General features: G+C 63.8%; 48 protein-coding genes and 1 riboswitch (2 of these 49 only partly in view). Of the genes, 27 read left to right on the top strand and 21 right to left on the bottom strand.

Translation table 11 applies throughout. The annotated features are described in order from the left end of the window. From U0004_RS21200 to U0004_RS21190, 3 genes are all read right to left on the bottom strand, one after another. Nucleotides 1-835 carry the beginning of a PhoX family protein gene (locus U0004_RS21200; RefSeq protein ID WP_070255579.1) on the bottom strand. The gene continues 1,409 nt to the left of window position 1, outside the view, so the window shows 835 of its 2,244 coding nt (coding positions 1-835); the start codon lies at nt 833-835; its stop codon lies beyond the left edge, outside the window. A gap of 156 nt (nt 836-991) precedes the next feature. Next, entirely contained in the window at nt 992-1,378 is a 387-nt protein-coding gene (locus tag U0004_RS21195; protein WP_034779474.1) for a DoxX family protein, read from the bottom strand. A 28-nt stretch (nt 1,379-1,406) separates the two neighbouring features. Beyond that, nucleotides 1,407-2,108, bottom strand: coding sequence for a pirin family protein (locus U0004_RS21190; RefSeq protein WP_034779472.1), 702 nt, complete (start codon nt 2,106-2,108; stop codon nt 1,407-1,409). Nucleotides 2,109-2,275: 167 nt separating this feature from the next. Here U0004_RS21190 and U0004_RS21185 point away from each other — a divergent pair, with 167 nt between their 5' ends. Continuing rightward, nucleotides 2,276-3,202, top strand: coding sequence for a LysR family transcriptional regulator (locus tag U0004_RS21185; protein WP_034749931.1), 927 nt, complete (start codon nt 2,276-2,278; stop codon nt 3,200-3,202). Between the two features lie 154 nt (nt 3,203-3,356). Next, nucleotides 3,357-5,513, top strand: a complete 2,157-nt coding sequence (locus tag U0004_RS21180; protein WP_070255576.1) for a putative bifunctional diguanylate cyclase/phosphodiesterase — start codon at nt 3,357-3,359, stop codon at nt 5,511-5,513. Nucleotides 5,514-5,524: 11 nt separating this feature from the next. On the opposite strand, the gene U0004_RS21175 is transcribed toward U0004_RS21180, so the two are convergent. Both U0004_RS21175 and U0004_RS21170 read right to left on the bottom strand, forming a co-directional pair. Further along, nucleotides 5,525-6,058, bottom strand: a complete 534-nt coding sequence (locus U0004_RS21175) for a DUF4256 domain-containing protein (RefSeq protein ID WP_070255573.1) — start codon at nt 6,056-6,058, stop codon at nt 5,525-5,527. Nucleotides 6,059-6,131: 73 nt separating this feature from the next. Continuing rightward, a complete protein-coding gene (locus tag U0004_RS21170) occupies nt 6,132-7,040 on the bottom strand; it encodes a LysR family transcriptional regulator (protein WP_070255570.1) in 909 nt (302 codons plus the stop codon). A 98-nt stretch (nt 7,041-7,138) separates the two neighbouring features. Here U0004_RS21170 and U0004_RS21165 point away from each other — a divergent pair, with 98 nt between their 5' ends. Next, nucleotides 7,139-8,362 (top strand): MFS transporter, encoded by a 1,224-nt coding sequence (locus U0004_RS21165; protein ID WP_070255567.1) that lies wholly within the window; start codon nt 7,139-7,141, stop codon nt 8,360-8,362. Nucleotides 8,363-8,365: 3 nt separating this feature from the next. Here U0004_RS21165 and U0004_RS21160 read toward each other — a convergent pair whose 3' ends face one another. Continuing rightward, nucleotides 8,366-9,253, bottom strand: coding sequence for an EamA family transporter (locus U0004_RS21160; protein ID WP_034779458.1), 888 nt, complete (start codon nt 9,251-9,253; stop codon nt 8,366-8,368). Nucleotides 9,254-9,330: 77 nt separating this feature from the next. Here U0004_RS21160 and U0004_RS21155 point away from each other — a divergent pair, with 77 nt between their 5' ends. Both U0004_RS21155 and U0004_RS21150 read left to right on the top strand, forming a co-directional pair. Continuing rightward, on the top strand, nt 9,331-9,819 hold the full coding sequence (locus U0004_RS21155) for an Lrp/AsnC family transcriptional regulator (protein ID WP_070255798.1): 489 nt from the start codon (nt 9,331-9,333) through the stop codon (nt 9,817-9,819). Between the two features lie 16 nt (nt 9,820-9,835). After that, entirely contained in the window at nt 9,836-10,657 is an 822-nt protein-coding gene (locus tag U0004_RS21150) for an APH(3') family aminoglycoside O-phosphotransferase (RefSeq protein WP_070255564.1), read from the top strand. A gap of 29 nt (nt 10,658-10,686) precedes the next feature. Here the strand turns inward: U0004_RS21150 and U0004_RS21145 are convergent, their stop codons facing one another. Beyond that, a complete protein-coding gene (locus U0004_RS21145; RefSeq protein WP_070255561.1) occupies nt 10,687-11,214 on the bottom strand; it encodes a hypothetical protein in 528 nt (175 codons plus the stop codon). Nucleotides 11,215-11,338: 124 nt separating this feature from the next. Here U0004_RS21145 and U0004_RS21140 point away from each other — a divergent pair, with 124 nt between their 5' ends. Further along, nucleotides 11,339-11,722: a glutaredoxin domain-containing protein gene (locus U0004_RS21140; protein WP_070255558.1), complete on the top strand. Its 384-nt coding sequence runs from the start codon at nt 11,339-11,341 to the stop codon at nt 11,720-11,722. 8 nt (nt 11,723-11,730) lie between these two features. Here U0004_RS21140 and U0004_RS21135 read toward each other — a convergent pair whose 3' ends face one another. Further along, on the bottom strand, nt 11,731-11,967 hold the full coding sequence (locus tag U0004_RS21135; protein ID WP_034749909.1) for a DUF3820 family protein: 237 nt from the start codon (nt 11,965-11,967) through the stop codon (nt 11,731-11,733). Nucleotides 11,968-12,111: 144 nt separating this feature from the next. Here U0004_RS21135 and U0004_RS21130 point away from each other — a divergent pair, with 144 nt between their 5' ends. The 13 genes from U0004_RS21130 to U0004_RS21070 all read left to right on the top strand — a co-directional run bounded on the left by U0004_RS21130 (nt 12,112) and on the right by U0004_RS21070 (nt 36,120). Continuing rightward, nucleotides 12,112-13,323: an MFS transporter gene (locus U0004_RS21130; protein ID WP_070255555.1), complete on the top strand. Its 1,212-nt coding sequence runs from the start codon at nt 12,112-12,114 to the stop codon at nt 13,321-13,323. Nucleotides 13,324-13,415: 92 nt separating this feature from the next. Then, a complete protein-coding gene (locus tag U0004_RS21125; protein WP_070255552.1) occupies nt 13,416-14,633 on the top strand; it encodes a YeeE/YedE family protein in 1,218 nt (405 codons plus the stop codon). Between the two features lie 69 nt (nt 14,634-14,702). Next, on the top strand, nt 14,703-16,181 hold the full coding sequence (locus U0004_RS21120; RefSeq protein ID WP_070255549.1) for a sodium:solute symporter: 1,479 nt from the start codon (nt 14,703-14,705) through the stop codon (nt 16,179-16,181). A 75-nt stretch (nt 16,182-16,256) separates the two neighbouring features. Continuing rightward, on the top strand, nt 16,257-18,131 hold the full coding sequence (sppA, locus tag U0004_RS21115) for a signal peptide peptidase SppA (protein WP_070255547.1): 1,875 nt from the start codon (nt 16,257-16,259) through the stop codon (nt 18,129-18,131). Nucleotides 18,132-18,219: 88 nt separating this feature from the next. Then, nucleotides 18,220-18,759 (top strand): GNAT family N-acetyltransferase, encoded by a 540-nt coding sequence (locus U0004_RS21110; RefSeq protein WP_070255795.1) that lies wholly within the window; start codon nt 18,220-18,222, stop codon nt 18,757-18,759. A 408-nt stretch (nt 18,760-19,167) separates the two neighbouring features. Then, nucleotides 19,168-20,538 carry an efflux RND transporter periplasmic adaptor subunit gene (locus U0004_RS21105; protein WP_070255545.1) on the top strand — a complete coding sequence of 457 codons (1,371 nt, stop codon included), beginning with the start codon at nt 19,168-19,170 and terminating at the stop codon, nt 20,536-20,538. Then, nucleotides 20,535-23,654 (top strand): efflux RND transporter permease subunit, encoded by a 3,120-nt coding sequence (locus tag U0004_RS21100; RefSeq protein ID WP_070255542.1) that lies wholly within the window; start codon nt 20,535-20,537, stop codon nt 23,652-23,654. The genes U0004_RS21105 and U0004_RS21100 overlap by 4 nt, the downstream gene beginning before the upstream one ends. Further along, entirely contained in the window at nt 23,651-26,902 is a 3,252-nt protein-coding gene (locus U0004_RS21095) for an efflux RND transporter permease subunit (RefSeq protein ID WP_070255539.1), read from the top strand. Before U0004_RS21100 ends, U0004_RS21095 begins: the two co-directional genes overlap by 4 nt. After that, nucleotides 26,899-28,320, top strand: coding sequence for an efflux transporter outer membrane subunit (locus tag U0004_RS21090; protein WP_070255536.1), 1,422 nt, complete (start codon nt 26,899-26,901; stop codon nt 28,318-28,320). Before U0004_RS21095 ends, U0004_RS21090 begins: the two co-directional genes overlap by 4 nt. Nucleotides 28,321-28,461: 141 nt before the next feature. Further along, on the top strand, nt 28,462-31,074 hold the full coding sequence (locus tag U0004_RS21085; RefSeq protein WP_115057548.1) for a chemotaxis protein CheB: 2,613 nt from the start codon (nt 28,462-28,464) through the stop codon (nt 31,072-31,074). Then, nucleotides 31,071-33,200: a PAS domain-containing sensor histidine kinase gene (locus U0004_RS21080; protein ID WP_231958028.1), complete on the top strand. Its 2,130-nt coding sequence runs from the start codon at nt 31,071-31,073 to the stop codon at nt 33,198-33,200. The genes U0004_RS21085 and U0004_RS21080 overlap by 4 nt, the downstream gene beginning before the upstream one ends. An 87-nt stretch (nt 33,201-33,287) precedes the next feature. Further along, the gene (locus tag U0004_RS21075; protein WP_370452823.1) at nt 33,288-35,435 is read left to right on the top strand and encodes a S46 family peptidase; all 2,148 of its coding nucleotides are present in this window, start codon (nt 33,288-33,290) and stop codon (nt 35,433-35,435) included. Nucleotides 35,436-35,643: 208 nt separating this feature from the next. Beyond that, a complete protein-coding gene (locus tag U0004_RS21070; protein WP_081345582.1) occupies nt 35,644-36,120 on the top strand; it encodes a hypothetical protein in 477 nt (158 codons plus the stop codon). 27 nt (nt 36,121-36,147) lie between these two features. On the opposite strand, the gene U0004_RS21065 is transcribed toward U0004_RS21070, so the two are convergent. After that, nucleotides 36,148-37,323 carry a TetR/AcrR family transcriptional regulator gene (locus tag U0004_RS21065; protein ID WP_070255526.1) on the bottom strand — a complete coding sequence of 392 codons (1,176 nt, stop codon included), beginning with the start codon at nt 37,321-37,323 and terminating at the stop codon, nt 36,148-36,150. 67 nt (nt 37,324-37,390) lie between these two features. Between U0004_RS21065 and U0004_RS21060 the strand changes: the two genes are divergently transcribed. From U0004_RS21060 to U0004_RS21050, 3 genes are all read left to right on the top strand, one after another. Then, a complete protein-coding gene (locus U0004_RS21060) occupies nt 37,391-37,909 on the top strand; it encodes a DUF2867 domain-containing protein (protein WP_070255523.1) in 519 nt (172 codons plus the stop codon). 74 nt (nt 37,910-37,983) lie between these two features. Next, complete coding sequence (gene pnuC, locus U0004_RS21055; protein WP_070255520.1) at nt 37,984-38,595, top strand: nicotinamide riboside transporter PnuC; 612 nt, start codon at nt 37,984-37,986, stop codon at nt 38,593-38,595. Next, on the top strand, nt 38,595-39,143 hold the full coding sequence (locus U0004_RS21050) for an AAA family ATPase (protein WP_070255517.1): 549 nt from the start codon (nt 38,595-38,597) through the stop codon (nt 39,141-39,143). The genes pnuC and U0004_RS21050 overlap by 1 nt, the downstream gene beginning before the upstream one ends. Here the strand turns inward: U0004_RS21050 and U0004_RS21045 are convergent, their stop codons facing one another. Both U0004_RS21045 and U0004_RS21040 read right to left on the bottom strand, forming a co-directional pair. After that, the gene (locus U0004_RS21045; RefSeq protein ID WP_070255516.1) at nt 39,144-41,309 is read right to left on the bottom strand and encodes a TonB-dependent siderophore receptor; all 2,166 of its coding nucleotides are present in this window, start codon (nt 41,307-41,309) and stop codon (nt 39,144-39,146) included. A gap of 85 nt (nt 41,310-41,394) precedes the next feature. Then, a riboswitch (TPP riboswitch) is annotated at nt 41,395-41,492 on the bottom strand. Between the two features lie 78 nt (nt 41,493-41,570). Beyond that, a complete protein-coding gene (locus U0004_RS21040) occupies nt 41,571-42,728 on the bottom strand; it encodes an iron-containing alcohol dehydrogenase (protein WP_070255515.1) in 1,158 nt (385 codons plus the stop codon). 142 nt (nt 42,729-42,870) lie between these two features. On the opposite strand from U0004_RS21040, the gene U0004_RS21035 reads away from it, so the two are divergent. Continuing rightward, nucleotides 42,871-43,176 carry a ferritin family protein gene (locus U0004_RS21035; protein WP_070255786.1) on the top strand — a complete coding sequence of 102 codons (306 nt, stop codon included), beginning with the start codon at nt 42,871-42,873 and terminating at the stop codon, nt 43,174-43,176. 93 nt (nt 43,177-43,269) lie between these two features. Next, nucleotides 43,270-43,749, top strand: a complete 480-nt coding sequence (locus tag U0004_RS21030; RefSeq protein WP_034779408.1) for an Imm26 family immunity protein — start codon at nt 43,270-43,272, stop codon at nt 43,747-43,749. A 125-nt stretch (nt 43,750-43,874) separates the two neighbouring features. Here the strand turns inward: U0004_RS21030 and U0004_RS21025 are convergent, their stop codons facing one another. Together U0004_RS21025 and ompR are read right to left on the bottom strand one after the other, a co-directional pair. After that, nucleotides 43,875-45,233: a sensor histidine kinase gene (locus U0004_RS21025; RefSeq protein WP_034779404.1), complete on the bottom strand. Its 1,359-nt coding sequence runs from the start codon at nt 45,231-45,233 to the stop codon at nt 43,875-43,877. Nucleotides 45,234-45,246: 13 nt separating this feature from the next. Continuing rightward, on the bottom strand, nt 45,247-45,948 hold the full coding sequence (gene ompR / locus U0004_RS21020; protein ID WP_223278807.1) for an osmolarity response regulator transcription factor OmpR: 702 nt from the start codon (nt 45,946-45,948) through the stop codon (nt 45,247-45,249). Between the two features lie 263 nt (nt 45,949-46,211). Here ompR and U0004_RS21015 point away from each other — a divergent pair, with 263 nt between their 5' ends. Then, nucleotides 46,212-46,601 (top strand): hypothetical protein, encoded by a 390-nt coding sequence (locus U0004_RS21015; RefSeq protein WP_070255514.1) that lies wholly within the window; start codon nt 46,212-46,214, stop codon nt 46,599-46,601. A gap of 158 nt (nt 46,602-46,759) precedes the next feature. After that, the gene (locus U0004_RS21010; protein ID WP_081345580.1) at nt 46,760-48,619 is read left to right on the top strand and encodes a flagellar assembly protein A; all 1,860 of its coding nucleotides are present in this window, start codon (nt 46,760-46,762) and stop codon (nt 48,617-48,619) included. Here the strand turns inward: U0004_RS21010 and arfB are convergent, their stop codons facing one another. Continuing rightward, nucleotides 48,620-49,018, bottom strand: coding sequence for an alternative ribosome rescue aminoacyl-tRNA hydrolase ArfB (arfB, locus tag U0004_RS21005; RefSeq protein ID WP_034779396.1), 399 nt, complete (start codon nt 49,016-49,018; stop codon nt 48,620-48,622). It abuts the gene before it with no gap. A gap of 195 nt (nt 49,019-49,213) precedes the next feature. Here arfB and U0004_RS21000 point away from each other — a divergent pair, with 195 nt between their 5' ends. Next, nucleotides 49,214-49,696, top strand: coding sequence for a chemotaxis protein CheW (locus U0004_RS21000; protein ID WP_034779394.1), 483 nt, complete (start codon nt 49,214-49,216; stop codon nt 49,694-49,696). A 37-nt stretch (nt 49,697-49,733) separates the two neighbouring features. Here U0004_RS21000 and U0004_RS20995 read toward each other — a convergent pair whose 3' ends face one another. From U0004_RS20995 to dapC, 7 genes are all read right to left on the bottom strand, one after another. Continuing rightward, nucleotides 49,734-51,731, bottom strand: coding sequence for an ATP-binding cassette domain-containing protein (locus U0004_RS20995; protein WP_070255513.1), 1,998 nt, complete (start codon nt 51,729-51,731; stop codon nt 49,734-49,736). A 138-nt stretch (nt 51,732-51,869) separates the two neighbouring features. Beyond that, nucleotides 51,870-52,760, bottom strand: coding sequence for a 50S ribosomal protein L3 N(5)-glutamine methyltransferase (prmB, locus tag U0004_RS20990; RefSeq protein ID WP_070255511.1), 891 nt, complete (start codon nt 52,758-52,760; stop codon nt 51,870-51,872). A gap of 56 nt (nt 52,761-52,816) precedes the next feature. Next, nucleotides 52,817-53,953 (bottom strand): succinyl-diaminopimelate desuccinylase, encoded by a 1,137-nt coding sequence (gene dapE, locus U0004_RS20985; protein ID WP_070255509.1) that lies wholly within the window; start codon nt 53,951-53,953, stop codon nt 52,817-52,819. 48 nt (nt 53,954-54,001) lie between these two features. Further along, nucleotides 54,002-54,358 carry an ArsC family reductase gene (locus U0004_RS20980; protein WP_070255506.1) on the bottom strand — a complete coding sequence of 119 codons (357 nt, stop codon included), beginning with the start codon at nt 54,356-54,358 and terminating at the stop codon, nt 54,002-54,004. A 133-nt stretch (nt 54,359-54,491) separates the two neighbouring features. After that, a complete protein-coding gene (locus U0004_RS20975; protein ID WP_071653665.1) occupies nt 54,492-56,039 on the bottom strand; it encodes an FAD-dependent oxidoreductase in 1,548 nt (515 codons plus the stop codon). A 122-nt stretch (nt 56,040-56,161) separates the two neighbouring features. Further along, entirely contained in the window at nt 56,162-56,989 is an 828-nt protein-coding gene (dapD, locus tag U0004_RS20970; protein ID WP_034779378.1) for a 2,3,4,5-tetrahydropyridine-2,6-dicarboxylate N-succinyltransferase, read from the bottom strand. Between the two features lie 13 nt (nt 56,990-57,002). Then, nucleotides 57,003-57,552, bottom strand: the 3' portion of a protein-coding gene (gene dapC, locus U0004_RS20965) for a succinyldiaminopimelate transaminase (RefSeq protein ID WP_070255503.1). 683 nt of this gene lie beyond the right edge of the window; 550 of the gene's 1,233 nt are visible here — the last part of the coding sequence; its start codon lies beyond the right edge, outside the window — the gene reads right to left on this strand; it ends in the stop codon at nt 57,003-57,005.

Raw genomic sequence — 57,552 nt, 5'->3', positions numbered from 1 at the left:
TTTCTTCGCCGGAAAGGTAGCTGCCCCATGGCGACTTGCCCGTGCCGCAGTTGTTGATGGTGCCGCGCGTCTTGGTGCCGGTCGGCGAATACTTGGTCACCACGAGGGCGTTGCCGCGCACGGGGCCGGCAATCTCGATGTCCGTCAGCGGCGTGACGCGGCGGTTGAAAGCGGAATCGTTGACGGTGGCCCAGGCGCTGCCCGTCTTCCTGACTTCCACCACGCTCAGGCCGTGGACGGCCACTTCCTTGTCGACTTCGGCGGCGGGACGCGGCAGCGTGGTGGTGCCGCCATTGACGTGCAGGAAGTGCGAGGACAGTTTTTCGTCCGTGGTGGCTTCGTGGTTCATGGCCAGCAAGCCCCGTTCCGCGCCGGACGCCAGCGGCGCGCCAGCGGCGGAGAGGCCGTAGTATTCCATGCCGTCGTGGTGGTCGCCGGCGCGGTTGTCGAAATCGGTATCGCTGCCGTCGTTCTTGTAGGCAGGCGTGGCCGCGCGCAGTGAGTCGCCCAGCGCATACAGGGCGGTGGCCGTGTAGCCGGCCGGCACCGACACGACGTCGGCCAGGCTTTTCGGCACGGCCGTGAAGGCCAGCAGTTTTTCGGGCGTTGGCGTTGGCGTCGGCGTGATGGCGACCGCATCGCTGCCGCCGCCGCAAGCGGACAGGCCCATCGAACCCATGACGGCGGTAGCGGCCGTGACGGCGCTGCCGCGCAGCCAGTTGCGGCGGCTCAGGCGGGCGTTCAGGATGCTGTTGAAGTGGTTGTCGTGGGACGCGTTGCTGTCAATGTCGTTCAGATCGGTGGCGCTGATGGCCAGATCGTTGGGCTTGTTCATGGGCTGCGATGTCCTGTGGTTGCGTGATTTAAAGGCAACCGCATGATAGTTGTCGAATGTGACAGCGCCATGTCAGCTTGATGACAAAACGGTGACAGGCTGCCGGCCCGCCGGGCCGCGTCCATGACGGGCCCGTCCGGTCAGGCAGCCTTGGCCTTATTTGGCCTGGCGAAAGCCGCGCTCCACCAGCAACAGCATGCCGCCGAAGATGGACAGGTTCTTCAGGAAGTTCGTCAGCTGGTCCTGGAAGTGGGCCGCGTCGGCGCTCCAGAAGGCGTGGAAGATCAGCGTGGTGGGGATCAGGAACAGCGCCAGGGCCAGCGCCGCCCAGCGCGCCTGCCAGCCCGTGATCAGCAGCAGGCCGCCGCCCACTTCCAGCACGATCACGCCCACCAGCAAAATATTGGCGATCGGCAAGCCCTGGCTGGCCATGTAGCCGGCCACGCCCGCAAAGCCGCCGATTTTCAGCAAGCCCGAGACAAAGAACAGCACGCCAAGGGCGGCACGGCCGAGGGGCAGCAAGACGTTGGTTTTGTTTTCCATGATTTTTCTCTTTTTCTATATTGATCAATTATTTGGGTAAGTCGAAGACGAGGAATTCCGCGTCTTCCGGCTGCGTGATGATGACGCTGGCTTCCTGCGTCAGTTTCAGCGCATCGCCCGCTTTCAACGGCGTGCCGTTGACCACCAGGCTGCCGCGGATCAGGTGCACATAGGCGAGGCGGCCTTCGTCGAGCGCATGTTCGGCCTGTTCGCCTTCCTGCAGGATGCTGGCGTAGATGGCCGCATTCTGGTGGATCAGCACGGAACCCTGGCGGCCGTCGCTCGAGGCGATCAGGCGCAGCTTGCCCCGTTTGCTTTCCGGCGTGAAGTGTTTCTCTTCATAGCTGGGCGGAATGCCCGTCACGTTCGGCTGGATCCAGATCTGCAGGAAGTGCAAGCCATCCGTTGCCGAGTGGTTGAACTCGCTGTGGCGCACGCCGCTGCCGGCGCTCATGCGCTGCACATCGCCGTAGTGCAGGACGGAGCCCGTGCCCATGCTGTCCTTGTGTTCCAGCGCGCCGTCGAGCACATACGAAATGATTTCCATGTCGCGGTGGCCGTGCGTGCCGAAACCCTGGCCTGGCGTGACCCGGTCTTCATTGATCACCAGCAAGGGGCCAAAGCCCATGTGCAGCGGATCGTGGTAGCTGCCGAAGGAAAAGCTGTGGTGGGAATTGAGCCAGCCGTGGTTGGCGGCGCCGCGTTCTTCGCTATGACGAATCTGTAACATGGTGGACTCCGTTTCTATAAGTTAATGTGCGATAATTTCGAAGGACCGTTGCCTGGCGCTGTGCCGTGGCGTCTTTTCTGCCCCTCGCTGTACGATGAACAAAGTATAGGCCCCTCTGCAGAGAAAGAAAAACGGAAAATCTTGCGACCTATGATCGAAAAAATCGAATGTTAAGACTGAGCCTGGAAGCCCTGCAAATCGTTGACGCCATCGACCGCCGCGGATCGTTCTCGTCGGCCGGCAAGGAGCTGCATAAAGTGCCGTCCACCATTTCCTATACCGTGGCCAAGCTGGAAGACGACCTGGGCGTGCAAGTGTTCCAGCGCAATGGCCCGAAAGTCATGCTGACGGCGGCCGGCCAGGAATTGCTGAAGGAGGGCCGTTATCTGTTGAAGGCGGCGCAGGACCTCGAGCACCGCGTGCGCAGGGTGGCATCCGGCTGGGAAACGGAATTGTCCATCGGCATCGACTCCATGTTTTCCGCCGTGGCCCTGGCCGACGACGTGCGCGCCTTTTACGACGTGGCGCAGCAGACGCGGCTGCGCCTGTCGCAGGACACCCTGTCGGGCACGTGGGAAGCGCTGCTGGACCGACGCGCCGACTTGCTGGTGGGCGCGCCCGGCGACGGGCCGGCCGGCGGCGGCTATATCGCGCAGCCGATCGGCATGCTCGACTTCGTCTTTACCGTGGCGCCCACGCATCCGCTGGCGCAGGTGCGGGAACCCTTGTCGCGCGGCCACCTGCAGCAGCACCGGGCCGTGGTGGTGGCCGATTCGGCGCGCCAGATGGCGCCGCGCACGGTGGGGCTGTTGCTGGGGCAAGATGCCTTGAGCGTGCCGAACATGCAGGTCAAGTTCGATTACCAGGTGCTGGGGCTGGGTTTTGGCTTCCTGCCGGGGCCGTGCGCCCGCGCCGCCATCGCGCGCGGCTTGCTGGTGGAAAAGGCAGTGGAAGAACCGAAACCGTCGGAAACGTTTTACCTGGCCTGGCGAGTGGGCGAGGATGGCGCGGCGCTGCGCTGGTGGATGGCGCGCATGCGCGAACCGGATGTGTTTGCCCGCCTGGCGCAGCATCTGCCGGGCCATTCGGCGTAGGCCTTAAAATGTTGACATACGCCAACACTTTTAAGTTACCATATTCACAGTATTTCCCGCCCGACCTCCACGCCCCATAGTGGGATTTTGATGATTACACACACCGCAGCGCCCCTGATATGTTCCCCTGACCTGGCTCTAGAGTGGGGTTGCCATGCTTGAGGCGAAGGTTGCGCTGTGCCTGCGACTGGCCCAGGATGCCCGTGAACAGGCGGGGCCGCAGCAGGCCGCCACCATGGCGCGGCTGGAGGAAGAACTGGAGCGGCTGCGCGGCGCCAGCCGGCCCGTGGTGCGCGTGGCGCCGGCCGACGCCTTGCTGGAAATCGATCCCGATGGCTTTTTGATCGGCTGGAACCATGGGGCCGAACAGATGTTCGGCTATTCCGAACTGGAAGCGCTGGGCCAGCACATCCTGTTTTTGTATCCGGAAGACGACGCGGAAGCGAGCGTGCTGGAGCTGCATTTCACCCAGGGCGACGTGGCCACCGATGTGCGCCGGCGCAAGAAGTCGGGCATGGTGACGTGGTTGCGCATGCACCGCCACGTGATTCACGACCAGGCCGGCAAGGCATGCGGCATGGCCGTTCGCCTGTCGGCCATGAGCGAGCCGCTGTCCGACGTGGACAAGGTCAGGTTGCACGCGCGCATCATCGAAGACAGCGAGCAAGCCGTGCTGATCACGGATGCGGAAGAGCGCATCGTCTCGATCAACAGTTCCTTCAGCCGCATCACCGGCTATTCGCCGGCAGAAGCCATCGGCCGCACGCCGGACTTGCTGCGTTCTGGCGTGCACGACCCCGATTTCCGCGCCAAGGTGCGCGCCGCCATGCGGGGACACGGCTCCTGGCGCGGCGAAATCATCGGCAAGCGCAAGAATGGCGAACTGTTCCCGCAAGACGTCACCATCAGCGTCGTGCGCGATGAATTTGGCGAGATCAGCCACGTGTTTTCCCTGTTTTCCGATATCTCGGTGCACAAGGATGCCGAAGCGCGCATGCAGCGCATGGCCAACTACGACAGCCTGACGGGCTTGCCCAACCGCTGCCTGCTGAACCAATTGGTCGACCAGGGCCTGGCCGAAGCGAAACGGCAGGGCACGCATGGCGCGCTGATGGTCATCGACATCAGCCGCATCGGTTCCATCAGCGACACGCTGGGCCATGAAGTGGGCGACCAGCTGGTGATCGCCATCGGCCAGCTGTTCCGTGGCGCCCTGCGCGACGCGGACATCCTGGCGCGGGTCGACAACAGCAAGTTCGTCGTGGCCCTGCTGCATATCGAAAAGCGCGAACACGCGGCGAATGTGGCGCAAAAGCTGCTCAATTTGCTCGAAGCGCCGATCAATATCGATACGCACGCCCTGCACGTGGGCGCCAGCATCGGCATCACCGTGTATCCGGAAGACGGCCTGGAAGCGCCGGCCCTGTTCCGCTTTGCCGACGTGGCCGTGTCCAAGGCAAGCCAGACCATCGAATCGACCTTCCTGTTTTACCGCGAAGACATGAACCGCAGGGCCAAGGAACATTTGCGGCTGGAAAGTGAAATGCGTTTGGCCTTGGGCGACAAGGAGCTGGAATTGCACTACCAGCCGAAAGTGAGCCTGGCCAGCGGGCGCATCGTCGGCGCGGAAGCCTTGCTGCGCTGGAAGCATCCGATGCGCGGCATGGTCTCGCCCGGCGTCTTCATCCCCGTCGCCGAGGAAACCAGTTTGATCCTGGAGCTGGGCACCTGGGTGCTGGACGAGGCGTGCCGCCAGATCCGCAGCTGGGAAGACCGGGGCCTGCACATGCCGGCCATCGCCGTCAACCTGTCGGCGCGCCAGTTCGATGAACAATTGCCCGCGCGCATAGCGGCCGTGCTGGAACGCTATGGCGTGCGGCCCGACCAGATCATGCTGGAAATCACGGAAAGCCTGCTGATGCGCGGCGCCGACAAGGTGATCGACATCATGAACCAGCTGGTGGCCATGGGCCTGGCGCTGGCGCTGGACGACTTCGGCACCGGCTATTCCAGCCTCGCCTACCTGAAGAAATTCCCCATCAGTACCTTGAAAATCGACCGCTCCTTCGTCATCGGCTTGCCCTTCGAGGAAAACGATTGCGCCATCGCCCGCGCCATCGTCACCATGGCGCAGCAGTTGCGCCAGGAAATCGTCGCCGAAGGGGTGGAAACGGCCGAACAGATGCGCTTCCTGCGCGAACTCGGTTGCGATCAGTTGCAAGGCTATCTGTTCAGCCCGGCCGTGCCGGCGGCCGAGTTCGAGCTGATGTTCGATGAAGGCCGGCAGTTGCGGCTGGAAGAGCTGGCCTGAGCAAGCGGCGATCAGACGCGTAGCAAGCCACGAAAGCCCCGGCTCGCATAATACGATTCGGCGCCATTGTGGTAGACGAAGACCTGTTCATAGCGGCGGTCGCAAAACAGGGCACCGCCCAGCGCCCGGATGCTGTCCGGCGTCGCAATCCAGCTCGACGTTTTGCGGTCGAACGGTTCCAGTTCCTGCAACTGGCGGTATTGCGCCTGCGTCAGCAATGCGATACCCATCGCTTGCGCCATGGCAACCGCGTTGCCGGCCGGCTTGTTGGCCTTGCGCGCGGCCAGGGCCGCGGCATCGAAACACAGGCTGCGCCGGCCGATGGGACTTTCTGCGGAGCAATCGCAAAACGTGACGGCGCCCGTGTCGCCGGCATGCCCGATGACGTCCGGTTCGCCGCCCGTGTCTTCCATTTGCCGCAATACCGCCAGGCTGGCGGGAGCGGCATTCAAGCGCGCCAGCACGCTGTCCCACGTCAAGTCCGCATGGCGGTGCATGTGCTGGCTGAAGCGGGTTTGCAAGGTGTGGATCAAGTCCTCATGCATGACGCGGCTCCCTGAAGTTTCAACGATATCAACGATAGGGCCGATTATAGGACGCGCTGCTTGTCGGCGGCGCTCACCCCAGTTTTACTTTTTCCAGCAGATAATCGAGCATCACGCGCACCCTGGCCGGCACTTGCAGGCCTGGCCCCACGAAGACGGCGTGCACGAGTTCCTTGTCGCCCGGATTGTAGTCCTGCAGCACGGGTATCAAATCGCCTTGCTCGATATCGCGCAGCACGTGCTGGCGCGAAAAGCGTCCCAGTCCCATGCCTGCCAGCACCAGCTGGCGCATGCTTTCGCCATCGCTGACGCAGGTATTGCCCTGCGGCGCCACCTGCACGGTGTTGCCCGCCTCATCGAGAAAGGGCCAGGTTTCGTTCTGGCAGCGGAAATTGAAGGCCAGCAGATTGTGCGTGGATAAGTCCTGCGGCGTGCGCGGCAGGCCGTGCCGTGCCACATACGCGGGCGAGGCCACCACGACCATCGCGTCTTCACCCAGCTTGCGCGCCACCAGGTTCGATTCCTTCAGCTTGCCCGTGCGGATGGCGATGTCCGTGCGGTCTTCCAGCAAGTCGACGATGGCATCGCTGACCACCACGTCAAGCACGATGTCGGGATAGCGCTGCGCGAACTCGGGCAGGATGGGCAGCAGATGGCGCACGCCGAACGGCACGAAGCAGTTGATGCGCAGGCGCCCGCGCGGCGCCGCGCCCTGGGCCGCTTCGCGCTCGGCGCCATCGATATCGTCGAGGATGCGCTTGCACTGCACAAAGAAAGCGTCGCCTTCGGGCGTCGTGTGGAGCTGGCGCGTGCTGCGCTGAAGCAAACGGGCGCCGAGCCGCGCTTCCAGGCGACTGACGAGTTTGCTGACGGCCGACGGCGTCAAGGCCAGGCGGCGCGCTGCGGCGGAAAAGGCGCCCGTTTCCACCACGGCCACAAACACGGCCATCTCGAACGCGCGGTTGATGTCTTGCCTGGCCATTATTGAATCCATTTCACAGGTGTTTCCATTATTGGAGTCTATATCAAAAGCGTTTCCATCGATACACTGGCTGGCTTGAACTCTGCCGGAGAAATACCATGACCACCGCAAGCCCTGTTTCCCCTTCAGCCAGCAAGATGCCGCCCGGCGTGCTGGCGCTGGCCGTCGGCGCCTTTGCCATCGGCGTCACCGAATTCATCGTCGTCGGCATCCTGCCGACCATTGCCAAGGATTTACATATTTCCATCGAGTCGGCCGGCTCGCTGGTCAGCCTGTATGCGCTGGCGCTGGCCATCGGCACGCCGCTGCTGGTGCTGCTGATGTCGCGCCTGCCGCGCAAGGCGGCCCTGCTGGGACTGATGAGCGTGTTCCTTGCCGGTAATCTGCTGGCCGCCTTTTCGCACACGTTTGAACTGTTGCTGCTGGGAAGGGTCATCACGGCCGTGGCGCACGGCACCTACTTTGCCATCGGCGCCACCGTGGCCGCCAGCCTGGTGGACAAGGCGCAGGCGGGCAGGGCGATTTCCGTGATGTTTGCGGGCCTGACGTTGGCCATGGTGGTCGGCGTGCCGTTCGGCAGCTTCCTCGGCAACCTGATGGGCTGGCGCTTGCCCTTTTTTGCCGTCGCCGTGCTGGCTGCGCTGGGTCTGGCGGCAATGGCGCGCTGGCTGCCGGCCGGCTTACAGCAGGGCAAGGGCGGCAAGGCCATGACGCAGCTGGCGGCCCTCGGTAGCGGCCCCATCCTCACCATGATGGCCGTGACGACGTTCGGCTTTGGCAGCAGCTTTGCCGCGTTCACGTTCATTACGCCCATCCTGACGGATGTGACGGGGTTTTCCGCCACCATGGCCAGCGCCTTGCTGATCGTGTTCGGTGTCGCCACCTTTGCCGGCAACCTGGCGGGCGGCTACCTGACCAGCCACCTGGGCTGGCAAAAGGCCTTGCGCGCGATGCTGCTATTGCTGGCCGTCACGCAAGCGGGCGTTGCCTTGAGCATCAGCTCGCCATGGATGATGACGGCGATGCTGTTCGTCTGGGGCGTGTTCGCCTTCGGCCTGTCGCCCGCCCTGCAGGCCGGCATGCTGGCCACGGCCGAGCGCTATACGCCGCAAGCCGTCGATTTCGCTTCGGGCCTGAACATTTCCGCGTTCAACCTGGGCATTTCCTTCGGCTCCATGCTGGGGGCGCTGATGGTCTCGCGCCAGTTGATGGCCTCGTCGCCGTGGGCCGGCGTGGCTGCCGCATTGCTCGCCTTGCTGCCGCTGGCGTGGCTGGCGCGCAAGAACCTGGCCGCCCATGTGGCGGGTGCGGCCGCGCACTGAGGTTCAGGTATGCACGGCGGCGGCCGGCGCCCGTTTCTGGCGCTGCGCCATGTACGAGCTGCCCATCGATGCGGCCATGATCATGGCGATGGCCAGCCATTGCGGGGCACCGAGGCGCTCGTCGAGCAGGATGTACGCCAGCATGGCAGCCACGGCCGGTTCCATGCTGCTCATGATGCCGAACGCTTGCGGCGTCAGCCGCTTCAGGGCCACCATTTCCAGCGAGATCGGGATGGCGCTGGAAATGAGGGCCACGCCCAGCCCCACGGCCAGCACGACAGGCGAGAGCAGGGCGGCGCCGCTGTGCATCACGCCGACGGGCACCACCACCAGGGCAGCCATGGCCAGGCCCAGCGACACGGAGTGGCCCGCATGCAAATGGCTGGCGCGCTTGCCGAAGACGATATACGAGGCCCAGCAGACGGCGGCGCCCAGGGCGAACAGCACGCCGGTGGGGTCGAGGTTGCTGACGTCGTGGCCGAGCGGCAGCAGCAGCGCCAGTCCCGCCACGGCCAGGGCCACCCAGACGAAGTCGATGGGGCGGCGCGAGGCGAGCAGGGCCACGGCCAGCGGGCCGGAAAACTCGATCGCCACGGCGATGCCGAACGGAATCGTGCGCAAGGCCATGTAGAAGCACAGGTTCGTCAAACCCAGCGCCGCGCCGTACAGGGCCACGGTGCGCAGGTCGGCGCGGCTCAGCTGCCAGCGCCACGGTCGCCAGAACAGCAACAGCAGCAAGGCGGAAAAGCCCACGCGCACGGCCGTCGTGCCCTGTGCGCCCACCAGCGGGAACAGGCTGTGCTTGGCCCATGACGTGCCCAGTCCCAGGCAGGTGACGGAGCCGAGGATGGCCAGCAGGGGAATCAATGAGGAATAGCGGCGTAATGGCATGGTGATAAAAGGCTTGATATCGGAATAGCGAAAGTTTATTGTGTCTGCTCCGATATTTGCACTGCATTTTGACCTTCATGACGCAACTTTCGCTCACGCCTTCCCTTGCCCTCGATACCTTCGACCTGGCGATCCTCGATATCTTGCAGCGCGATAACACGACCTCGCAGCGCGAAATCGCCCAGGCCGTGCATTTGTCCGCGCCGGCCGTGCAGCGGCGCATCCGCCGCCTGCGCGAGAGCGGCGTGATCCGTCATGAAGTGGCCGTGCTCGACGCGAGCCGCCTGGGCCGCCCCCTGATCCTGACGGTGGAAGTGCATTTGCACGACGAGCACCCGCAGCGCACGGCCGGCATGCGCGCGCGCATCATGGCCGAGCCTGCCATACAGCAGTGCTACGGCATCACGGGCGAGGCCGACTACCTGCTGATCATTACCGCCAGCAGCATGGCCGAATACGAAGCGCTGACGGAACGCCTGTTCGGCGGCGACGACAATATCCGGCGCTACCGCACCTCGGTGGCCTTGACCTGTCTCAAGATGGGCTTGTACGTGCCGCTGGGATAGAGAAAAGGCCAGGCAGATGAAGCTATCCAAAAGCAGGCAAGCCGCCGTGACGGCAGCCATGCCCGCCAGCCTGTCCGCCGCCGTGGTTGCTTATCAATGGGCGCGCGACAGCGGCGGCGAGTCGGACGCTGCCGTCTACCGCCTGCATGGCAGGGACGGTGTGCCGGACCTTTACCTGAAGCACGGCAGGGGTTGTGCCGCCGCCGACATCGCCGATGAACTGGCGCGCCTGCGCTGGCTGGCGCAATACCTGCCCGTGCCTGCCGTGGTCGAGTTCGCCCACGTGGCAGACCCGGACCAGGCATGGCTGCTGATGATGGCCATCCCAGGCACAACGGCGTCAGCGGTGCTGGAAGAAAACCCCGCCCTTGGCCCCGCCGTGACCGACGCGCTGGCGGCCTTCCTGCGCCGCCTGCACGCGCTGCCCGTGAGCGACTGCCCGTTCGACGCCGGCCATGCTGTCCGGCTGCCCCAGGCGCGCCAGCGCATCGATGCGGGCCTGGTCGATGCGGGCGATTTCGATGCCGGGCGGGCAGGCTGGACAACGGAGCAAGTGTGGCTGGCGCTGCAGGAGTGCCTACCCCTCGCACCCGACCTCGTCGTCACGCATGGCGACTTCTCGCTGGACAATATCCTCCTGCACGAAGGCGCCGTCGTCGGCTGCCTCGATGTGGGGCGGGCGGGCGTCGCTGACCGCTACCAGGACCTGGCCATCGCCTGGCGCGGTCTTGGAGAGTTGGACGCCACGCTACCGCAAAGGTTGTTGCAGCAATATGGGATCCTTGATGCCGATCAAGGCAAGCTGCAATTTCATTGGCTGCTCGACGAGCTGTTCTGAATGCCGCCAGCCGTCACGGCAGTGGCAGCTTACGGCTCTTCGCGCTCGGCATCGCGTTCCCGGCAGCTTAATGACGCGTAGTGGCCTTTCGGCAGCCGGGTCTTGATGGCAACGTCGTTCAGTGCATGTTGCACATCGACAGGGTCGGTCAAGGTGCAGCGCTGGGCGCGGGCGAACGCTTGCAGCTTCTGCGTGTTGCCGCGCACCTTCACCGTCACGCCGGCCCCGGGGCTGACACAGCAGCCGATGTATTGCGTGATGTATTCTTCCTCGATGAGCACCAGTTCATGCCCCATGAAGCTGGCGGGCTTTTTCAGCAGGTAGTAATCGGTGTAGTCGGCGCGCTGGTCGGGGTGCTTGCCGATGTAGCCTTCGCGCATGTAGGCGGCGATGGCCTTGCCCGAGGTGCCGACTCTTTCCGTGGTGCCTTTTTTCAGCTGCAGCGCATGGAGCAAGCCCGTTTCGAGCCCAGGTTCGGCCGCGGCGAAGGCGCTGGCGTAGCTGGCCGCCAGCAGAAAAGAGCCGATCAGGCGGCGAGTGCGGCGCCATTCAAGCATAGGATGGATTGCTGGCATACATTTCACGTGAAGAGGAGAAGAGGCGCAGTGTAGCGCACGCCAGCCACTGTGCATGGCACAATGCGTGATCCGCACGCCACGTGCCACTCATCCCAGGACTTTCATGACCCGCGCCATCCTTGACGAAGCCCAGATCCATTCCGCCGCCCGCCCCTTGATCGGCAGCAAACACAAGGACATCGTGCGCGAGGTGCAGGCGGCCATCGCCGCGCACCAGGTGGTGGTGGTCGGCATGGCGCTCAATCCGTTTCCGCGCAAGGCGCGCAAGATCCTCGACGTGCTGGGCACGCCCTACCAGTACCTGCAATACGGCAGCTATTTGAACCAGTGGCATCGCCGCAATGCCCTCAAGATGTGGACGGGCTGGCCCACGTTTCCCATGGTCTTTGTCAACGGTGTGCTCATCGGTGGCGCCAGCGAGCTGCAAAAGCTGGTGGAAAATGGCGAGTTCAGCGCCATGCTGGCAAAGAAGGTGCGCCAGTTTTAAGGCCAGCCTTACTCCCCAGGCCGCCACGGCGATTTGCGCGTGCGCAAGGGGTCGAGCAAGCTGCGCAAATCGTTGTGGTCGAGCTCGTACATCAGCGCAATCAGACTACCCAGTTCGCCCGAGGGGAAGCCCTCGCGCGCGAACCAGCCCAGGTAGTGGCCCGGCAAGTCGGCCAGCAAGCGTCCCTGATATTTCCCATATGGCATTTCGCGCGTGACCAGCAGCGCCAGTTTTTCTGAATTCATGGTGGTGATCCCGTGTGGATGCGGCCAGTGTAGCAGACCGCACTATTGTTGATTTGTGCGCAACTATCTTCTTCCTGAAGAGGTATTTTTCGAAACAAAGAAAACCCCGATACTGCATGCCAACATCATTTATCGGAGTTTGCCATGCCCATTGCCTTGCTCGCGCTGACCCTCAGCGCATTTGCCATCGGAACCACCGAGTTTGTCATCGTCGGGCTGTTGCCCACCATCGCCGCAGACCTGGGCGTCAATCTGCCATCGGCCGGCTTGCTGGTCAGCCTGTATGCGCTGGGCGTCGCCGTCGGCGCGCCCGTGCTGACGGCCCTGACGGGCAAGATCCCGCGCAAGACCTTGCTGCTGTCCCTGATGGTCTTGTTTACTTTGGGTAATTTGCTGGCGTGGAAATCGCCCGGCTACGAAACCCTCGTCATCGCCCGCATCCTGACGGGGCTGGCGCATGGCGTGTTCTTTTCCATCGGCTCGACCATCGCCACGTCCCTGGTGCCGAAGGACAAGGCGGCCAGCGCGATTGCCATCATGTTTACGGGCTTGACCGTGGCCCTGGTGACGGGCGTGCCGCTGGGCACCTTCATCGGCCAGCATTTCGGCTGGCGCGAAACCTTCCTCGCCGTCTCGGCCCTGGGCCTCGTGGCGTTCATCGGCAGCCTGCTGTACGTGCCATCGAATATCGCCCACAGCAAACCGGCGTCCTTGCTGCAGCAAGTGCAGGTATTGGGCCAGCCGCGCCTGCTGTTGGTGTATGCGATGACGGCCGTCGGTTATGGCGGCTCCTTCATCGCCTTTACCTACTTGGCGCCGATTTTGCAGCAAGTATCGGGTTTCAGCGCGGGCGCCGTGGGCGTGGTGATGCTCGTGTATGGCGTGTCCGTGGCGTTCGGCAATATCTGGGGCGGCAAGCTGGCCGACAGGAAAGGCCCTGTCAGTGCCCTGAAACTGATCTTTTTACTGCTGGCGGCCGTCTTGCTGCTGCTGACCTTCACGGCGCCGCATCCCGTGCTCGTCGTCATCACCGTGCTGCTGTGGGGCGCCGTGGCCTTCGGTAATGTGGCTGGCCTGCAAGTGTATGTTGTGCAGCAAGCCGAACACTTCACGCCCCGCGCCGTCGACGTGGCTTCGGGTTTGAATATCGCCGCTTTCAACCTGGGCATCGCCGGCGGCGCCTGGGGCGGTGGCTTGATCGTCGAACACCTGGGTCTCGTGCACACGGGCTGGATCGGTGCCCTCGTCGTGCTGGGCGCGTTCGGCTTGACGGCCTTGAGCGGCCGGATGGATCGGCGCTATCCCATCCCCGTGCGTGCTGGCGGTGAAAAGTCGATCCATGCGGTGGGGCATTAAATTTCTGGCGGCCTGGCCTGTACAGTAAGTTTCTGGCAGAAAACATCAAAACGGGCGAGAATAGGGCTTACCTTCCCCTGGCCCATTCTCCCATGTCCGATACTGCAACGTCACCCCTGCGCTTGCGCGCCGCCATCAATCCGAAACCGCTGGGCGTTGCGCTTGTGCTCATCCTGCTCGGCGCGTGGTACCTGGCGCACACCGTCGGCATCAAACAGGCCGCGCTGTATGTGGTGGGCGCCTTGCTCGGCATCACCCTGTATCACGCGGCCTTCGGTTTTACGTCCGCCTGGCGCGTCTTCATCGCCGATGGCCGCGGCGACGGTTTGCGCGCGCAAATGCTGATGCTGGCCGTGGGCGTGGCGCTGTTCTTTCCCGCGCTGTCGGCCGGGACCCTGTTCGGCACGCCCGTCGCGGGCCTCGTTTCTCCCGCCGGTACCTCGGTGATCTTTGGCGCCTTCATCTTCGGCATCGGCATGCAGCTGGGTGGCGGTTGCGCGTCCGGCACCCTGTACACGGTGGGGGGCGGCAGCACGCGCATGCTCATCACCCTGGCCGCCTTCATCGTCGGTTCCGTGATCGGCACGGCGCACATGCCGTTCTGGACGGCGCTGCCGCAGCTCCAGCCGATTTCCCTCGTCACGACCCTGGGCCTGGCGCCCGCGCTGGCGCTGAACTGGATAGTCTTCGCGCTGATCGCCGGCATCACGGTGCTGGTGGAAAAGCGCCGCCATGGCAAGCTTGTCGCCACGCCACTGCGCCCGGCACAGGCATCACCCTGGCTGCATGGCCCCTGGCCGCTGGTGGCGGGCGCCGTTGCGCTCGTCGTGCTGAACTTCGCCACCCTGGCGCTGTCGGGCAAGCCGTGGGGCGTGACGTCCGCGTTCGCCCTATGGGGCGCCAAGGCCGCATCCGTGGTCGGCATCGACACGGCCAGCTGGGCTTACTGGTCGACCAAGGCGAATGCCGCCGCCCTGGCCGCTCCGTTGACGCAAGACAAGACTTCCGTGATGGACATCGGCATCGTGCTGGGCGCCATGCTGGCGGCGGCGCTGGCCGGCCGCTATGCGCCCGTATGGCGCATCCCGCGCCGCTCGATCATCGCCGCCGTCGTCGGCGGCTTGCTGCTCGGCTACGGCGCGCGCCTGGCCTACGGCTGCAATATCGGCGCGTATTTCAGCGGCATCGTCTCGGGCAGCCTGCACGGCTGGCTGTGGCTGGTCTGCGCCTTCCTGGGCAATGTCATCGGCACGCGTTTGCGGCCGTGGTTCGGCCTGGAAGTGGAGAAAGTCAAACCGACCGGCTGCTGACGCCGGCGTAATCAGGGGCTTTGCTGTATATTTCTGCCCCTGTTCCCCTTTGCCGCCAGCGCATCGCCCATGCCCCCCCTCATCCTGTTTGCCGTTGTCCTCGCGTATTTCCTGATCCTGCTGGGCGTGGCGTGGCGCACGTCGCGCCATGCCACCAACGACAGTTTTTTCATCGGCAACAAGGACAGCAACTGGATGCTGGTGGCCTTCGGCATGGTGGGCACGACGCTCACGGGCGTGACCTTCATCAGCGTGCCCGGCGCCGTGGGGAGCAATGGTTTCGGTTATATCCAGCTGATGATCGGCTATGTGCTGGGCTATCTGGCCATCACCTTCATCTTGCTGCCGCTGTACTACCGGCTGCAGCTCACGTCGATTTACCGCTACCTGGAACTGCGCCTGGGGCGGCGTTCCTACCAGAGCGGGGCGGCGTTTTTCATCCTGTCGCGGCTGCTGGGCGCCACGGCGCGGCTGTATCTGGTGGTCAATATCCTGCAAGCGACCATTCTCGATAGCCTGGGCGTGCCATTCTGGCTGACGTCGTGCGTCGTGCTGCTGCTGATCCTGCTGTACACGTATGAAGGCGGCGTCAAGACCATCGTCTGGACCGATACCCTGCAAACGGCGTGCATGCTGGCGGGCCTCGTGATTTGCAGCGTGTTCCTGCTGCGCGAGATGGACCTGTCCCTCATCGATAGCCTCGAGCGCATGCGCGCGCAAGGCCTCACGCGCATCTTCACCACCGACCCGGACAGTCCCGCCTATGTTTGGAAACACATTATCGCCGGCATGTTCATCACCATCGCCATGACGGGCATGGACCAGGAGATGATGCAAAAGAACATTTCCGTGCGGACCTTGCGCGATTCGCAAAAGAACATGCTCAGCCTGACCGTGGTGCTGACCGGCGTGCTGCTGCTGTTCCTGTTCCTCGGCGGCTTGCTGCACCTGTATGCGCCGCTGGCGGGTGTCACCGCGACAGGGGATAAACTGTTTCCCGCCGTGGTGCTCGGGCATTTCCCCGCCGTGGTGCAGCTGATTTTCTTCATCGCCCTCATTTCCGCCCTGTTTCCCAGCGTGGATGGGGCACTGACCGCCTTGACGTCTACCTTCTGCATCGATATCCTCGGCCTGCAGCGCAGGCAGGATTTGAGCCCGGCGGCGCAGATGCGCTGGCGCCGCCGCGTGCACCTGGGGTTTGCCGCACTGTTTTTGATCCTGATCATGGCCTTCAAATGGCTCGATGATCCCAGCATGATAGTCGTGATCCTGAAGCTGGCCAGCTATACCTATGGTCCGCTGCTGGGCTTGTTCGCTTTTGGCCTGCTCAGCCGGCGCGGCGTGCGCGACCGCTGGGTGCCTTTGGTGGCCGTGGCCGGGCCGCTGCTGTGCGCGCTGATCGAAGGGGAGCAGGCGCTGCTGTTCGAGCATTACCGCATCGGCCTGGAATTGCTGATACTGAATGGCGCCCTCGTGCTGGCCGGCCTGTTCCTCATTTCCACGCCGCCAGGGCAGGGCGGCCAAGGCGCGGCACACTTGTCAAAATAAGACGAATCCCAAGACGATCGCAGCCATTTTCAGCTATATTGATTTCCTTTAGGTACATAACCTCACGGAGCATCAATGTCACTCAACCCCTTCCCGCCGCTGCGCCGCGGCTTTGGCGCATTCTGGCGCGCGCTGGACGCCACCCGCCGCGCGGTCATCAACCTGATTTTCCTGCTGATCGTCATCGCCATCCTGATCGCCATCTTTGGCGGCGGCGCCAAGCCCCTGGCGGAAAAGACCACCCTGGTGCTGGACTTGCAAGGCCCGCTGGTCGAGGAAACCCCGGGCGGCGTGCGCGAGGCCGTGCTGGCCAATGTCAGCGGCGAAGTCAAGAAAAACGTGCAGCTGCGCGATGTGCTGGCGGTGCTCGACACGGCGGCCAAGGACAAGAACATCGGCTCCATGGTGATCCTGCTCGACGAGTTGCAGGGCGGCGGCCTCGCTTCGCTGCGCGAAGTGGCGGCCGGCGTGGAACGCTTCCGCGCCACAGGCAAGAAAGTCACGGCCTGGGGTTCGAGCTACAACCAGCGCCAGTACCTGGTGGCGGCCAAGGCCGACGAGGTATTCCTGCACCCGATGGGCGGCGTCATGCTGGAAGGCTTTGGCCGCTACCGCAATTACTACCGCGACGCGCTCGACAAAGTGGGCGTGACGGTGAACCTGCTGAAAGTGGGCACGTATAAAAGCGCGGCCGAGCCTTTCATCGCCAACGGCCCGTCCGAAGCGGCGGCTGAAGCGGACCGTTACCTGAACAACGGCCTGTGGACCACCTATACGACGGACGTGGAAAAGGCGCGCAAGCTGCCGGCCGGCGCCATCATGCAATCGATCGATGCGCTGCCAGCGCTGATGACGGCGGCCGGCGGCGACCTGGGCAAGCTGTCGCTGGACGCCAAGCTGGTCGACGGCCTGAAAACGCGCGATGAACTGCGCCAGTTCATGATGGCGCGCGGCGCCAAGAACACGGAAGGCACGAATTTCCGCCAAGTGAACTATGCCGATTACCTGGCGCGCCTGCGCCCCGTGCATATCGGCGACGCTGTCGGCGTGGTCATCGCCTCCGGTGAAATCGGCGACGGCATCGCGGCACCGGGTTCCATCGGCGGCCTGTCCACCTCGCGCTTGATCCGTCAGGCACGCGAAGACAAATCGATCAAGGCCGTCGTGCTGCGCGTCGATTCGCCGGGCGGCAGCGCCTTCGGCTCGGAATTGATCCGCCGCGAGCTGGAACTGACGCGCGCCGCCGGCAAACCGGTGGTCGTCTCGATGGGCAACGTGGCCGCTTCGGGCGGCTACTGGATCAGCACCTCGTCCGATGAAGTGATCGCCGACGCGGCCACCATCACGGGTTCCATCGGCGTGTTCGCGATTCTGCCGACGGCCGACAAGGTGGTGGAAAAGCTGGGCATCCACACGGCCGGCTCGCCGACCACCTGGCTGGCCGACGCGGGCAACCCGTTGCGTCCGCTCGACCCCCGCTTTGCGCAAGTGATCCAGGGTTCGATCAACCACGTGTATGGCGACTTCCTGAACCTGGCCGCCAAGGCGCGCAAGACGACGCCGGAAAAGATCGATGAAGTGGCGCAGGGCCGCGTCTGGACAGGCTTGCAGGCCAAGGAGCGCAACCTGGTCGACCGCATCGGCAGCTATGGCGATGCGCTGGCCTCGGCGGCCAAGCGCGCCAACCTGGGCGCCGACTACCGCGTGACGTACCTGGAGCAGGAAACGTCGAACGTGGATCGCCTGATCGGCATGTTCGGCTCCAGGGCCATGGCCACACTGGGGCTGGGCGAGCACGTGAAACTGGGCCTGGCCACGACCGGCTTGCCGGCCGACGCGGCGCTGGGCATGGCGCAGGAGCTGAGCTGGCTGTCGGGCATCACGCGCGAGCACAAACCGTTCATGGCCCTCACGCACTGCCTGTGCGAAGTGCCACTCGGCGGCAAGTAACACCAGCATAGACAAGCTACCCAAGCCGGCTTCGCCCGGCTTGTTTCATATGCAGGACAGCGATGAGGAGCAAGGCATGGCAAGCGACATGAGCGGAGAAATTGACACGGCGATCACCATCCGGCCGTGCGTGAAGGGCGATGAACAGGCGCTGGCGCTGGTGGGGCAGGCCACCTTCCTGGAAGCCTTCGCGGGCATCCTCGATGGCGCTGACGTCATCGCCCATTGCCAGCGCCAGCACGACGTGCAGCTGTACCGCGACTGGCTGGTACTGCCGGCCATGCGCTTGTGGCTGGCCGAGGCCACGCCCGGTGGCGCGCCCGTCGGCTACCTGGTGCTCAGCCCCGCCGGCTTGCCGGTGGCCGATCCGCAGCCGGACGACCTGGAAATCAAGCGCATCTACCTGCTGCACCGCTTCCAGGGCCAGCGCGTGGGCCAGCGCCTGATGCAGGCGGCGCTGAGCCAAGCGCGCGCCAGCGGGGCAGGGCGCGTGCTGCTGGGCGTGTACGCGGAAAACCACGATGCGCTGGCGTTCTATATGCGCTGCGGCTTTGCGCAGGTGGGCCGGCGCACCTTCCGCGTGGGCCGCACCGACTATCAGGATGTCATCCTCGGCATGACGCTGTAAGCGCAAACGTCCCCGCGCGGCGCCAGGTCAAGCCGGCTGGCGGGAGATTTGTAGCGAGTTTGTATCTGCATGCGAGTCGCCCTCTCCACGCGGTTGTCCGCCTGCGGCGCCCCGCAAGCCTGATTTTTCCACCGTTCCCCCACAGGGGCGGCATGCCTGCCGGCCTGCCCGGTCCTCCCATGCCTGCCTGGCTGTGTGTAATTGTTTCAAGTAGAAATGAAACAGTTACATGACTATGCTAGAGTCGTTTCACGCTAGGGAACGATGTTTTTTCAGCTGATTTTCAGCTCTTGATTCCCCCGGCTTTGTACCGAAACAACCCCGAAAAACGGTCGTCCGGCCTGAGTGTGTCCCACCTCGGCCGGCGCCACAGATTCGCCGTGCCAGCGGCCACTACAAGGATAAGCGATGGATTCGCAGACAACACCCAACACCCCGCGGCGCAGCCGCCGTTCGAAAATCGTCGGCACGGTCATCGCGCTGGCCGTGATGGCTGCGCTGGGGGGCGGTGCCTGGTACCTGACCCACTCCGGCACCAGCGCCCAGGGCGGCCCCGGCATGGGCGGCCCCGGCGGTGCCGGCGGGCCAGGCGGCCCGGGCGGGCGCCGCGGCGGCCCTTCGACCACCGTGGGCGTGGCCACGGCCGTCAAGTCCGACCTGCCCGTGGTGCTCGATGCGCTGGGCACCGTGACGGCCGCCTCCACCGTGACGGTGCGCCCGCAAGTGTCGGGCATCCTGAAGGAATTGAAATTCAAGGAAGGCGGCATGGTCAAGGCGGGCCAGGTGGTGGCGCAGATCGACCCGGCCCAGTTCGAGATGGCGCTGATGCAGGCCACGGGCCAGCGCCAGCGCGATGAAGCGCAATTGGAAAACGCGCGCCTGACCCTGAAGCGCTATCAAACCCTGCTGGGCCAGGATTCCATCGCGCGCCAGGACGTCGACACGCAGGCCGCCCTGGTGAAACAGCTGGAAGGCACCGTCATGACGGACCGCGCGGCCGAAGGCACGGCGCGGCTGAACCTGGGCTACACCAAGGTGGTGTCGCCGATCAGCGGGCGCGCGGGCCTGAAGGTGGTCGACATCGGCAACCTGGTGAGCACCAGCGATACGGGCGGCGTGGTGGTGGTGACGCAGCTCTCGCCCATCGACGTGGAATTCTCCGTGCCGCAGGATAAGGTGCAGACCATCCAGGAGCGCCTGAATTCGGGTTCGGCCCTGGCGGCGCTGGCGCTGGACCGCACGCGCACGCATACCCTGGACAAGGGCAGCTTGAGCGCGCTGGACAACCAGGTCGACGTACAGACGGGCACCGTGCGCGCCAAGGCCCGCTACACGAATGACAAGATGGCCCTGTTCCCCAGCCAGTTCGTCAACGTGCGCCTGGAGCTGGGCAATATCACGGGCGCCGTGCTGGTACCCGTGACGGCCCTGCGTCACAGCAATAACGGCGACTTCGTCTACGTGCTGAAAGCGGATAAAACCGTCACCGTGCGCATGGTCACGCGCGGCCAGGCCACCACCGACATGGTGGAAATCCGCGCCGGCCTGGAAGCGGGAGAACAAGTCATCACGGAAGGCGCCGACCGCCTGAAGGAAGGCGCAAAAGTCACCCTGGCGGGCGACAAGCCTGCCATGGGCGGCGCAGGGGGCGCGGGAACCGCCAACGGCGAACGCCGCCACCGCCGCCAGCACGCTGACGGCGCGGCCAGCGCATCGGCCTCGGCATCCGCGCCGGCCAGTGCACCGGCGGCAACCCCCGCGAAGGGCGCAGCGCAATGAGTCCATCGACGCCATTCATCCAGCGCCCCGTCGCCACGGCGCTGCTGATGCTGGCCATCGTGCTGGCGGGGCTGGTCGGCTTCAAGTTCCTGCCGCTGGCCGCCTTGCCGCAGGTGGACTTCCCCACCATCCAGGTGCAGACCCTGTATCCGGGCGCCAGTCCCGAAGTCATGGGGCAGACGGTGACGGCACCGCTGGAGCGCCAGTTCGGGCAGATGTCGGGCTTGCAGCGCATGAGTTCCACCAGCGCGGCCGGCGTTTCCATCATCACCCTGCAATTCACCCTGGGCCAGACCCTGGACGTGGCGGAGCAGGAAGTGCAGGCGGCCATCAACGCGGGCGGCTCGCTGCTGCCGACGGACTTGCCGGCGCCGCCCGTGTACGCCAAGATCAACCCGGCCGACGCGCCCGTGCTGACCCTGGCGATTACCTCCGACACGATGCCGCTGACGCAGGTGCAGAACATCGTCAACACGCGCCTGGCGCTGAAGATCAGCCAGGTCAATGGCGTGGGCCTCGTCTCGCTGTCGGGCGGCCAGCGTCCGGCCGTGCGCATCCAGGGCGACACCAAATTGCTGGCGTCGTACGGCCTGGGCCTCGACAGCCTGCGCACGGCCATCGCGGCGGCCAACGTCAACAGCGCCAAGGGCAGTTTCGACGGCCCCACGCGCTCGTTTACCATCAACGCCAACGACCAGCTGGTCACGGCGGAAGACTACAAGCGCTTGATCATCACCTATAAAAATGGCGCACCCGTACGCCTGTCCGACGTGGCGAATGTCGTCGACAGTGCGGAAAACACGCGCCTGGGCGCCTGGTCCGGCAAGCAGCCGGCCATCATCCTGAACGTGCAGCGCCAGCCCGGCGCCAACGTCATCAAGACGGTCGACGCCATCAAGGCCCTGCTGCCGGACTTGCAGGCCAGCCTGCCGGCGGCCATGAAGCTCGACGTGCTGAGCGACCGCACGACGGGCATCCGCGCTTCCGTCGAACACGTGGAAATGGAACTGCTGTTGTCCGTGCTGCTGGTGGTGCTGGTGATCTTCGCCTTCCTGCACAGCATGCGCGCCACGGTGATCGCCAGCCTGTCCGTGCCGATCTCGCTGATCGGCGCCTGCGGCGTGATGTATCTGCTCGGCTACAGCCTGAACAACCTGTCGCTGATGGCGCTGACCATCGCCACGGGCTTTGTCGTCGATGACGCCATCGTCATGATCGAAAACATCGCCCGCTACATCGAAGAGGGCGAAACGCCGATGGCCGCGGCCCTGAAGGGCGCGTCGCAGATCGGCTTTACCATCATTTCGCTGACGGTCTCGCTGATCGCCGTGCTGATTCCCCTGCTGTTCATGGGCGACGTGGTGGGCCGGCTGTTCCGCGAATTTGCCATGACGCTGGCCATCACGATCCTGATTTCCGCCGTGGTCTCGCTCACGCTGGTGCCGATGATGTCGGCGCGCTGGCTGAAAAGCCGTGCCGATGAAAAGGTCAGCGCCACGGGCCAGCGCATCCAGGCCTTCCTCGACCGCGTCATCGTGCAGTACGACCATGCGCTCGTGTGGGTGCTGAAACGCCAGGGCTTGACCCTGCTGGTGGCCCTGGCCACCTTGCTGCTGACCGTCGTCCTGTATATCACCATCCCGAAAGGCCTGTTCCCCACGCAGGACACGGGGCAGCTGAAGGCGCGCATCGAAACTTCGCAAGCCGTCTCGTACGAGCGCATGGCTGCCTTGCAGCAGGCTGCCGCCAGCGCGCTGCTGGAAGATCCCGCTGTCGATACCCTGAGTTCCCTGGTGGGCGTGGATGCGGCCAACAACACCATGCTGCATACGGGCAGCATGCTGATCAACCTGAAGCGTCCGCGCAGCGGCAACCAGGATGACATCATGGAGCGCCTGCGCAACCGCGTGGCCAAGGTGGCCGGCGTGACCCTGTATCTGCAGCCGACGCAGGATCTGACCATCGATGCGGAATCGGGCCCGACGCAGTACCGCGTGTCGCTCGAAGGAGCCGACACGGCCACCGTCACCGAGTGGGCCGGCAAGCTGGCCGCGCGCATGCGCGAAAAATCGCAGCTGCGCAACGTCGTCACGGATGCGGGCGCCACGGGCGCCGCCGTCACCGTGGGGATTGACCGCGACAGCGCCGCGCGCATGTCCGTCACCACGGCTACCGTCGATGACGCGCTGTACAACGCCTTCGGCCAGCGCATCATCTCGACGATTTTCACGGAAACCAACCAGTACCGCGTGATCCTCGAAGCGCAGCCGGGCATCGTCACCACGCCGTCCGACCTGTCGGACCTGCAGGTGCGCACGGGTTCCGGCAAGTCGACGCCGCTGTCCGCGTTTGCCAGCGTCAGCGAAAAACAGGCGCCGCTGCAGATTACGCACGTGGCGCAATACCCGGCCACGACACTCGGCTTCGATACGACGCAGGGCGTGGCGCTGGGCAGTGCCGTCGACGCCATCCGCCAGGCCGCAAAGGACATCGCCTTGCCGCCATCGGTGACCCTGACCTTCCTCGGCGCGGCCGGCGCGTATGAAAACTCGCTGTCGAACCAGCTGTGGCTGATTCTGGCCGCCGTCGTCTGTGTGTACATCGTGCTGGGCGTGCTGTACGAAAGCTATATCCACCCGCTGACGATTCTGTCGACCTTGCCGTCGGCCGGCGTGGGCGCCTTGCTGGCGCTGATGATCTCGGGGCAGGACCTGGGCGTGATCGGCATCATCGGCATCATCCTCCTGATCGGCATCGTCAAGAAGAACGCCATCATGATGATCGACTTCGCCATCGAGGCCGAGCGCGACGAGGGCAAGAGCCCGCAGGAAGCCATCCACCAGGCGGCGCTGCTGCGCTTCCGCCCCATCCTGATGACGACCCTGGCGGCGCTGTTCGCGGCCGTGCCGCTGATGCTGGGCTGGGGCGAGGGCGCCGAGTTGCGCCGTCCGCTGGGCCTGGCCATCTTCGGCGGCCTGATCGTCAGCCAGGTGCTGACCCTGTTTACCACGCCCGTCATCTACCTGGGCTTCGACCGCCTGGGCCAGCGCTTCGCATCCAGAACGCGGGGCGTGAGCCTGGACAAGCCGGGCGATAACGCGGGGAGCGCCGCGTGAACCTGTCCGAACCGTTCGTCAAGCGCCCCATTGCCACCGTGCTGCTGACCATCGGCATCGCGCTGGCGGGTATCGGCGCCTTCTTCGTGCTGCCCGTCTCGCCGCTGCCGCAGGTCGATTATCCGACCATTTCCGTCAGCGCCAGCCTGCCCGGCGCCAGCCCCGCGACCATGGCCACGTCGGTAGCCACGCCGCTGGAGCGGCGCCTGGGCGTGATCTCCGGCGTGAACGAGATGACGTCGTCGTCGGGCACGGGTTCGGCGCGCATCAACCTGCAGTTCGACTTGAACCGCAAGATCGATTCGGCCGCGCGCGAAGTGCAGGCCGCGATTGCCGCCTCGCGCGTGGACTTGCCGGCCACCCTGCGCAGCAACCCGACCTACCGCAAGGCCAATCCGTCCGACGCGCCCGTGATCATCCTGGCGCTGACGTCGAAAACGCGCACGCCGGGCCAGATCTACGATGCCGTGTCGAACCTGGTGCAGCAGAAGGTGGCGCAGGTGAAGGGCGTGGGCGACGTGGAACTGGGCGGCGGCTCGCTGCCAGCCGTGCGCGTGGAACTGCTGCCATATCAACTCAATCACTATGCCGTGTCGATGGAAGACGTGCGCGCGGCCATCCAGGCCAGCAACGCCAACCGCCCGAAAGGGGCGATTTCCGGCGACGAGCGCAGCCTGCAGATCTATTCGGGCGCGACGACGGCTTCGGGCGGGCGCAGCGCCGCCGATTACCGCAGCCTGGTGGTGGCCTGGCGCGACGGCGCCGCCATCCGCCTCGATGACGTGGCCGACGTGATCGACGGCGTGGAGAACAACAATACCCTGGGCCTGTTCAACGGCGACCCTGCCGTCATCGTGCTGATCACGCGCCAGCCGGGCGCCAACGTCATCGCCACGGTGGACGGCGTGCGCGCGCTGCTGCCGCAACTGCAGGCGCAGCTGCCGGGCGACATCAAGCTGCAGGTGGCGTCCGACAGCACCAACTCCATCCGCTCCTCGCTGCACGAGATCGAGTTCACCCTGATCCTGTCCATCGTGCTCGTCGTGCTGGTGGTCAGCGCCTTTTTGCGCAGCGTGCGCGCCACCATCATCCCGGCCGTGGCCACCATCGTCTCGCTGCTGGGCACCTTCGGCGTGATGTACATGCTGGGCTTTTCGCTAAATAACCTTTCCCTGATGGCGCTCACGGTGGCCACGGGCTTTGTCGTCGATGATGCCATCGTGGTGCTGGAAAACACGCAGCGCCACATCGAGGCGGGCATGGACCGCTTCAAGGCGGCCCTGCTGGGCGCGCGCGAAGTGGGCTTTACGGTACTGTCGATCAGCCTGTCGCTGGTGGCCGTCTTCATCCCGCTGCTGTTCATGGGCGGGCAGGTGGGGCGGCTGTTCCGCGAATTCGCCGTGACCCTGTCGGCCGCCGTGATGATTTCGCTGGTCATTTCGCTGACGACCACGCCGATGATGTGCGCCTGGCTGCTGAAAAGCGGCGAGCAGCACAAGCCACCGGGCCTTGTCGCGCGCTGGTTCGAACGCGGCTTCGAGCGCATGCTGAAAGTGTACGAGCATTGCCTGGACTGGGCCCTGTCCAGCGCCGCGCTCGTGATGACGATCCTCGTGTTCGTCGTCGGCTTGAACGTGTACCTGTTCGCGGCTGCGCCCAAGGGCTTCTTCCCGCAGCAGGATACGGGCCAGATCAACGGCGGCATGCGCGCCGACCAGAGCATCTCGTTCCAGGCCATGCAGAGTAAATTGCGCCAGCTGGTCGACATCATCAAGGACGATCCGGCCGTCGCCACCGTCGTCGGGTTTACGGGCGGCGGCAGGGCAGGAGGCGGCTTCATGTTCATCGACCTGAAACCCGCGTCGCAGCGCACGGACAAGGGCCAGGCCGTGATCGCGCGCCTGCGTCCGCAGCTGGCCAAGGTGACGGGCATCTCGCTGTTCCTCAACCCCGTGCAGGATTTGCGCATGGGCGGGCGTTCCAGCAATTCGACCTACCAGTACACCCTGATCAGCGACAACCAGGCGGACCTGAAGAAATGGGCGGCCAAGCTGGCCGACCAGATGAAGATGCAGCCGGCCCTGATCGACGTGGACACGGACCAGGCGGAAAACGGCGTGGAAACCTTTGTCAGCATCGACAAGGACCGTGCGACGCAGCTGGGCGTGCAAGTCAAGGATATCGACAATGCGCTGTACAACAGCTTCGGCCAGCGCCAGGTGGCGACCATCTACGATGAGCTGAACCAGTACCACGTGATCATGGAAGTGGCGCCCCGCTATGCGCAAAGCCCGGAAGCGCTGCGCTCCGTGTACGTGCCGGCGTCGAATGCGGCCGCCGTCGCCGCCATCGGCACGACGGCCACCAGCGCCGCCACGGCCACCACCAGCGTGGCGACGACGTCCAACACGACGGCGGCGCGCGACCCGTCCAGCGGTTCGGCCTTGTCCACGACCCTGGCGCGCATGGTGCCGCTGTCGTCGTTCAGCAGCTTTGCTGAAAGCTCGACGGCGACGTCCATCAACCACCAGGGAGGGGAGCTGGCCACCACCGTGTCGTTCAACCTGGCCGACGGCTATCCGCTCAGCGACGGGCAGGCTGCCGTGGCCCAGGCGGAGTCGGAAATCGGCATGCCGGTGAATGTGCGCGGCAGCTTCCAGGGCTCGGCGAAGAGCGCGCAGGACAGCAACAAGGAGCAGCCGCTGCTGATCCTGGCCGCCATCGTGGTGATCTATATCGTGCTGGGTATCCTGTACGAAAGCCTGATCCACCCGATCACCGTGCTGTCGACTTTGCCGTCGGCAGGGGTGGGCGCCGTGCTGGCATTGCTGATGTTCCGCATGGAGTTTTCCATCATCGCCCTGATCGGCGTGTTTCTGTTGATCGGTATCGTCAAGAAAAATGCTATATTGATCATCGACTTCGCGCTGGAGGCCGAGCGTTCGCGCGGCTTGAGTGCGGTGGAGGCGGTGCGCGAGGCATGTTTGCTGCGTTTCCGCCCCATTCTGATGACCACCCTGGCGGCGGCGCTTGGCGCCTTGCCGCTGGCGATCGGTTTCGGCGAGGGGTCAGAGCTACGCCAGCCCTTGGGGGTCGCCATCATCGGCGGCCTGATTGCCAGCCAGTTACTCACATTGCTGACCACCCCGGTGGTCTACATCCTGCTCGACAAGCTGCGCACGCGCAGCGCCGACGAGCAGCAATTGAGCCGCATTCCTGGGCCAGATAACCCGAGCACACAATCATGAAGCAAGTAAAACCTATCGTATCGACCGTTCCCGCGCGCCACCTGCTGGCGCTGGCCGCTGCTGTCCTGCTGGCCGGCTGCGCCGTCAGCCCCGCGTATGAAACGCCGACGGCCGTTGCGCCGCAAACGTTCAAGGAGGCGGCCGGCTGGCAGCCAGCCGTGCCGGCCGACACGCTGGAACGGGGGCCGTGGTGGACCCTGTTCGGCGATGCGCAGCTGAACCAGCTGGCCGACAGCATTGACATATCGAACCAGAACGTGGCCGCCGCCATCGCCTCCTACGAGCAGGCGCGCGCGCTGGTGCGCGAACAGCGCGCCTCGCTGTTCCCCACCGTGAACCTGACGGGCAGCGGCGCCCGTTCCGGCGGCGGGGGCGAGCAGCAGACGAACAACAACTTCAAGGCCGCCATCGGCGCCTCGTGGGAACCGGATATCTGGGGCCGCCTGCGCGCGGGCGTATCGGGGGCGGACGCCAGTGCCGCGGCCAGCGCGGCGGACCTGGCCGCCGCCCGCCTGTCGGCGCAGGGCGAGCTGGCCACCAATTATTTTTCGCTGCGCCAGAGCGATGCGCAGATCGCGCTGCTCAATTCCACCATCGACGGCTACAAGCGCGTGCTCGAGATTACCGGCAACCGCTTCAATTCCGGCATCGCCGCCAAGTCCGACCTGCTGCAGGCGCAGACGCAGCTGGCCAATGCGCAGATCGACCTGTCCAGCCAGACGCGCGCGCGCGCCCAGCTCGAACACGCGATCGCCATCCTTTTGGGCCGCGCGCCATCCGACTTCAGCCTGGCCGTGGCGCCGTGGACCCTGACCGTGCCGGACGTGCCGCTGGGCGTGCCATCGACCCTGCTGCAGCGCCGTCCCGACATCGCCGCCGCCGAGCGCAGGGTGGCCGTGGCCAACGAGCAGATCGGCATCGCCCGTTCCGCGTATTACCCGAGCCTGAACCTGACGGGTTCCTACGGTTCCGGCGCCAGCAAGGTGGGCGACCTGTTCAATGCATCGTCGAGCCTGTGGTCGCTGGGCGTGTCGGCCGCGCAAACCCTGTTCAACGCGGGCGCCACGACGGCCAGCGTGGACGCGGCCAAGGCGGGGCATGAGGCGGCCGTGGCGCGCTACCGCCAGACGGTGCTGTCCGCCTTTGGCGCCGTGGAAGACCAGTTGTCGGCCACGCGCGCGCTGGCCGAGCAGCTGGCCTTGCGCCAGCAGGCGTCATCGGCGGCCGACCAGGTCGAGCAGCAGATGCTGAACCGCTACAACGCGGGCCAGGTCGGCTATACGGACGTGGTGACGGCGCAAGTGACGGCCCTGTCGGCGCGCCGTTCGCTGGTGCAGGCGCAGGCGGACCGCCAGACGACGGCCGTGGCCCTGATCCAGTCGCTGGGCGGCGGCTGGCATGTGCCGCAGGCGCAGTAGAGGGCGGGAGTAAAGGGCAGGCTGGCGCAGGGCAAATCCCTGCGCCAAATTTGCGTTTTGCGGCGCATCTTGAGTGCTAGAATGCAAGATTATCAATTGCTGGCCATGGCAAGGTTTGCCGAGGCTGGTTTCTAGCAGACGATGATAACCCGCAAACGCAGCAAAACCAGTCTGGTCAGCCTGCCTACTGTGCCTGAAGCGCCCACCATCGGTTTCCCCGTGGTGGCCATTGGCGCTTCCGCTGGCGGACTCGACCCTATTGTCGCTTTCCTGACCCATGTGCCGCTGGAAAGCGGCATCGCCTATGTGGTGATCCAGCACCTTGATCCCACGCAAAAAGCCCTGTTGCCGGAGCTGCTGCAGCGGGCTACCAGCATACCCGTCACGGAAATCACGCACCAGGCGGCATTGCGGCCCAATCATATCTATGTGATACCGTCGAATGCCGACCTGGGCCTGTCGAAGGGACGTTTCCTGCTCAGCGAACCGCTGCAGCTGCGCGGACACCGCTTGCCCATCAATGCTTTCTTCGAAAACCTGGCGGCCGAGCTGGGCGAACTGGCCGTGGGCGTAATCTTGTCCGGCATGGGCAGCGATGGCACGCGCGGCTTGCAGGCCATCAAGCAGGCGGGCGGCCTGACCCTGGCCCAGCATCCTGATACGGCCAAGTTCGACATGATGCCGCAAAGTGCCATCGCCGCCGACGCGGTGGACCTCGTCGATTTTTCCGACAAGATGCCGGAAAAGATCATCAGTTACCTGTTTCGCAGCAGTTTCCTGGAGTTGCCGGGCAAGGAGCCGAGCGGACGCAATTCCTTGCAGGAAATTGTCGCCTTGCTGTCCGAACATACGGGCAACAGCTTCTCGGACTACAAGATCAATACGGTGCTGCGCCGCATCGAGCGCCGCATGAGCTTGTACCAGATGACATCGATGGAAGAGTACATTCCCTACCTGCGCAACAATCCCGGGGAAATCGACCTGCTGTTCAAGGAATTGCTGATCGGCGTAACGAATTTTTTCCGCGACCCGAAAGTGTGGGAATACCTGAAAATGGTGGTCTTGCCGCAGATGCTGGCCGCCCACCCGGACGGGCGTGCCTTCAAGGCCTGGATTCCTGCCTGTTCCACGGGAGAGGAAGCGTATTCGCTGGCCATGGTGTTCCATGAAGTGGTGGCCGGCAGCAACCCGCCGTCGAAGTACAGCCTGCAGATTTTTGCCACCGACCTGTCGGCCGACGCCATCGACCGCGCGCGCCAGGGCCGCTTTCCGACAACGATCAGCAGCGATGTGTCGACCGAGCGCCTGGAACGGTTTTTCTTGCAGGACAAGACTGATTACCTGGTCAGGAAAGAGATCCGCAACATGATCATCTTTGCCCAGCAAAACATCATTTCGGATCCGCCGTTCACCAAGCTCGATATCCTGTGTTGCCGCAACCTGTTGATCTATCTCAATGCCAAGCTGCAGCAGCGTCTGATTCCCCTGTTCCATTACGCCTTGAACCGCGATGGGATTTTGCTGTTGGGCAGCGCCGACACGCCCGGACATTTTTCCGAGCTGTTCGCGCCGCTGACGACATCGACCCGGCTGTACCGCCGCCTCGACAACCTGGCGCGCCAGCGCTTGCTGACGTACTTTCCCACGAAGGTATCGTCGGCCACTCCTCCTACCCCCAGTGACACGAGAGAAGTCAGCATGCCCGGAAAAATCCAATCCCATGTCGAGCAATTATTGCTCCAGAAATATTCGCCTGCGGCCGTGCTGTTGAACCAGGACGGGGACATCCTGTATATCAACGGGCGCACGGGCGCCTTCCTGGAACCGGCGGCAGGCAAGGCCAACTGGAATATCCACGCGATGGCGCGCGAGGGCTTGCGTTACGAGCTGGCCGGCCTGATCAATCAGGCGCTGCAAAGCGACGGCCTCGTACGCCTGAAGGGCCTGGTGCTCAAGGATCACGCGGGACAGCCGCAGGGCGTGGATCTGACGGCGGAATCCTTGCACCAGCCCGAAGCGTTGAGCGGCATGGTCTTCGTCACGTTTGCCAGCGTGCCGCTGGCCGCCACCCCGCGCCGGGGCCGCTCGCCGAACCCCAAGGTGCTGGAACTGGAGCAGCAGCTGATCCAGGCGCGCAATGAAATCCAGGCCGTGCGCGATGAAATGCAGACCTCGCGCGAAGAACTCAAGTCGGCCAACGAGGAATTGCAATCGACCAATGAAGAGTTGCAATCGGCGAACGAAGAGCTGACCACCTCGAAGGAAGAAATGCAGTCGTTGAACGAAGAACTGTACACGGTCAATGCGGAGCTGCAATCGAAGGTCGACGATTTGTCGCTGGTCAACAGCGACATGAAAAACCTGCTCAATAGTACCGATATCGCCACCATTTTCCTCGACAGCGAGCTGCGCATCCGCCGCTTCACGGCGCCGGCCACGCAAATCTACAAGCTGATCCAGACGGACCTGCGCCGTCCGCTCAGCGACATCGTCAACGACCTCGCCTACCCGAACCTGGAAGTGGACGCGCTGGAGGTCATCCGCAGCCTGGTGTTTTGCGAGCGGCAGGTGCAGACCAAGAACGGGCGCTGGTACAACGTGCGCATCATGCCGTACCGCACGGTGGAAAATGTCATTGATGGCGTGGTCGTGACCTTTATTAACATTACCGAGTCAAAGGTACTGGAAGCCCAGCTGCGCCAGATCCAGGCCGGCGCCGTGGCAGACGGGAAAGCAGGAGAGCGCGCGTCATGAGCGAACCATTCGACGAGGAGAACGGGCCGGCCAGGTTGCGAGAGCAGGCCGAGCAATTGGCGACGCAGCAGCGCCAGCCCGTAGCGCCGCCGCAGTCGAATGAAGACGTGATGCGTCAGTTGCACGAGTTGCAGGTCAGCCAGATCGAGCTGGAAATGCAGAGCGCGGCCCTGGCCGAACTGGAGCAGCTGAAGAATGAATTTGAAAGCAGCCGCGACCGTTATGCGCAGCTGTATGAGCAGGCGCCCGTCAGCTATTTCTCGCTGGCGCGCGGGGGTGTCATCACACGCGTCAACGTAGCGGCCTGCGGCTTGCTGCAGCGCGACAAGAACCGGCTGTTGGGACGGCGTTTCGAGCAATTCGTCGCGCCGCAGGCGCAAGGGGACTTCCGCCGCTTCCTCGATGCGGTCTTTACCAACGGTGCGCGCCAGGTGCTCGAAGCGCAATTGTTCGAAGGCGAAGCGGGTGGCATGAGCGGCATGGTGCGCATCGAGGCAAATTACGATGCGGACAGCGCCACGGCGCGCATGGTGGTGACGGACCTGGGCGACGAGCACGCGCGCGAATCGGCCTTGCGGCGTGCTTTTGTGATACTCGACAGTATCCGCGAAGGCGTGCTGGTGACGGACAGCGCCAACCGCATCATTTCCGTCAATCCTGCTTTCACCACCATTACCGGCTACCAGGCGGAGGAAGCCATCGGCCGCGATCCGTCCTTCCTCGGCGGCGGCACGCATTTGCCGCATTTCTATGAAGCCATGTGGCGCAGCCTGCACCAGGATGGCAGCTGGTATGGCGAACTGGTGAACCGTCGCAAGAATGGCGAGCGCTTCGTCGAGTCGCTGTCGATCACGCCGATGCGCAGCCCGGATGGCGGGATCAGCCATTTCGTCGGCGTGTTTTCCGACATCACCGAGCGCAAGCTGGCCGAAGCGGACTTGCGCGAGCTGCACCGCGAGCTGGACCAGCGGGTGGTCGACCGCACGGCCGAATTGCTGCGGGCCAACCAGCATCTGCAGCTGGAAGTACACCAGCGCGAGCGGGCGCAGGAAGCCTTGCGCGATGCGGAGCGCTTCTTTCACGCCACCATTGATTCATTGACGGACCGCGTGCTGGTGCTGGACCGGGCGGGCCGCGTCGCGCATGCCAACCAGGCGTGCCTGGATTTTGTCGGGCAGATGCAAAAACCGCAGAATTACCTGGAGTTTTGCGAACTGGACCCGCGCTGGCAGCGCAGCGCCGGGCGCGAGCTGGCCGCCGGCATCCGCGCCGTCATTGCCGGCAATGCGGACACGTTTGCGCTCGAGTATGAGTTTGCCACGCGCGCCGGCCCCCGCTGGTCGCAGGCCAGGATCAGCCGCTTTCTCGGCGAAGGGCCGCTGCGCGTGGTGGTGGCGCATACGGACATTACCGAACGCAAGCTGATGGATGGCGCCCTGCGCCAGTCGCATGCGCAGCTGCGCCAGCTGGCGCTGCACCTGGAAACGGCCAAGGAAGACGAGCGCAAGCGCATCTCGCGCGATATCCACGATGAGCTGGGGCAAAACCTGCTGGCGCTGCGCATCGATATTTCCATGCTCAGCGCGCGCACGGAAGGTTCCCATCCGCGCCTGCATCGCCGCGTCGGCGCCGTGCTCAGCAACGTCGACACCACCATCAAGAGCGTGCGCGGCATCATGAACGAGCTGCGCCCGATGGCGCTGGACCTTGGCTTGCAAGCGGCCATCGAGTGGCAGGTGGGCGACTTCCGCAAGCGCAGCGGCGTCGCTTGCCAGCTGCTGATACGCGACGAGGCATTGTTTTCCGCCATCGGCAGCCAGGTCGAGATCGTGCTGTTCCGCATCGTGCAGGAAGCGCTCAGCAACGTCATGCGGCATGCCCAGGCCAGCCAGGTGGAGATCGAACTCAGTTCGGATGCCTGCGCCGTGTACTTGGCCATCAGCGACAACGGCATCGGCATCACGCCGCAGCAACAGCGCAAGAAACAGTGTTTCGGCCTGATCGGCATCGCCGAGCGGGTGACGGCGCTGGGCGGGCAATTCGAGGTCGGCATGCCGGCATCGGGCGCCGGTTGCCGCCTGACCCTGCAGATTCCCTTGCAGGGGACGGGGCGGCCGGTCGCCTGATACAGAAATTGCAATGGGTTAATTTTTGCCGACTCATGCCGCCTGGACAGGCTATACTTTCGCCTGCTATTTATGGAGGGGCATATCTTGTTCAAAACAATCGTTTTACCAGTCGCCTTGTTGGGCGCGTTCGCCGGCGCACACGCCGACGAAGGGCAGTGGCAACCACACCAGCTGCCACAGCTGAAAGCCGAACTGAAACGGGTCGGCATCGAAATTCCTGCAGAAAAACTGGCTGACCTGAGCAAGCACCCGATGAGCGCCATTGTGTCGCTGGGCGGCTGCTCGGCCGCTTTCGTTTCCGACGCCGGCCTGGTGGTGACGAACCACCATTGCGCGTATGGTGCCGTGCAGCGCAATTCCACGCCGGAACACAATTACATCACCAACGGCTTCCTGGCCAAGACGCGCGCCGCAGAGCTGCCGGGCGGTCCGAACAGCCTCGTGTATGTGACGGACAAGGTGGAGAACGTCAGCGAGCGCGTCTTGAAAGGCTTGACGGCGGACATGAGCGGCCGCGCGCGCCACGAAGCCGTGGAAAAGCGCGTCAAGGACCTGATCGCCGAATGCGAAACGGACAAGATGTACCGCTGCTCCGTGCCTGCCTTCCACCGCGGCCTCGAGTACTACCGCATCCGCCAGATGATGATACGCGACGTGCGCCTCGTGTACGCACCATCGGACAAGATCGGCAACTTCGGCGGCGATATCGACAACTACGAATGGCCACGCCACACGGGCGATTATTCGTTCCTGCGCGCCTACGTGGGCAAGGATGGCCGTCCGGCCGACCCGTCGCCCGACAACGTGCCGTACAAATCGAAGGATTTCCTGGTGGTCTCGGCCGAAGGCTTGAAAGCCGGTGACGGCATCTTGCTGGCGGGCTATCCCGGCCGCACCAGCCGCTACAAGCTGCCGGCGGAAATCCGCTTCGCGCGCGATACGGCCTTCCCTTTGAAAGTGTCGGAACTGCAAGCGGACCTGGCCGTGATGGCTGATGCCACGAATGGCGACGCGGCCGCTGCCGTGCGCTATGCGAGCGTGGTGAAAAGCATCAACAACGTGCTGAAGAAAACCCAGGGCTTGCTCGACGGTTTCGCCCGCAAGGACATCGCCGCCATCAAGGACGTGCAGGATGCCGAGTTCCGCGCCTGGTATGCGAAACAGCCGAACGTGTCGCCGACCCTGCTGGCCGAACTGGACGCGGCGATCGCCAGCGACATGGCCTTGAGCGAAGAAGAGTTCGCCTGGAGCGTGGCCACCAACAGCGACTTGCTGAAAAGCGCGCGCACCCTCTACCGTTTGTCGCTGGAGCGCCAGAAGGCGGACGCCGAGCGCGAATCGGGCTTCCAGCAGCGCGACCTGGCTTTCATCAAGGCCCGTCTGGCCCGTCTGGAACAGTCGTATGTCAACAAGGTCGACCAGGCGCGTTTTGAAGCCGGTCTGAAGCGCTACGCGCAACTGGCGGCGAAGAGCCATCCGCAAGGCCTGGACGCGCTGCTGCCGGCGCCAGGTGCCGTGGGGGCCCTGTACCAGCAGACGCAACTGGCTGACACGGCCAAGCGCCTGGCCTGGCTGGAAAAGGACCAGGCCGCTGTTGCCCAGTCCGACGACGCTTTCATGGCGCTGGCCATCAAGCTGCAGCCGGTCGAAGCGGCACTGGAAGAGCGCCGCAAGGAAATCGACGGCAACCTGGAACGCGTGATTCCGCAATACATGCAAGCCGTGATTGCCTGGAAAAAGTCGCAAGGCAAACCGGTCTATCCTGACGCCAACTCGACCCTGCGCGTCACGTATGGCACGGTATCGCCGTACTCGCCGCGCGATGGCATCACCAAGGGACCGTTCACGACCGTGGAAGGCATCGTCGAGAAAGTCACGGGCAAGGCCCCGTTCGAAGCGCCGCAAGGCCTGATTGACGCCGTCAAGCAAAAACGCTACGGCCAGTTCCGTGATCCGGTGCTGGGCACGGTGCCCGTCAACTTCCTCACCAGCGCCGACACCACGGGCGGCAATTCCGGCTCGGCCGTGATGAACAAGCGCGGCGAATTGATCGGCCTGAACTTCGATTCGACGTATGAATCGATCACCAAGGACTGGTACTTCGACACGGCCATCACGCGCGCCATCCACCTCGACATCCGCTACATGCTGTGGGTGATGAAGGAAGTGGACCATGCGGATAATTTGCTGCAGGAAATGACCATCAAGTATCCGAAGGCTGCCAAGAAGTAATTTTTCCCAGCTGGGATAAAAGCCGCATCCGCCGCAGGGCCGATGCGGCTTTTTTGCGGCCACACCGTACGCGTGGCCAGCGCCTGCCGTATCGGCTGCGCCACGTATAATTCCTCTCACTTTCTACCCATATTTTTTCGACAGGCCCGCCATGCCCCCGACTCCCGCTTTGCCCCTTGATTGGCAGACATTTGAAACTGCGTACGACGTGGAAGAAACCTGCTTCAAGCTGGCCAGCGCGTCGCTGGCCTTGCTGGGCGCGTCCCCATTCAAGGATCAGGCATTTTCCGCCTTTGCCTTCAACGCCGTATCGTTTCCATCTCTTTCGCTGAGCCTTGACACCGATCCCGCCAACCGGGAGCGCGATTACTATCCTCCGGACTGGTCGAACGAGTGCATCGAAGTCGACGTGCCGGAAATCGGCCAGCTGTGGGACGAGGGGTATGCAAGGATCGAAGGCGCGCTGCTCGAGCTGATCGACGCTGCCGATGACGAACTGCTCGATGCCATCGAGGAGGGCTATCTGCACAGCCTGAGGAAAACCATGGTGCGGCTTGAAACGAGCCAGGCTTTCGAGCAGATCAAGACCTGCCCGCAATTCTGGACCGTCGTCACGCAAATCGATGCGGATACGGAGGAAGAGGAGCGGCTGCTCGACCAGGTGCGCCAGGGCCTGCCGGCGTGAGCCTCCGCCGCCATTGCAGGCCGCGCGCTATAGCAGGGCCTGCCAGCGCCTGACTTCCGCGTCCGTCAGCACCGGCCCCCAGCCGCCGCGCAGCGCCGCATCGTGCTGCACATAGTGCGCAAGCGGTGGCGTCGCCACGCCGTGCCTGGCACAGATATCAAGGACGGCTTCCAGCTGCCGCCGGCTTGCCGGAAGGTCATCGCCATGCCAGGTGCAGGCGCTCGTTTCCAGCACATGCCCGACAAGCTGCTCCAGCGTGCCGAGCAGGTGCCCGGGCATGGCCAGGCGGATGTCATCCGGCCAGGGGTCGCCCATGCCGGTCACCGCCAGGGAAGCAAAACCATGCTCCCATGCCGCAAAATCCCCAGGCGCGAGCTGCGCCACCTTCCACACGTGCCCGGCGAATGCGGACAGCGCCGGATGGTGAATGTCAAAGCGCTGGCAAAAGCGTTGCAGGCAGCTTACGGCAATGCATTGCCTGGCGGTCACCGAGAGCGTGTCTATCGATATGTTGCGCATGAAAGTTCCTGACGTTGGCACTCGCCGATCACTGGGTCCATCTGACTTGATTGCGGTTGCCCCGCCTGGCAAGGCAGCCTGCCGCAACGCCTCCACCGGCAACTGGAAAAAGCGCGGCACCATCGCCGGCGACAAATCGTCGCCGCCGTCCGCCATGGCCAGGCGGCCACTGAGCAGCAGCATCACGTAGCCATGGCCCAGCGACCAGCCGGCGCTGGCGGCGGCCTTGTCCCAGCGCGGGTCGAGGCCCGCTTCGCGCACGGCCGCGCCGGCCGTCTGCAGCACGTACTGGAAGCACGCTTGCGCCGCTTCCATCAGGGCGGGGAACTGGCGCACATCCTGGTGTTCGAACATCAGCCGGTAATGGGCCGGTGCGGCCAGGGCGAATTCGATGTATTGCTGGCCCAGCAGCTGAAAACGCTGTTCGGAGGGCAGGCTGCCCTGCGGCGGCAGTTCTGCCTCCCATTTGGCGATCAGGCTGGCGAAGCCGGCTGCCGCCACGTCGGCCAGCAAGGCTTCCTTGCTGGGGAAGTGGCGGTACACGGCGGCGATCGACACGCCCACCGTGCGCGCCAGTTCGCGCAGCGAGAGGGTGGCGTCGCTTTGCTGTGCCAGTTGGGCGATGGTGGCGGCGACCAGGGTGTCGCGCAGGTTGCCGTGATGGTAAGTACTTGTGCTTGTCATTCTATGTTATCGCTGTTCACATTGTCGTGTATGATGGCCATGTTATCACTGAACACATGGAGAGCACATGCAAGAGATAAGCAACGTGGTACGCGCCGTGGCCTTGCCGCCAGGCGCCAGCATCGCCCCCTTGTATCCGGGCAGCAACCTGGCCGACGCGTATGCCGTCGACTTGCCGACTGCGCAGGCGCGCCAGATGGACATGGAAAGCCTGGCGCGCGTGCTGCTGGGCAGCCAGCCGGGCTGGGCGCGCAAGCTGATGGTGGTGCGCGACGCCATTGTGGCGCGCTTCGGTATCCGGACGGCAAAACAGATGGAAGCGCGGCCCGGCAAGCGCATCGGCATCTTCCGCATCTTTGCCGTCAGCGAAGATGAAATCATCGTGGGCGAGGATGACAGCCACCTGGATTTCCGCCTGTCGGTGCTGCGCCACCGCGACGCGGGGCCGCATGGCAGCATCACCATGTCCAGCGTCGTGCATTGCCATAACGGGGTGGGACGTGCCTACATCCTGATGATCCGGCCTTTCCACAAGCTGATCGTGCAGCGTTCGCTGGCACGCGCCGTCAAGGGCGGCTTTGCCTGAGCGCACTGAGCGGGCAATCTTGCTTATTCATGGCTGGTATTGCATACTGCACCACCAGCCTCATCACGATTCCCATGAACGATACGCTTCTCCTGCTGGGTTTTGCCACCACGCCGCTTGAACTGATTTCCTTTGTCCTGGCATTGACAACCGTTGCGCTGAACATCCGCCAGAATCACTGGGCGTGGCTGTTCGCCATCATTTCCTCGGCCGCCTACGGTTTCGTGTTTTTCGAATCGCGCCTGTATGGCGACATGGCCTTGCAACTGCTGTTCATCAGCGTCTCGTTCTGGGGCTGGTACCAGTGGCTGCACCCGGCCAGCGGCGGCAAGACCTTGCCCGTCACGCGCCTCGATGGACGCGGCTGGATGGCGTGCGCCGCAGGCTGGCTGGTCGGCTTCCTGCTGATCGCCTGGCTGCTGACGACGACGGATACGGACGTGCCCCACGCGGACGGCTTCCTCACGGCAGGCAGCCTGGTGGGGCAATTCCTGCTGTCGCGCAAGAAACTGGAAAACTGGATCGCCTGGATCATCGTCGACGTGCTGTATGTCTGGCTATACCTGCACAAGGGACTGATCCTGACGGCCGTGCTGTATGCCTTCTTCGTCGTGATGGCCATCATCGGCTTGCTGGCGTGGAGAAAGTCGGCCCCGGCCGCGCCGAGCGCGATGGTCCTCAAGTGATGGAGCGTTGCGTGCGCGTGGCCATCCTGGGCGCGGAATCGTCGGGCAAGTCGACCCTGGCAGCCGCCCTGGCCGAACGCTACGGCACCGTGTGGGTGCCGGAATACTTGCGCGAATTTGTCGAGAAGCAGGGCAGGGTGCCCGTCGCGGCCGACCAGTTTGGCATTGCGCGAACGCAAGTCGAACGCGAAGCGGCTGCCACCGCGCAGGCGCGCCACTTCCTGTTTTGCGATACGACGCCGTTGATGACGGTGGTCTACAGCCGCCATTATTTCAATGGCGCCGATGCGCCGCTGGCGGCGCTGGCCGATGCCACACAGTACGATCTGACGTTGGTGACGGCGCCCGACAGCCCGTGGGTGGCCGACGGCTTGCAGCGCGAGTCGGAAGCCGTGCGCCAGCTGATCTACCGCTACCTGCTCGACGAGCTCGACGCGCGCGGCATCGCCTACCACGTGCTGCACGACAGCCTGGAGGCGCGCCTGGAACAGGCGGCGCCCTTGCTGCAGCAGGCGCTTGATGCGGCGCCTGCCTTTACGTCAACTTAATTAAAAGTCGAATTGCGCCGACACCTTCAAGGTGCGGCTTGCACCCGGGAACAGGTAGCCGCCTGCTTCCGGAGTCACATCGCGCCAGTAGAACTTGTCCGTCACGTTGTTGACGGTGGCGCGCAGCACGGCTGGCGTGCCGGCCAGGCGCGTGGCCCAGGCGGCGCCCAGGTTGAACACGCTGTACGAAGGCACGAAGGTGGTGTTGTTGTTTTCAAACGCCTTTTTGCCCGCATATTCCCAGCTGCCATTCACGCTCAAGCCCGCCACCTGCGGCACGGCGTAGTCGGCGTGCACGGCCGCCTTGAAGGCCGGCACGTTGGGCACGCGCTTGCCATCGTAGTCCGCACTGCCCGTGCCTGATTGCTGGCTGTTCAGGGCCGTGACGGACGCGCCCAGGTTCAGGTTGGCCGATGCCTTGCCCTGGGCCGACAATTCCAGGCCACGGTGCTGGGCCTGGCCCGCGCGCACGAAGTTGTAGGTGCTCATGCTGCTGTCGAGGTACTGGTTGAATTCCAGGCCCTTGCGGATCTGGAACAGGGTGGCGGCTACCATGAAGTCCGGCGTCAGGTCCGCCTTCACGCCCAATTCGATCTGCTTCGAGCGGCTCGGCGTCAGTTCCACATTGGCGTTTTCCGCGTAGCGGTCGGCCGTGCCGCCGTGTTCCATGCCCTGCGAATACGATGCATACACGGCGATATTGTCTTGCGGGTTGTACACCAGCGCCACGTTCGGCAACAGGAAGTCGTGCTTGGCGCGGATTTCCTGGTCGGCCTTGAGCACATACTGGTAGCCATCCACATTGATGTGGCGCAGGCCGCCATGCAGCTTCCAGTTGGGCGCCAGGCTGACGATGTCTTGCACGAAGACGGATTTTTCCTTGTCGTTGCGTACCAGGCGCACGGGGCCAGTGACGCCGTCGGATGGCGCGACGATGACGGGACGGTAGATATTGCTGATGCCCACTTCGTCGTACACGTACTTGCCGGCCCGGTCCTTGCGGTTGAAGTACGACACGCCGGCAGTGAATTCGTGGCGCAGGCTGCCGGTGGCGAACTTGCCCTGGATCATGGCTTGCGCGCTCAACGGCTTCTTTGTCTCGCCCAGGCTGCGGAAGTCCCATACGGAGAAATCGCCATTGCTGCAGAAGACGGGCGCCCAGCCTTCCGGGCTGCAGCCATACGGATACGCCGTGTAGTCGTCGCGCTTGAACGAGTGCTGGTTGGCGGAGAGGGTGGCGTGCCAGTCGTCATTGAAGGCGTACTGGAAGCGCAGGCCGAGGTTGCTGGTGACGGTTTCCACCGGATGCGTCCACGGTTGCTTGTTGAGCATGGCGTCGGCGCTGACGTTGGCCGGCAGGCTGCCGTTGCTCAGCAGCTGGAAGCCGGGCGCCGTGACCTGCGCCTTGTCCTGGTAGTCGGCGTCGAGCTGCAGCAGCGCTTGCGGGGAAATCTGCCAGTCGAAGGCGCCGGAAATGAACCGACGGTTGCCGTCCGCGCCCTGGATGTAGGAACGCAGGCGCTCGGCCGCCACGTTGACGCGGTAACCGAAGCGCGTGTCTTCCAGGCGTCCGCCCAGGTCGACGGCGCCATACACGGTGCCCCGTTCGCGCGCTTCCACGGTGACGGTGCGCAGCGGTGCGGCGGTGGGGCGCTTGACGATGAAGTCGATCACGCCGCCAGGCGCGGCCACGCCTGCCTGCAAGCCGGCCAGGCCTTTTAAGACTTCGATGCGTTCCTTGTTTTCCAGCGGAATTTGCGTGTCGCCAGGAATGGCCACGCCATCCTTGCGGTAGCTGGAGTTTGTGTCGAGCTTGAAGCCGCGGATGGTGAACTGTTCCGCGTAGCCGACGGCGTTGTACGATTCGTTGATGCTGGCGTCGAGCTTGACGGCATCGCTGAGATTGCGGATCTGCAAGTCCTGCATGTCTTTTTGCGAAATGACGGTGACGGACGCCGGTGTCTGCAGCAGCGGCGCGTCGGCAAAGCCGCCCACGGAGGCGCGCTTGGCGGCCGGCGCCTTGCTGGCCGTGACGACGACTTCGGCCATGTTTTGGGCCTGCGGATCGGCGGCTTCGGCGGTGTCGTTCGCAGCAAAGGCAGGCGCGGCAAACGCGTGCAGGATGGCCAGGGTCAGTACAGAAACGGATAAATTCGGTGTGGACATAGATTGCTCGTGGTTCAAGCCGTCTCTGTAAAGAGCACGGCAGGCTGCTTGTTCGGCTGGCGCCAACGCAGGAGCTATCAAAGGAGGGAGGTACTTTGCGCTTTCCTTCGCTGGCATTATCCAGATCAGGTACGAAGGGTATCTCTCACCCGGATAACGACTCCAGGACCCCTAGCGAAATGACAGCTTAGCATGAACCACGGCCAGCTGTCCCCCTGGCTGACCGTTTTACAACAGTGTGGCTGGAATTTGCAAACTGCGCTACAGACTCAGTTCCAGGACCTTGCGGCTGACGGCGGGCGTCACTTCGCGCTGCTCGCCCAGCGCCGTCATGCCGTGCGCTTCCAGGGCGGACACGACGGCATCCACGCTGACGTGGTTCAGGCCGTAGTCGGCCAGGCGCGTCTTGACGCCCATGTGGCGGAAGAAGAATTCCGTGCGCGCGATGGCGGCCTCGATGCGGCCATCCTCGTCGCCGCCGTCGAGTCCCCACACGCGGGCCGCGTATTGCAGCAGTTTGGCGCGCTTGGCCTGCTTGCGCACGCGCAGCATGCTGGGCAGGATGATGGCCAGGGTCTGGGCATGGTCGAGCTCGTACAAAGCCGTCAATTCATGGCCGATGGCGTGCGTGGACCAGTCCTGCGGCACGCCCACGCCGATCAGGCCGTTCAAGGCCAGGGTGGCGCTCCACATCACGTTGGCGCGCACGTCGTAGTCGTCCGGGTGCGACAGGGCTTTCGGGCCTTCCTCGATCAGGGTCAATAAAATGCCTTCGGCGAAGCGGTCTTGCACGGACGCGTTCACGGGGTAGGTCAAATACTGTTCCATGACATGCGCAAACGCATCGACGACGCCATTGCCCACCTGGCGCAGCGGCAAGGTGAATGTTTTCGAGGGGTCCAGTACGGAGAATTTCGGATACACCTTGCGGCTCATGAACGAGCGCTTTTCCTGCGTGGCCTTGCGCGTGATCACGGCCGAGCCATTCATTTCGGAACCCGTGGCCGGTAACGTCAATACCGTGCCGAAGGGAAGGGCGGCCTCGACGATCTTGCCGCCTTTGGCCAGGATGTCCCACGCCTCGCCTTCATGCAGGGCGGCCGCGGCGATGAATTTGGTGCCATCGACCACGGAACCGCCGCCGACGGCCAGCAGGAAATCGATGCGCTCGCTTTTCACCATGGCCACGGCCTGCATCAGGGTTTCATAGCTGGGATTGGGTTCGATGCCGGCAAATTCCAGCAAGGTATGGCCGGCCAGCGCCGCCCTGACTTCATCGTAGACGCCGTTCTGCTTGATGCTGCCGCCGCCATACGTCATGAGCACTCTGGCATGCGGCGGGATCAGCGCCGTGATGGCGGCGATCTGGCCCTGGCCGAAGAGGATTTGCGTCGGATTGTAAAAGTCGAAATTGAACATGGGGCTCCTGCCGCTGGGGTTTAGGCTGTTGCTGAGCCATGATTATGGCCGAACGGGTGGAAACGTGTCGTGGACGCTTGAGCTTTTCGCCCGCGCGGTGGAGAATGCAGCCGATGTCACCACCACGCGAAAAGGAATGCGCATGACCAACGTCCCACTGGAAGAATCCGGCTTGCCGGCCACCGCGCTCGATATGCACCGCGCCATCGGCGCTGCCATCGCCGCGCTGCAGGCGCTGGACTTGAACAGCCAGCGTTTCGAGGCGTGCACGGACCCGGAACTGCGCCGCGTGCTGGCGCATGCGGGCGACACCAGCCGGCGCGAAATATCCATGCTGCTCGAATGGATGCGCCGCCGCGATGCGCGCCTGGATACGGCCATGAAGGAAGCGCTGTTCAAGGCGGGACCGATTGTTGCTCAGTATCACTATGACGAGAAAATATTGTAACTATTGGTTTGTTGCTGTGGCGTACCATGCGCCACTTTTGCATCGTTTCGCGTAGACTGTGCCCCGGACACGATTTTGGGGGAGTTTGCAACGATGAGATCATTACCATACCGAGAAGGCAGCTGGTTTGCCGTGCCCTTGCCGGGCGGCGGCTATGCCGTCGGCGTGGTGGCGCGCAGGGCGCCTGCCGGGCGCATCATGCTGGCGTATATGTTCGGGCCGAAGCGCGACAGCTTGCCGACGCTCGATGAGCTGGAAGGCTTGCGGCCGGAACAGGCCGTACGCCGCCTGCGCACGGGCGACATGGCCCTGCTCAACGAGCGCTGGCCCCTGCTGGGTGACAGCCTCCACTGGGAGCGCGACGCCTGGCCCATGCCGGCCTTTATCCGCCGCAATGAATCCTTGCAGCGCGCCTGGCGCGCCAGCTATGCGGATGCGGACCCTGCCAAGCTGAACCGCGAGGAATCGATCCCCTTTGATACGCCGGGCATGGAGAGCGATTCCCTGTACGGCTACGGGGCGACGGAACTGCTGATGAATAAATTGCTGGCGCAGGAGCAGGCGTCCGCTTGACGGTCGTCGGGCGGCGGAAACGCCGGAGCCGGTAGCGTAGGTCGGATTAGCGCCTGGCGCGTAATCCGACAGGAATTGCCAACAATGTTGTCGGATTACGCGAGGCAAGGCCTCGCTGATCCGACCTACGCCGCTGGCAAGCTGATCTGAAACGCGAGGCCGCCGCCTTCGCGGTTGCGCACTTGCAATTCGGCGCCGTGGCGCAGCAGCACGCGGTCGACGATGGCCAGGCCCAGGCCGGCGCCGTTTGCCTGCCCGCGCGCCGTGTCGAGGCGGGTGAACGGCTTCATCAGTTGCTCGATCTTTTCTGCCGGCACGCCCGTGCCGTGGTCTTGCACTTCGATGATGACCTTTTTCGCGCCGTGGCTGGTGCGCACCTGGCAGGCGATGTCGATTTCCGTCACGTCGCTGCCCGGCGTCTTGCCATAACGGCGCGCATTCTCGATCAGGTTGTTCAGCACGCGGCGCAGGTCGGTGGGGTTGCCCATCGCATGCGCGCCGTCGGCGATGCTGGCGTTGATCTTCACATCCGGCAGGCGCATGGCTTCGCGCGTCATGTCGCTGAGCAGGCCACTGAGGTCGACGTCCGTAAAACTCGACGCTTCCGTCGGCTTGGCGTAGTCGAGGAACTGGCCGATGATGGCATCCATCTGCCCGATATCGGACTGGATGCCTTCGCGCGCCTCGTCCGACAGGTTCGCCATTTCCACTTCCAGCTGCATGCGCGCCAGCGGCGTGCGCAAGTCGTGCGAAATGCCGGCCAAAATCACGGCGCGGTCCGATTCCACCTGTTTCAGATCATCGACCATCTGGTTGAAGCTGCGGTTCGCCTCGATGATTTCGATCGGGCCCTTTTCCGGCAGCGGCGCCGGCTGCTTGCCCTTGGCGATGTCGCGCGCGGCCGCCGTCAAACGCGACAGCGGCAGATTGATCAGGCTGGAAATGATGGCTGCGCCCAGCAGGGACAGCAGCGACACCAGGCTGGCCCAGCCCAGCCACTGGAAGCCCGTCAAGCCGCGCAGGCGCTCCCGGTCCAGCATCAGCCAGTACTCGTCGTCGTCGATCTTGAAGCTGACCCAGAAGCCGGCCACGCCGTTGACGCGCGCGGAAAAGCGCGTGTCCTTGCCCAGCTTGGCCTTCACCAGCGCCTCGATGTCGGGCATCAGGTAATTGTCGGGCGGCGGCTCGATGCGGTCGTCCTCTTCCAGCGAGAAGATGCGGATGCCTTCATTGCTGACGAGATCGAACAGCAGCTCGCGGCGCAGCTCGGGAGCCGAGTGCGTCAGTGCCGCATGCGTGATGGTGACGACGGAAATGATCTGGGCGGAAATCTGCTGCGCCTGCGGCTCGCGCTGGATGAAGGAAATCATGCTGAACCAGGCGATCATGCTGACCGTGGTCAAGGTGCCGAGCAGCAAAAAGGTGCGCCAGAACAAGCCGCTTTTCAGCCGCGCCAGGCTGATATCGGGAAAAAGCTTCATCATGCCTCGCCTGCGATCAGCGCGGCTGTCCGTCCGGGATGAAGACGTAACCTAAGCCCCACACGGTCTGGATGAACAGCGGGCTCGACGGATCAGGTTCGATGAGTTTGCGCAGGCGCGAGATTTGCACGTCCAGGCTGCGGTCGAACACTTCGTATTCGCGGCCGCGCGCCAGTTCCATGAGTTTCTCGCGCGACAGCGGCTGGCGTGCATGGCGGGCAAACACTTTCAGCACCGAAAATTCACCGGTCGTCAGCGGCACTGTTTCGCCATTCTTTTTCAGGGTACGCGTGCCCAGATCCAGCACGAAGTCGCCGAATTCGAAGGTTTGCGGCGTTTCCGACGGCGCGCCCGGGATTTCATCGGGACCCTTGCGGCGCAGCACGGCGCCGATGCGGGCCACCAGTTCACGCGGATTAAATGGTTTCGGCAGGTAATCGTCGGCACCCATTTCCAGGCCCACGATGCGGTCCACGTCCTCGCCCTTGGCCGTCAGCATGATGATCGGCGTCTGGTCGCCCGCGCCGCGCAGGCGGCGGCAGATCGACAGGCCGTCTTCGCCCGGCAGCATCAGGTCGAGCACCAGCAGGTCGTAGCGTTCGCGCAGCCACAGTTTGTTCATGGCCGTCGCGCTCTCTGCCGTGAAGACATTGAAGCCCTGTTCGGTCAGGTAGCGCCGCAGCAGGTCGCGCAGGCGCACATCGTCATCGACTACCATGATTTTTGCCTGGTGGCCGTGGATCGATTGCGTTGTTGTATTGCTGCCGGAAGTGGAGGTTGTGGTCATTTAGGGTGTCGTGTTATCTTATATTAGTTGCTATAGTAACGCCTCGCGCGGCGTCGGCAAGGGGCTGTGGCGACCCATTACAAAGTGTTACAAACTTTACCCAATTACTCTTACTGCACCGTGTAAAGCATCATACACTGGGGCCACAGTGGAAATCAGCTTTAGTTTATACGGCATCGCGGAAGAGGAACTCAATGAATATCTTTACTAAAAAAATTCACGCCGCTCCCAGCGCAGCTATTGCTGCACGTACGACCGTGCTGTCCGCATTTGCCGTTTGTTCCGTGTTTGCCGCCAGCCTGGCGGCAGCGCAAAACCAGCCGCCGCCACGCCGTGACGACCAGCAGCAAATGCAGGCCCAGCGGTATGAACAGGTACAGCGCAGTAACAGCAATGATACGCGACTGCGCGAACAGCGTGACGCACGCAGTTTCGACACGCGCGCAGAAGAGCAGCGCCGCGCCAACGAAGGCGCCGACGCCTCGCGCCGCACGGGCCGCATGACGCCCGACGAACGGCGCGACCTGCGCCGCCAGATCAACGAAGTGGGGCAGGACATTTACTCGAATCCCCCGCGCCGCTAGCCAGCCATCCCCCTCCGACAGGGCCATCTCGCAAGACATGGCCCTGTTTGCATCTGGCCGCCCGCATTGTTGCTCAGTCAGGCACACGGCCCCGCCCCGTGATATTGTTCTAGTGCACGGAGGCAATTCTTTGAAATGGCTGCTGGGGGAGGCAAGGCGTGAGCGACGACGACACACCCGTTCCGGATGCGGTCCCCGCAGGCGGCTTGCCGCACGGCCTGGTCCAGCGCGACGAGGGCGTGTTCCTTGACCTGTCCCTGGCGCCGGCGCAGCTGCGCACCGCCGTCGAGCAGCTGTTCCAGTCGGGCCAGCTGCTGGCCGGCCTCGATTACGGTTTGTTCCTGCTGACCCTGTTCCATGCCCCTACTCCCCGCGCCGCGCCCAAGGGCGATGCCTTGCTGCGCATCGCCGTGCGCGTGGCGCCATTCCCGCCCCAGCGCCGCGCGCTGTACAAACAAATCAAGATACGTGGCGACAGCGCCGAGTTTTACTTTGAAGCCTTGCCTGCGGACGCGGACGGCCAGGTGCCGGCGCGCCGCGAATTCGACGAGCTGGTGGCCGACCTGTGGTGCAAGGGCGTGCACTACGGCATCGATAGTGTGGCCGTGCGCGCCATTCTTGCCAGCGGCAAGGCCGAGCGCATCACGGTGGCGCGGGTGCTGCCGCCACAGCCGGGGCGCGACGCCCAGCTGGTCGAAGTATCGCAAGGCATCCACCGCGACGATGCGCCGCGCGAACGCTCCGATGGCCGCCTGGATTTGCTCAGCTTCAAGAACCGCTTTCCGCAAGTAAAAAAACACGCGCGCCTGCTGCGTCTGCTGCCGGGGACTCCCGGCTTGCCTGGCTACGACCTGGCCGGCAAGGCGCTGCCACCGCCCGCGCCGTTGGAACTGGACCTGGCCACCGTGGCGGGGCCAGGCACGGCGGTCGAGCATTTCAGCGATGGCGATTTCGTCGTGGCTACGCAAGATGGCTATGTGAATGTCGATCAACACGGCAAGATGTCCATCGAAAACAAGATCGTCAGCCGCGAAGGCGTCAGCAGCCGTACGACGGGCAATCTGAAGCTGAGCGCCGCCTACGAGGAGTACGGCGAAGTGCAGGAGCAGCGCCAGCTCGACGGCAGCGACATCACCATCCATGGTGACGTCTACGGCCACTTGCACTCGCATGGCGGATTAATATGGCTACAGCGCAACCTGGTGGGCGGCACGGCCTTCAACGAGCATGGCGACGTGCGCGTCGAGGGCGTCGCTTCCGGCTCCGTGCTGCAGGCGCTGAGCGGCGAAGTGCATGTGAAGCGCGCGGAAAGCTGCGTCATCGCCGGCACGCGCGTGGTGATCGACAGCGCCAGCAATTGCGAGATCATCGCCGACGAGGTCGTCATCGAACTGGCCGAAGGCTGCGCCGTGGCGGCGCGCACCATCCGCATCGGCAGCGCCGGTCCCCGCAAGCAGGTGGAGATGCTGCTGTTCCCGCTGGTGCCCGACTTGAGTGCGCTGGAACAAAAGATCGCCGAGAGCCTGGCGAAGGCGGCGCAATTCCTGCAGGTGCAGCACAAGCGCCAGCAGGAAATCGATGCCATCGCGCAATTGCCCGAGGTACGCAATTACCTGACCCTGGCGGGCCAGCTGCGGCGTGGCGAATTGCAACTGCAAGCAACGCAACAGGTACAGTACGACAAGCTGGCCGCGCGCATCGCTCCCGTCCTGAAAGAGGTGGCGCGGCTGCGCGTGGAGGTAAAACAGTCGGAAATCCTGCACGCGCAGATGCTGGCGCTGGTGGAACAATTGCGCCAGGAGCGGCAGGCAACGGCGGGCCAGTCGCGCTGCACCCTGAGCCTGATTGATGGCGAGACGACGGTGCGCGCCCTCGTCGTGCCGCCCGGTCCGGCCAAGGTCTACGACCGGCCGCCGAAGGAAATCAAGGCCCTGCTGCGCAGCGCCACGCCGGCCACGCAGCCCGTGTTCGCGGACAGCATGGGCAGCCTGGACTGGACCTACCAGCCGCCACTCTGATCAGTCGATAACCTTGCCGCGAGATTGTTTGAGGACGCTGTGCGTGCTCTTGCTGTCGAGACGGCGCCGCTGCGAGCTGCGCGTGGGCTTGGTGGCGCGCCGCACGGCGGGCAGGAAGGTCACGCTGTCGATGATTTCCTGCAAGCGCCGCAAGGCTTCTTCCTTGTTCTGTTCCTGGCTGCGCGACTGCTGCGCCTTGAGCACCAGCACGCCATCCTTGCTGATGCGGCTGTCGCGCAGGGCCAGCAACCGTTCCTTGTACGCTTCCGGCAGCGACGAGGCGGCGATGGGGAAGCGCAGATGGATGGCGCTGGACACCTTGTTGACGTTCTGCCCGCCCGGGCCCTGGGCGCGGATGGCGGAAAATTCAACTTCAGCGGGGTTGACGAGGTGTTGCATGGCCTGCCTGTTGGGGGATGATGTGGGTATTGTAAGGGAAGATGGCTGCGCCGGCGCAAGGCCGGGCGCCGAGGCCAGGCTGCCTTCCGGGAAAGTTGATGTTTCTCAACGCCGCCTGCGGCGATGCTGGTTAGCATGGGGCCAACGTTGCGCCACTGCGCATCCTGGCAGCGCCTACCGGATGAAAGGAACACCATGCAGCCCACGACCACGCCTGGCGCCGCAACGACCCAATACCTGACGCAGTACTTGAGCTTCCGGCTGGGCGGCCTGGAATACGGCCTCGATTACCGTTGCGTGCGGGAATTGCGTCCTCTGAAGGAACTCGACCGTTTTTCCTCGGAAGGGGAAGTGCTGCACAGCGTGGCCGTTTCGCGCGGCGTAATCATCCCCATCGTCGACATGCGCGCCGCGTTTGGCAGCGCCCACGGCGCGCCCGACCCGGCCACCGACGTGATCATTTTGCAGCTGAGCAATGGCGTGATGGGCATGGTGGTCGATGGCGTCACCGATATCGTCAGCCTGGCCGCCAGTGACATCGCCGCCGTGCCCGGCCTGGGCGAGGCGGAAGCCGATTACCTGCTGGGCCTGGGCACGGTGGCGGGGCGCCGATTGATCCTCGTCGACATCGACCGCCTGATGGCGATCCGCAGCCCCAGTCCCATGCAGGCGGCATAAAAAAAAGACGACCCGGGAGTCGTCTTGGTGTTTTGCGTTAGCCCAGTTTCTCTAACTGATCCTGCAAGTCCAGCCATTCCGCTTCCAGCTGCGCCAGGTCCTTGGTGAAGAAGGTCTGGTCGGCCAGCAATTGCTTGAGCTTGGCCTTGTTGGCCGCGTCATAGATGGTCGGCTCGCCCAGCTTGGCGTCGGTTTCCGCCTTTTGCGCATTGCGCTTGGCGATCTGCTCTTCCTGGCGCTTGATCTTGTTTTCGATCGGCTTGCGCAGGGCGGCGGCCTTCTGGCGGTCTTCCGCTTCCTTGCGCTTGTCGCGCACGGGCGCGGCAGGGGCGGCGGCTACCGGCGCAGGGACGGAAGACGTCACGGGGAAGTCAGTCTTGTTGGCCTTGCCGGCGGCCGGCAGCACGTCCGTGCCCTTGCCCAGCTTGGTCTTGAACAGCCAATCCTTGTAGTCGTCCAGGTCGCCGTCGAACGGTTGCAGTTTGCCGTCGGCAACGATGATGAATTCGTCCGTGGTGGCGCGCAGCAAGTGGCGATCATGGGAAACGACGACCAGGGTGCCTTCGAACTGGGCCAGCGCTTCCGTCAGCGCTTCGCGCGTTTCCAGATCCAGGTGATTGGTCGGTTCATCGAGCAGCAGCAGGTTAGGACGCTGCCAGACGATCAGGGCCAGCGCCAGACGGGCTTTTTCGCCGCCCGAGAACGGTGCGATGGACGCGGTGACCATGTTGCCGGGGAAGTTGAAGCCGCCCAGGAAGTTGCGCAGTTCCTGCTCGCGCACGGTCGGGGCGATCTTGGCCAGATGCCACAGCGGCGATTCGTCGTGGCGCAGCATTTCCACCTGGTGCTGGGCGAAGTAGCCGATGTTGAGGCCCTTGCCCATGGTGGCGTCGCCCGTCAGCGGCATCAGTTCGCCGGCGATGGTCTTGATCAGGGTCGACTTGCCGGCGCCGTTCTGGCCCAGCAGGCCGATGCGCTGGCCGATCTGCAGCGAAAACTTGATGCCGTTGACGATGGTCTTGTGCGTGATTTCGCCCGTCGCTTCGTTCTCGATCTTGTAGCCCGCATCGACGTCTTCCATCACCAGCAGCGGGTTCGGCGCGCTCAAGGGCTCGCGGAATTCGAACGAGAATTCGGCGGCGGCGCGCAATGGCGCCAGCTCTTCCATCTTCGCCAGCGCCTTCATGCGGCTTTGCGCCTGGCGGGCCTTCGAGGCTTGCGCCTTGAAGCGGTTCACGAACGATTCCAGATGGGCACGTTTGCGCTGCTGCTTTTCCAGCGCGCCGGCGGCCAGGATCATCTGCGCCGCGCGTTGGCGCTCGAAGCTCGAGTAGTTGCCCGAATAGCGCTTCAGCTTGCGTTCGTCGATATGCACGACCACGTTGACGACTTCATCGAGGAAGTCGCGGTCATGGGAAATGATCAGCAGGGTGCCGGCGTAGCGCTTGAGCCAGTCTTCCAGCCAGATGATGGCGTCCAGATCCAAGTGGTTGGTCGGTTCATCGAGCAGCAGCAGGTCGGATGGGCACATCAGCGCTTGCGCCAGGTTCAAACGCATGCGCCAGCCGCCGGAGAAACTGGCCACCGGTTGCTGCATCTGGTCCAGGGTGAAGCCCAGGCCCAGCAGCAATTGCTCGCCGCGCGACTGCACGGTATACGCGTCGGCATCGGCCATGGCGCTGTAGATTTCGCCGATGGCGATACCGTTTTCCGACGTGGCAGGCTCTGATTCCAGGCGCGCCAGTTCCGCTTCCAGTTTGCGCAGGGTGACGTCGCCGTCAATCGCATAATCGAGCGCGGCACGGTCCAGCGGCGGTGTTTCCTGCGCCACGTAAGCCACGCGCCATTTGGCCGGGAAATCGATCTCGCCCTGGTCAGGGTGCAATTCGCCACGCATCATGGCGAACAGGCTCGATTTGCCCGCGCCATTGGCGCCGATCAGGCCGATCTTGTCGCCCGGATTGAGGGTGACATCGACTTGTTCGAGCAACGGTTTGATGCCGCGCATCAGGCTTACTTGTAGGAAACGTATCATTTTTTTCTTTGTAAAGGCTGGGCTTTGACCCCCGCCGTAAAAACATCGTGTAGGTCGGATTAGTCCGAAGGACGTAATCCGACGGGTGCCGCACAGGCATGTCGGATTACGCTACGCTAATCCGACCTACCAATTCCATTAACCCAGCTTCAACTGCTCGGCCGTCAGCAGGAAGACCATGTCGTCGCCGGCGCTCGTCGTCAGCCAAGTCAGGCCCAGCTCGCCGAAGGCCGCTTCCGCGTAGGCGCGTTCGTTGCCGATTTCAATCATCAGGATGCCGTCGTCCGTCAGGCGTTCGGCCGCGCCTGCGATGATCTTGCGCACCAGGTCCATGCCGTCGCTGCCGCCGTCGAGGGCGATTTGCGGTTCAGCCAGGTATTCCTGGGGCAGGGCACCCATCGAGGCGGAATTCACGTATGGCGGATTGCTGATGATCAAATCATATTTCTTGGCCGGCACGTTGGCGTACAGGTCCGATTCGATCAGGGTGACGCGGTCCTGCAATTTGTACGTGTCGACGTTGCGCTTGGCCACGGCCAGCGCATCGGCGGAAATATCCACGGCATCGACTGCGGCGTTCGGGAAGGCATCGGCCATCATGATAGCCAGGCAGCCCGAACCGGTGCACAGTTCCAGGATGTTTTCCACGGCTTCCGGTTCCGCCACCCATGGCGAGAAGTATTCAGGGATCAGTTCGGCGATGAAGGAGCGGGGCACGATCACGCGCTCGTCGACGTAGAAGTTATACGTGCCCAACCAGCCTTCCTTGGTGATGTAGGCGGCCGGCACGCGGTCGATGCTGCGGCGGTCGATGACGCTCATCACGCTGGCCACTTCCGACGGCAGCAGCTTGGCGTCGAGGAAGGGTTCGAGCTTGTCGAGCGGCAACTTCAAGGTGTGCAGGATCAGATAGGCCGCTTCGTCGAACGCTTCGGCGCTGCCGTGGCCGAAAAACAGCTTGGCGGTATTGAAACGGGTAACGGCGTAGCGCAGCAGGTCGCGTGGCGTGGAAAACGGGTTCGGGGTCATGGCATTCTCGAAAAGACGGTGTTCTGGCCCGCCGTGACGGGCCTCGGTATTCTGGTTCAGACGGGCAGCAAATGCTCCAGCGTGCGCCGGTAAATATTCTTCAGAGGATCGATGTGGCGCAGTTCGATGTGCTCGTCGATCTTGTGAATACTGGCATTGGGCGGCCCGAATTCTATCACTTGGGGGCAGATTTGCGCGATAAACCGGCCATCCGAGGTGCCGCCCGTGGTCGACAGCTCCGTCGTGAGGCCCGTTTCTTCCAGGATGGCGGCGGACAGCGCATCGGAGAGGGTGCCGCGCGGCGTGAGGAAGGGCAGGCCGCTCAGGGTCCACTGCAAATCGTATTGCAAATCATGCTTGTCGAGGATGGCGTGGACCCGTTCCTGCAGGTTTTCCGCCGTGCTGGCCGTGGAAAAGCGGAAATTGAAATCGATCACCATGTCGCCGGGAATCACGTTATTGGCGCCCGTGCCCGCGTTGATGTTGGACATTTGCCACGAGGTCGGCAAATAGTACTCGTTGCCGGCATCCCATTTTTCCTCGACCAGGTCGGCCAGCGCCTGCGCCGCTTCGTGAATCGGGTTTTTTGCCAGGTGCGGATAGGCGATATGGCCTTGCACGCCCTTGATCGTCAGCCGGCCCGACAGCGAACCGCGGCGGCCGTTCTTGATCATGTCGCCCAGCTGCGCGCTCGAGGTCGGCTCGCCCACCAGGCAATAGTCGATCTGCTCGCCGCGCGCCTTCAATTGCTCGCAGACGATGACGGTGCCATCCGTGGCCGGGCCTTCCTCGTCGCTGGTGATCAGAAAGGCGATCGAGCCAGTATGCCCGGGCGTGGCGGCGATGAATTCCTCGCAAGCAACGACCATGGCGGCGATCGAGGTCTTCATGTCGGCCGCGCCACGGCCGTACAGCTTGCCGTCGCGGTGCGTGGGAATGAAGGGCAGCGAGCGCCATTGCTCGACGGGGCCGGTCGGCACCACGTCCGTATGCCCGGCAAAGACGAAGACGGGCGATGTCGTGCCGCGGCGTGCCCACAGGTTGGTGACGTCGTTCGACTGTATCGTCTCGCAGACAAAGCCCAGCGGCGTGAGGAGGTCGATCAGGTGCTGCTGGCAGCCCTTGTCGTCGGGCGTGACCGAGGACAGGGCGATCAGTTTTTCGGTCAGGGCAAGGGTTTTGGAGGTGGTCATGGGTAAGGTCGTGCCGGCAACATCGTTCCGGTGGTCAACTAAGTATGGTTACAGCGAGAAAAGGGTCTTGTACTGCGCATCGGAAAACGCCACGCTGAACTGGCCATCCTTGTCCAGCACGGGGCGCTTGATGATGGACGGGTTTTCCAGCATCAAGTTCAGGGCACTTGCCGCATCGACGGTGGACGCCTTGCGTTCGTCGGACAGGGCGCGCCAGGTCGTGCCTTTCTTGTTGACCAGCACATCCCACGGCAATTGCTGCAGCCACGCCTCGACGGTGGCGCGTTCCAGACCCTGCTTCTTGAAGTCGTGGAAGGTGAAATCGACTTGTTGTGCGGCCAGCCAGGTGCGGGCCTTTTTGACGGTATCGCAGTTGGGGATACCGTAGAGTGTAATGGTCGTCATGGGTAGGGCTAAGGGGAATGAATGCGGTTCGCTTGACCGTGGCGCTTGCGCCAGGGAAAAATACGATGGTAGCCGCCATTATACAGTCGATGCGCAGTCGATGCGGCAGTGCAACACGTCCCAGTGATTCGCCCTACACAGGCCGTGGCGCAGCCTTGCCCGATTCGGCCGGACCGAAATGCAGGCCAAGTCGCAAGGCCAGGGCGCGCAGGGCGCCGCTTTCCTGCAGGTGCAGCGCCAGCGCGATGTGGCCGTCGGGGCGCACGAGATAGGCCGCGTCGCGGCCCAGGCCGGCCAGTTTGGCGGCCACGTTATAGGTGTAGCAATGCACGGGCAGTTTCAGCACGCGCGCTTCGTCGAGCAGTTCGGGCGCTGCTTCGCCATAGATGTGCAATTGCCAATCCATGCTGCGCAAGGCCGTGAAATTGTCTTGCGTGCCGTCCGAGAACCACGGCAGGCGGTCGCCGCCGCGCAGGTATTCCGCATGGCCGGCGGAAAGGGCGCTGTCTTCATAGCTGATCTGGATTTGCGACACGGTCCGGAACAGCAGCCGGCGCGCCCGCGCGAAGCCGGAGAGGAAGGGCAGCGCGTGCGGCACCAGCCAGCGGCGCAGGAATTGCCCGGCCATGCCTTGCGCGACGATGGCCTGGAAGGCCCGGTCGGTGGTGGCGACGAGCTTGCGGGCAAACACGATGCGCTCGCTTTCATAGGTGTCGAGCAGGGCGTCGTTGCTTTGTCCTCGCAGCTTTTGCGCCAGTTTCCAGGCCAGGTTGACGGCGTCGCCCAGGCCCGTGTTCATGCCCTGGCCGCCCACGGGGCTGTGCAGGTGGGCCGCGTCGCCGAGGATGAAGCAGCGCCGTTCGCGAAACTGGGCCGCCACCCGGTGGTGCACCTTATACGTGGAAAACCAGTTCACGTGTTCGACCTCGATGCCCAGCAAGGCTTGCACCTGCTCCCGCACGTCGTCGAAGACGGGCGCGGGCGCGCCATCGGGGCGGTCGGGCAGGATGCCGATCAGGCGCTGCATGCCGCTGGTGCGCACGGGCAGCATCAGCGCAAACGAGTTCGCGCCCAAATGGGCGTGCAAGTCCGTATTCTTGCCGGCCACTTGCGCGTCGGCCACGTAATACAGGTGGTCGTAGGTACCGCCGGAAAACGCAAAGCCGGCGATCTCGCGCACCTTGCTGCGGGCGCCGTCGCAGCCGCAAATATAGTTAAACGTGCAATATTGGCGTTCGCCATTGTTGAGCAGGATGGCTTGCACTTCGCTATCGTCCTGCGTCCACAGGTCCAGCGCCACGTTCCATTCCACGTGCACGCCGGCCGCCGCCAGCTTGCTGATAAGAAAACGTTCATGCTCGTCCTGGGGCAGGCTCAGCACGAAAGGATAGGGACTCAGCCCTTCGCCGATCTCGCCCAGCGCCAGTTTCACCAGCTCCTCGCCGCCTTCGTGGATGTGCACGGCATTGATCTTGATGCCCAGGTGCACCAGCTCGTCGGCAAAGCCCAGCTGCTGGTAAAACTCCAGGGTGCGCGCATGCACGGCCATGGCCCGCGACGCCTGGCCCGGACCGCTATTCCTGTCGATGATGCGGCAATCGACGCCATGGCGCGCCAGGCGCAAGGCAAGCATGAGGCCGGTAGGACCGGCGCCGACGATCAAGACGGGAGGAGTATTCATGCCATCCAGTATAGGACAGGATGGGGCATGGCTGCGCGACGATTGAAGTTACTGTCCGGAAATGAAAATGTCCCGCCGGAGCGGGACATTCAGGGTGCTGCGTGCGCCTTGCGGCGCAGTAATTAGATGCCGCGCAGCAACTCGTTGATGCCGGTTTTTGCGCGGGTTTTTGCATCCACGCGCTTGACGATCACGGCGCAGTACAGCGAGTACTTGCCGTCTTCCGAAGGCAGGTTGCCCGAGACCACGACGGAGCCGGCCGGCACGCGGCCGTAGGTCACTTCGCCCGTGGCGCGGTCGTAGATCTTGGTCGACTGGCCGATGTAGACGCCCATCGAGATGACCGAGTTTTCCTCGACGATCACGCCTTCGACGATTTCCGAGCGGGCGCCGATGAAGCAGTTGTCTTCGATGATGGTCGGGTTCGCTTGCATCGGTTCCAGCACGCCGCCGATGCCGACGCCGCCGGACAGGTGGACGTTCTTGCCGATCTGCGCGCAGGAACCGACGGTGGCCCAGGTGTCGACCATGGCGCCTTCATCGACGTAGGCGCCGATGTTGACGTAGGACGGCATCAGCACGACGTTCTTGGCAATGAAGCTGCCGCGGCGGGCGACGGCTGGCGGCACCACGCGGAAACCGCCCTTGACGAAGTCTTCCTTCGTGTAGTTGGCGAACTTGGTCGGTACCTTGTCGTAGAACTGCATCGTGCCGTCCGATGGTAGGACGACGTTGTCTTCCAGGCGGAACGACAGCAGCACGGCTTTCTTGACCCACTGGTTGACGACCCAGTCGCCCGAGGTTTTTTCCGCCACGCGGATGCTGCCGTTGTCCAGGCCATTGATGACGTGGGAGACGGCGTCGCGCAATTCGGCCGTGCCGTTGCCCGGATTGATCTCGGCGCGGTTTTCCCAGGCCTGGTCGATGATGTTTTGCAGTTGTTGGCTCATGATGATGTCTTGTTTATGTAGGGGTTGATGCGGATGCGGAAAGCTGCTGGCAGAATTTTACTATGCGCAACGCTGCTTCCAGCCCTTCAGCCGTTTCGGCCACGAGGGCCATGCGGATGCGGTTGCGGCCCGGATTGATGCCGTGCGCGTCGCGCGCCAGGTAGCTGCCAGGCAATACCGTGACATTATATTCGGCGTACAGGCGTTGCGCGAATTGCGTGTCGGACAGTCCCGTGCGGCTGACGTCGGCCCACAGGTAGAAGCCGGCGTCCGGCAATTGCACGTCCATCACCGATTGCAGCAGCGGCGTGATGGCGTCGAACTTGGCGCGGTACTTGGCGCGATTTTCCTCGACATGGGTTTCGTCGTTCCAGGCCGCGACGGAGGCCGCCTGCACGGCAGGGCTCATGGCGCCGCCGTGGTAGGTTCGGTAGAGCAGGAATTTTTTCAATACTTCGGCATCGCCGGCGACAAAGCCCGAGCGCATGCCCGGCACGTTCGAGCGCTTCGACAGGCTGGAAAACACCACCAGGCGCGCATACGGGCGCTCGATGGTGGACAGG

The sequence above is a fragment of the Janthinobacterium lividum genome (assembly GCF_034424625.1).
GTDB lineage: Bacteria > Pseudomonadota > Gammaproteobacteria > Burkholderiales > Burkholderiaceae_D > Janthinobacterium > Janthinobacterium lividum.
Note: the sequence above shows the minus strand (reverse complement) of the source record. Positions and strands in the feature narration are given on the sequence as shown.

Excerpts from the sequence above, each read along its gene's own strand:
- U0004_RS21195 (WP_034779474.1), bottom strand. The coding sequence starts at position 1,378 with ATGGAAAACAAAACCAACGTCTTGCTGCCCCTCGGCCGTGCCGCCCTT.
- U0004_RS21030 (WP_034779408.1), top strand. The coding sequence starts at position 43,270 with ATGAGATCATTACCATACCGAGAAGGCAGCTGGTTTGCCGTGCCCTTG.
- U0004_RS21120 (WP_070255549.1), top strand. The coding sequence starts at position 14,703 with ATGCCCCCCCTCATCCTGTTTGCCGTTGTCCTCGCGTATTTCCTGATC.
- U0004_RS20975 (WP_071653665.1), bottom strand. The coding sequence starts at position 56,039 with ATGAATACTCCTCCCGTCTTGATCGTCGGCGCCGGTCCTACCGGCCTC.
- U0004_RS21015 (WP_070255514.1), top strand. The coding sequence starts at position 46,212 with ATGAATATCTTTACTAAAAAAATTCACGCCGCTCCCAGCGCAGCTATT.
- U0004_RS21085 (WP_115057548.1), top strand. The coding sequence starts at position 28,462 with ATGATAACCCGCAAACGCAGCAAAACCAGTCTGGTCAGCCTGCCTACT.
- U0004_RS21110 (WP_070255795.1), top strand. The coding sequence starts at position 18,220 with ATGAGCGGAGAAATTGACACGGCGATCACCATCCGGCCGTGCGTGAAG.
- U0004_RS21135 (WP_034749909.1), bottom strand. The coding sequence starts at position 11,967 with ATGAATTCAGAAAAACTGGCGCTGCTGGTCACGCGCGAAATGCCATAT.
- U0004_RS21145 (WP_070255561.1), bottom strand. The coding sequence starts at position 11,214 with ATGCTTGAATGGCGCCGCACTCGCCGCCTGATCGGCTCTTTTCTGCTG.
- U0004_RS21140 (WP_070255558.1), top strand. The coding sequence starts at position 11,339 with ATGACCCGCGCCATCCTTGACGAAGCCCAGATCCATTCCGCCGCCCGC.
- U0004_RS21180 (WP_070255576.1), top strand. The coding sequence starts at position 3,357 with ATGCTTGAGGCGAAGGTTGCGCTGTGCCTGCGACTGGCCCAGGATGCC.
- U0004_RS21050 (WP_070255517.1), top strand. The coding sequence starts at position 38,595 with ATGGAGCGTTGCGTGCGCGTGGCCATCCTGGGCGCGGAATCGTCGGGC.
- U0004_RS21080 (WP_231958028.1), top strand. The coding sequence starts at position 31,071 with ATGAGCGAACCATTCGACGAGGAGAACGGGCCGGCCAGGTTGCGAGAG.
- pnuC (WP_070255520.1), top strand. The coding sequence starts at position 37,984 with ATGAACGATACGCTTCTCCTGCTGGGTTTTGCCACCACGCCGCTTGAA.
- U0004_RS21130 (WP_070255555.1), top strand. The coding sequence starts at position 12,112 with ATGCCCATTGCCTTGCTCGCGCTGACCCTCAGCGCATTTGCCATCGGA.
- U0004_RS21105 (WP_070255545.1), top strand. The coding sequence starts at position 19,168 with ATGGATTCGCAGACAACACCCAACACCCCGCGGCGCAGCCGCCGTTCG.
- U0004_RS21125 (WP_070255552.1), top strand. The coding sequence starts at position 13,416 with ATGTCCGATACTGCAACGTCACCCCTGCGCTTGCGCGCCGCCATCAAT.
- U0004_RS21065 (WP_070255526.1), bottom strand. The coding sequence starts at position 37,323 with ATGACAAGCACAAGTACTTACCATCACGGCAACCTGCGCGACACCCTG.
- sppA (WP_070255547.1), top strand. The coding sequence starts at position 16,257 with ATGTCACTCAACCCCTTCCCGCCGCTGCGCCGCGGCTTTGGCGCATTC.
- U0004_RS21045 (WP_070255516.1), bottom strand. The coding sequence starts at position 41,309 with ATGTCCACACCGAATTTATCCGTTTCTGTACTGACCCTGGCCATCCTG.
- U0004_RS21185 (WP_034749931.1), top strand. The coding sequence starts at position 2,276 with ATGTTAAGACTGAGCCTGGAAGCCCTGCAAATCGTTGACGCCATCGAC.
- U0004_RS21090 (WP_070255536.1), top strand. The coding sequence starts at position 26,899 with ATGAAGCAAGTAAAACCTATCGTATCGACCGTTCCCGCGCGCCACCTG.
- dapE (WP_070255509.1), bottom strand. The coding sequence starts at position 53,953 with ATGACCACCTCCAAAACCCTTGCCCTGACCGAAAAACTGATCGCCCTG.
- U0004_RS21170 (WP_070255570.1), bottom strand. The coding sequence starts at position 7,040 with ATGGCCAGGCAAGACATCAACCGCGCGTTCGAGATGGCCGTGTTTGTG.
- U0004_RS21190 (WP_034779472.1), bottom strand. The coding sequence starts at position 2,108 with ATGTTACAGATTCGTCATAGCGAAGAACGCGGCGCCGCCAACCACGGC.
- U0004_RS21165 (WP_070255567.1), top strand. The coding sequence starts at position 7,139 with ATGACCACCGCAAGCCCTGTTTCCCCTTCAGCCAGCAAGATGCCGCCC.
- U0004_RS20980 (WP_070255506.1), bottom strand. The coding sequence starts at position 54,358 with ATGACGACCATTACACTCTACGGTATCCCCAACTGCGATACCGTCAAA.
- U0004_RS21040 (WP_070255515.1), bottom strand. The coding sequence starts at position 42,728 with ATGTTCAATTTCGACTTTTACAATCCGACGCAAATCCTCTTCGGCCAG.
- arfB (WP_034779396.1), bottom strand. The coding sequence starts at position 49,018 with ATGCAACACCTCGTCAACCCCGCTGAAGTTGAATTTTCCGCCATCCGC.
- ompR (WP_223278807.1), bottom strand. The coding sequence starts at position 45,948 with ATGGTAGTCGATGACGATGTGCGCCTGCGCGACCTGCTGCGGCGCTAC.
- prmB (WP_070255511.1), bottom strand. The coding sequence starts at position 52,760 with ATGACCCCGAACCCGTTTTCCACGCCACGCGACCTGCTGCGCTACGCC.
- dapD (WP_034779378.1), bottom strand. The coding sequence starts at position 56,989 with ATGAGCCAACAACTGCAAAACATCATCGACCAGGCCTGGGAAAACCGC.
- U0004_RS21060 (WP_070255523.1), top strand. The coding sequence starts at position 37,391 with ATGCAAGAGATAAGCAACGTGGTACGCGCCGTGGCCTTGCCGCCAGGC.
- U0004_RS21025 (WP_034779404.1), bottom strand. The coding sequence starts at position 45,233 with ATGATGAAGCTTTTTCCCGATATCAGCCTGGCGCGGCTGAAAAGCGGC.
- U0004_RS21000 (WP_034779394.1), top strand. The coding sequence starts at position 49,214 with ATGCAGCCCACGACCACGCCTGGCGCCGCAACGACCCAATACCTGACG.
- U0004_RS21100 (WP_070255542.1), top strand. The coding sequence starts at position 20,535 with ATGAGTCCATCGACGCCATTCATCCAGCGCCCCGTCGCCACGGCGCTG.
- U0004_RS21160 (WP_034779458.1), bottom strand. The coding sequence starts at position 9,253 with ATGCCATTACGCCGCTATTCCTCATTGATTCCCCTGCTGGCCATCCTC.
- U0004_RS21150 (WP_070255564.1), top strand. The coding sequence starts at position 9,836 with ATGAAGCTATCCAAAAGCAGGCAAGCCGCCGTGACGGCAGCCATGCCC.
- U0004_RS21175 (WP_070255573.1), bottom strand. The coding sequence starts at position 6,058 with ATGCATGAGGACTTGATCCACACCTTGCAAACCCGCTTCAGCCAGCAC.
- U0004_RS20995 (WP_070255513.1), bottom strand. The coding sequence starts at position 51,731 with ATGATACGTTTCCTACAAGTAAGCCTGATGCGCGGCATCAAACCGTTG.
- U0004_RS21155 (WP_070255798.1), top strand. The coding sequence starts at position 9,331 with ATGACGCAACTTTCGCTCACGCCTTCCCTTGCCCTCGATACCTTCGAC.
- U0004_RS21035 (WP_070255786.1), top strand. The coding sequence starts at position 42,871 with ATGACCAACGTCCCACTGGAAGAATCCGGCTTGCCGGCCACCGCGCTC.